The organism is Arthrobacter sp. TMN-50 (assembly GCF_054511125.1).
In genome coordinates this window covers 1-57,254 of sequence record NZ_JBTNDG010000004.1, presented here as the reverse complement: position 1 = coordinate 57,254, position 57,254 = coordinate 1, and the positions used below count along the sequence as shown (strand labels likewise).

Here is a 57,254-nt window from a genome sequence, read left to right as displayed (position 1 = left end):
CCGGTTCCCCGCCGCTGGCGGAGATGGCCCGCGAGATCCCGGTGGCCAGCGACGTACCAATCCGGGTTGCCAGGTCCTCGGCCAGGTCCGATGCTTCGATTACGTAGATCACATCGACGTCGGAAATGTAGTTCAACTCTCCCGCACCACACTTGCCCATTCCCATGACCGCGAGGCGCACCGAGGCCACGTCGGTGGCCGAGAAGCTGCTCGCCAGTTCGGCGCGGGAGACGGCCAGAGCTGCTTCCACCGCGGCCGCCGCGAGGTCGGCCAGTTCCTTGCCGACGGTCGGCAAGTAGTCGACCGGCGACGCCGAACACAGGTCTCTGATGGCAAGCTCCACCAGATGGCGACGGTAACATGCCCGCAGCAGGGCATACGCTTCGGTGCCGCCCAACCCGGCCACCGGAATCCCCGACGACGGATCGGCGTTCACCGATGTGAGGAGGGAGGATCGCAGCGACTCGGCGGAGACTCCCCCCGGCGTCCTGGAGGGGTTCACCCTGACGGTGTCGAGGTGCTCAGGACGCCTCATCAGGAACTCGGCTAGCGCCTCGGAGGCGCCCAGCAACCGGAACAGGGGCTCGCTGCCGGCGCCGCCGTCGGCGACCACCGCAGCAAGGTTCGGCTGGACCGCCAGCAACCGCACCAGGGATTGCAGTGCCAGGTCCGGGTTGGCTGAGCGGGCCAACCCATCGAACAGCGCCGCCTCCGGAATGCCCACCAACTCGGGGGCAGCAAGGAAACGGGAGCTCTTCTCGAGGTCGGTGAAACCCCGGCTGATGAGTTGGCGGTTCAGGCTCATCGCGGGCGCCAGGTTAGAGAATTCCGAGGTTGCGTCGCAGCTCGTAGGGCGTGACCTGGATGCGGTAGTCGTGCCACTCGGCGCGCTTGTTGCGCAGGAAGTTCTCGAAGACCTGTTCGCCGAGGATGCCGGCGACTAATTCTGAGTCCTCCATCACCCGGATGGCGTCGTGCAGGCTGGCCGGCAGGGGGTCGTGGCCCATGGCGCGCCGCTCGGTGGCCGTCAGGCTCCAGACGTCGTCCTCAGCACCCGGCGGAAGCTCGTAGCCTTCCTCGATCCCCTTCAAACCAGCACCCAGCAGCACCGAGTAGGCGAGGTACGGGTTGCTGGCCGAGTCGATACCGCGGTACTCGATCCGCGCCGATTGGCCCTTGTTCGGCTTGTAGAGGGGGACGCGGACCAGAGCCGAGCGGTTATTGTGGCCCCAGGACAGGTAGCTCGGGGCTTCTCCCCCACCCCAAAGACGCTTGTAGGAGTTGACGAACTGATTGGTGACAGCGGTGAACTCAGGGGCGTGCTTCAGGATCCCGGCGATGAACTGGCGTGCCGTTTTGGACAGCTGGAACTCGGCACCCGCTTCATAAAACGCGTTGGCGTCACCCTCGAACAGCGAGAAGTGGGTGTGCATCCCGGAGCCTGGGTGATCGGAGAACGGCTTGGGCATGAACGTGGCGTAGCTGTTCTGCGTCAGCGCCACCTCTTTGATGATGGTACGGAAGGTCATGATGTTGTCGGCGGTCTGCAGTGCATCCGCATACCGAAGGTCAATTTCGTTCTGACCCGGGCCTGCCTCGTGGTGGCTGAACTCCACCGAGATACCCACGGATTCCAGCATCGCCACCGCGGTCCGACGGAAGTCCTGGGCCACTCCGCCCGGCACATGATCGAAGTATCCAGCCTGGTCCACCGGAACGGGCTGTCCATCGGCCCCCAGCTCATCCGACTTGAGCAGGTAGAACTCGATTTCCGGGTGGGTGTAGCAGGTGAACCCCATGTCCGCTGCCTTGGCCAGGGTCCGCTTCAGCACCCCACGTGGGTCGGCCGTTGACGGCATTCCGTCAGGGGTGAGGATGTCACAGAACATCCTGGAGGTTGGTTCCTTCTCGCCCCGCCAGGGCAGAATCTGGAAGGTCGACGGGTCAGGCTGGGCGAGCATGTCCGATTCGAAAACCCGGGCCAGCCCTTCAATGGACGAGCCGTCAAAGCCCAAGCCCTCCTCAAACGCACCCTCCACCTCGGCCGGCGCCAAGGCGACCGACTTCAGCGAACCCACGACGTCGGTGAACCACAGCCGCACAAACCGCACATCGCGTTCCTCGATGGTACGCAGTACAAATTCCTGCTGCCGATCCATAGCTACCCTCTTTCATGCTGTCGTTGGTGTCGCGGGTGATCACGAGCGTCGGTCCACCAGATCACTCTACTTCCCGCGTGCCATCAGAGGTTCTGAAGTAGGCTCGACACTATGACTTCAGCAGAGATTCCAGCGCCCTACGGGACGGGTGCCCGCGACGCCGACGCCGGGATAACGGCGGCAGGGGAAGCCCGCCGCACCCCCGCCAGGATCCGCACCCACCACCTGCAACAGGCGAAGGTTGAGGGACGCCGTTTCGCCATGCTCACTGCTTATGACCAGTACGCCGCCGAGATTTTCGACGACGCCGGCATCGAAGTGCTCCTCGTGGGCGATTCCGCGGCCAACAACGTCCTCGGGTACACCACCACCTTGCCGATCACGGTGGACGAGATGATCATCTTCTCCCGGGCCGTCACCAACGGTGCCACCCGCGCCCTCGTGGTCTGCGATCTCCCTTTCGGCAGCTACGAGATCTCCCCCGCCCAGGCCATCGAATCGTCGGTCCGCCTGATGAAGGAGGGCGGCGTGCATGCGGTGAAGATGGAGGGCGGCCGCCACTACGCCGACACCGTCCGCGCGCTCACCACCGCCGGAATCCCCGTGATGGCCCACATCGGTTTCACCCCACAGAGCGAACATGCCCTCGGCGGGTACCGGGTTCAGGGCCGCGGTGACGCCGCCCAGGAACTGGTCGACGACGCCGTAGCCCTCGCCGAAGCCGGCGCGTTTTGCGTGCTGATGGAAATGGTGCCCGCCGACCTCGCCGCCGCCGTCGACCGCGCCATCAGCGTGCCGACCATTGGGATCGGCGCGGGCAACGCCACCACCGGGCAGGTGCTGGTGTGGCAGGATATGGCCGGGGTGCGTACCGGGCGCCAGCCCAAGTTCGTGAAGCAGTTCGCCGACGTACGCTCAGTGCTCTCAGCGGCTGCGAGGACGTATGGCGAGGAGGTCCGGAACGGGACGTTCCCCGGGCCGGAGCACAGCTTCTAGGTGCTACTGCTCGTCCTCGGCATCCCACGCCTGGTTGCGCTGCGCCACCTTTTCCAGGGCGCGCTCAGCATCGGCCCGCGTCGGGTAAGGCCCAATCAGTTTCCGCCAATCGGATTGCGCGTCCTCTTCGATCTCGTGGGTTTGCACGTTGTACCAGAACTCGGCCATGAGGGTCCTCCTTGGTGGTGACTTTCGGCGGGACGCCGTACCGCCTATAAGATCAAGACTATGCCTCAGCAATCCGTTAGCGCACCCGTTGGAACATTGGTACCGGGAACCGTCAGCCCTCAGTTGCCCGTCCCGGCAAGTATTCCCCGTCCTGAGTACGTGGGTCGCAGCGGGCCTGCCCCCTTCACCGGGTCTGAGGTCAAGACCCCCGAAACTATCGAAAAGATCCGCCACGCAAGCCGGCTGGCTGCGCAGGCCATCGTCGAGGTGGGCCGCCACATTGAACCGGGTGTCACCACCGATCAGCTGGACCGGGTGGGCCACCAGTTCCTCGTCGACAACGGTGCCTATCCGTCGACCCTGGGCTATCGCGGGTTCCCCAAATCACTCTGCTCGTCCTTGAACGAGGTGATTTGCCACGGCATCCCCGACACCACAGTGGTACGCGACGGTGACATCCTGAATATCGACATCACCGCCTACCTGGACGGCGTCCACGGCGACACCAATTACACCTTCCTGGTGGGCGACGTTGACGACGAGTCGCGACTGTTGGTGGAGCGGACCAAGGAATCATTGAATCGGGCCATCAGGGCAGTCGCACCCGGCCGGGAGATCAACGTGATCGGCAGGACCATCGAGTCCTACGCCCGCCGTTTCGGCTACGGCGTGGTGCGCGACTTCACCGGGCACGGCGTCGGCGAGGCGTTCCACACCGGGCTGATCATCCCCCACTACGACGCGGCCCCGGCCTACAACAGAGTCATCGAACCCGGCATGACGTTCACCATCGAACCCATGCTGACCCTCGGCACCATCGAGTGGGATATGTGGCCCGATGATTGGACCGTGCTCACCAAGGACCGCCAGCGCACCGCACAGTTTGAGCACACCCTCCTGGTGACCGACAGCGGCGCCGAAATCCTTACCGTCCCCTAACCATCGGGTCCCGGCGGCACCTGCCGCGCCGGCGGCCATGTCACAAACTCTGGAGAAACATGGGCAAGAACAGCGAAAAGAAGCAGGGAAAGGCCCTGCCCAACACCGTGATCGGCATCGACATCGGCGGCACCGGCATCAAGGGCGGCATCGTGGATCTGGTCGCCGGCGACATTGTCGGTGAACGGTTCCGAGTGCCCACCCCCCAGCCGTCCACTCCTGAGGCGGTCGCCGAGGTGGTGGCGAAGATTGTCGCTGAACTCTCCACCCGTCCCAGCGCGCCGGCACCCGACGTGCCGATCGGGGTCACGTTCCCGGCCATCATCCAGCACGGCATCGCCCGGTCGGCGGCCAACGTTGACCAAAGCTGGGTGAACACCGACGTCGATACCCTGTTCAGCACGGTCCTCAACCGCGACGTGCACGTCATCAACGACGCCGACGCCGCTGGCCTCGCGGAAGTGCGCTACGGAGCTGGCAAGGGTGTCGATGGCACGGTGCTGGTTATCACCCTGGGAACCGGCATCGGGTCAGCGTTCATTTTCGACGGGAAGCTGGTGCCCAACGCTGAGCTTGGCCACCTGGAGATTGACGGGTATGACGCCGAAACCAGGGCCTCTGCGGTGGCCCGCGAACGGGACGGAATCGGCTGGGACGAATACTCGGTCCGCCTCCAGCGATACTTCTCGCACGTCGAATTCCTGTTCTCACCCGAACTGTTCATCGTCGGCGGCGGCATTTCCAAGCGCAGCCAGGAGTACCTGCCTGGGCTAAACCTGCGTACCCGCATCATTCCGGCCCAGCTGAAGAATCAGGCCGGCATCGTCGGCGCTGCGTTGCAGGCCGCTCTGCACTTCAAGCGACTGGCAAAACTGGCTGTCGCCATCCCGGATGCCTAACCCTTCGGGCGTCGCAGTGATCACCGGCGCAAGCCGGGGAATCGGTGCTGCTATCGCCCGGCGCTGCGCCAGGGACGGCTACGCCGTGGCAGTGAAATACGCCTCGGATGGCAACGGGGGCGCTGCAGACCGTGGCCGACATCGTTGCCGCAGGAGGGTCCGCTTTGGCCATTCGGGCCGACGTGAGCGTCGCAGCCGACGTCGTCGCGCTCTTTGACCAGGCACGCGCACTCGGCGAACCCACCGCCGTGGTCAATAACGCCGGAATCACCGGGAACCTAATCGGCCCACTGGCCGACGTCCCCGCCGATGTGCTGCACCGGGTGACCGACGTCAATGTAGTGGGACCGTTACTGGTCTGCCGTGAAGCCGTCCTGCGAATGTCAACGCTGAGAGGCGGCCATGGCGGGCAGATCATCAACGTCTCCTCCACCGCAACCACGGCCGGCTCCCCCGGCACCTGGGTGCATTATGCGGCCACCAAGGGCGCTGTCGATGTGTTGACCGTTGGCCTTGCCTCAGAGGTGGGCGGTGAAGGTATTCGGGTGAACTGTGTGTCCCCCGGCAGCACCAACACCGGACTCCATGCGGCGGCTGGCATGCCGAACCGTACGGAGAAGCTCAGCCCGAGTATCCCGCTGGGGCGTCCCGCGGAACCGGACGAGATTGCGGCGGCCGTCGCCTGGCTATTGTCGGCGGAGGCTGCCTACATTACCGGGGCAGTTCTGCCCGTCAGTGGCGGACGCTAGATCCGTCTGTCCCCGACCGGTCACTTGCCGGAGGTTCGAAAGTGGTGCCGGTGGTGGCGTCGGCTTCCCCTCCGCAGCCACCACCGGAGCTTATGGTTACTGCGCAGTCAGCGGCCTCTGGGTACCGGTCGGCACCTCGCCTGCTTCACGGCGCAGTTTGGCGATAGCAGTCTCGAAGTCCTCAAGGGAGTCGAACCCCTGATACACGCTGGCGAATCGCAGGTATGCCACCTGGTCCAGCTTTTGCAGCGGTCCAAGAATGGCGAGCCCTACTTCGTGAGCGTCGATTTCCGCCACGCCGCTGGCCCGGACCGACTCTTCGACTTCCTGGGCGAGGAGCGCGAGGTCGTCTTCAGTGACCGGCCGCCCCTGGCAGGCTTTCCGCGCACCGTTGATGACTTTACTGCGGCTGAACGGCTCGCCGACCCCGGAACGCTTGATGACGCTCAGACTTGTGGTCTCCACGGTGGTGAACCTGCGTCCGCATTCGGGACATTGACGACGACGCCGGATGGCTGACCCATCATCGGCCAACCGGCTGTCGACCACCCGTGAATCGGCATTACGGCAGAAGGGACAAAACACGCCGCGCCTCTCGATCGCTGATGGCCGGTGGACACGCCACCGTGTAGAACACCACTATTGTAGAACTAGATGTGGGGAAACTACAACAGTGTTATTACTATATGTAGTGTTTTAGTCGAATCGGACCAAGACCGCGTCGCGGTGGGCTGGCAGGTCCTCGGCATCGGCAAGATGGGTGATGTGCCGGCTCACTTCATGCAGGGCGGCCTTGTTGTAGTTGATCACCTGCACCGCCTTCAGGAAGGTGGTCACGTTCAACCCCGAGGCGAAGGTAGCGGTTCCGCCGGTGGGCAGGACGTGGTTGGACCCGGCGCAGTAGTCGCCCAGGCTGACCGGACTGTAGTCGCCGACAAAGACAGCGCCGGCATTACGGATCCGATCGGCAACAACTGCGGCGTCGGCGGTCTGGATTTCCAGGTGTTCGGCGGCATAGGCGTCGCAGACGGCGATGCCGTGGTCGACGTCGTCCACCAGGATGGTACCGGATTGCGGCCCGGCCAGCGCCTCACGCACTCTCCCGGCGTGCTTGGTTGCGGAGACCTGCACTGACAGCTGACTTCGTACCCGCGCCGCAAGATCCTCGGAGTCCGTGATGAGGACCGAGGCCGCATTGGGGTCGTGTTCGGCCTGGCTGATCAGGTCAGCGGCGATCAGCCGCGGATCGGCATGGGCGTCGGCCAGCACGGCGATCTCGGTGGTGCCCGCCTCGGCGTCGATGCCGACCGTACCCTTGAGCAGCCGTTTGGCGGTGGCTACAAAGATATTGCCGGGGCCGGTGACCACGTCAACCCGCTCAAGCGTGTCGTCAATGGTGTCGCCCTCCACCCCGTAGGCGAACGCCGCGACGGCCTGCGCTCCCCCGATGGCGTACACCTCGTGGATCCCGAGCATCTCGGCTGCGGCGAGGATCACCGGGTGCGGCAGTCCACCGAATTCTTTCTGTGGTGGGGAGGCAATGGCAATCGACTGGACTCCGGCTGCCTGCGCCGGGACCACGTTCATCACCACCGACGACGGATACACGGCCAGACCGCCCGGCACATAGAGTCCCACCCGGCGAACAGCTATCCATTTGTGGGTCACCACGGCGCCCGGGCTGATCTCCACCTCGACGTCGGCGGGAACCTGGGCCGTGGCAAACCGGCGGGCTCGGTCGATTGATTCGGCGAGGGCCAGCCGGACCTCGGGTGCGAGGTCATTAAGGGCGCTGGTCAGTGCCTCGCGGGGAACGCGTGGTGAGGCCTGGTCCACGCCGTCGAACTTCAGGGCGAGTTCTCTCAGCGCGGTCAGCCCGCGCTCCCGAACGTCGGCGAGGATCGCGGCGACCGGGGCTTCGACGCCGGAGCCGCTCATTTCTGGTCGCGGCATGACTGCGGCGAGGGCGGCGCCGGTGAGGGCGCTGCCCCGCAGGTCGATGGTCCGGAACTCGGTAAAGGAGTCGGGTGGGGACTGTTGGGCGAGCGAAATATTCACCCCGCAAGTCTACCGAACGGCGGTCCCGGGGAGACAGGTGGGGGTTGCGCCGCCCCGAACCGTCAGATTGTCGTTCTTGGGGCGGCGTCCTCGGTACCGGACTCTCGTAATGCTTTGCGCTTCCGGGCCCGGTCAAGGGCGTTGATCATCGGTGCGGCGGTGACACCGTGAAGGAGAATGGACATAACGATGACGAGGCCGACAATGCGCCATAGGGCCTCGTCCTGGCTGGCGAACTCGCCCTTGGACAGGGCGTAGCTCAGGTAATAAATGGAACCGATGCCGCGGACGCCGAAAAAGGAGATGACGGCGCGCTCCCACGGTCCGGTGCCGCCCCGGGCGAGGCTAATCCAGGCCGAGATGGGTCGCACCAGGAGAAGAAAGGCGAGTGCCACGAGAATTTCGCTCAGGGTTACCCCTGACAGCAGCCCCCTTGCCACGGCCCCGCCGAGGAGAACGAGCACCACCACGGTGAGTAGCCGCTCGAGCTGCTCAATATAGCTGTGCAGCACGCCATGGAACCCGTGGGTCTGCTCGCCGGAACGGATAGTCACGGCGCAGACGAACACAGCAATAAACCCATACCCTTCAACCATCTCGGTGACCCCGTAGGTCAGGAAGGTAGCTGCGAGGGCAACGAAGCCCTCGGAGTGGCTCGCCATCCGTGCACTTTCAACCCTTGACTGGAAGAAGATCCGGCTGAGCAGCTTGCCCACCCCGAAGCCGAACAGGCATCCAATGCCGATTCGCCAGACTACGTCCAGGGCCAGGAACTCGGGAAACCACGCTGAGGGCGCAGCACCCACCAGGCTAATCGCGATTGCAAGATAAACAAAGGGAAAGGCAAGCCCGTCGTTGAGACCCGCCTCGGAGGTTAGGCCGAACCGCACCTCATCCTCGGACTCGAGATCCTCTTCCGTTTCGGACGGCGCACCGACCTGCACTTCCGATGCCAGCACCGGATCCGTGGGCGCAAGTGCCGCCGCGACAAGGATTGCCCCAGCCAACCCGAGGCCAAGCACCCACATTCCGAGCAGCGTGAAGGCGATGAGGCACAATGGCATCGCGATTCCGAGCAACCGCCAGGTGGTCGCCCAGCGCTTCCGGCCCACCTTTCGGTCCAAGGCCAACCCGGCGCCCATGAGGGACACGATCACGCAGATCTCGCTGAGGTGGATAGCGATGTCACTGTACGCAATTGGGTCTGGGTCCGGCAGTCCGTCGGCCAGGGAAAACACCACGAACCCCGCCGCAAGGAACATCATGGGCATCGATACCGGCGCCCGCATCAACAACCGTGGCAGCAGTGCTGCTGCGAAGACTGCGATCCCCGCGCCAGCGAATATCAGACTCGGCGCCTCAAACACCGGTACCTCTTTCCTCGTGCGGATCAGTACACCCAGTGTGAACTACGCAAGAAAAGGCTACGCCGAATATTTGGCTCGGTGGAACAGGACCCCGGTGTCAGTGACGGAGTCGCCCTAGTTCAACTGCGCGAGGACGCCTTTCATCTCGGGGTAGGTACCTGCCAGATGTGCTTCCTCCCCCATTCTGCGGTATTCCAGTTGAGTTTCGGCAATGCTCCGAGCGTGATAGAAATGTGCTCTCACGGTCGCGTGGGTGGAAGCCTCAGGCGCTCGGCCGTAGCCCCGCCGGAATGCTTGCTGTACCTCGATGGGGCGAGTGCGTAGGAGGAATAGCGTCCAATCCGATTCGGGATCTCCCCAGGTAATCCGATCACAATCGAAGATTCCCACTATGCGCGGCTTGGGCCCGTCAGCTTCAAGCATCACGTTGCCAATCCACAGGTCACCGTGCAGCAACCGCGGTACAACCCACTTATCGATCGCAGGTCTGTGCACTTCGATCAGCTGAATTACCTTCTGAATGTCCGATGCATCGAGGTCAGCATCCGCCAAATCAGCCGCGATAGCATGAAACGTCGCTGTGAGGCTGTCACTCCACCTATCGTACTGATCGCCTTTCACCGGTCCGAAACGGTTCCCGGCTTGCGAATGAATTTCTGCCAGGACCTGGCCGAGCTGAAACCAGAAATCGAGCTGCTGGTCAGCGGTGTACAACTTCAGGGATTGGGACGCCGGAACACCTGGTAGATGTGACTGAATCAGGTAGTCACGCGTGATCGTTAGCTGAGTGAAATCTGCGCGGACAACCACCGGCATAAGATGCCCCACGGACGCCAATAATGGGATGCTGGCATACTCGTTCCGCAGCAACTGGTGCTCGAGACGTGACTGACGGCGCTGCTCCGGTGCTACTCGCAGGATCAGCGAAGCCGCGCCCTGGCGGTCCAATCGGTACGTTGTGTTGTAGCGACCCCCAGACAGCTCATGCACAGCACTAGGCGCTGGCCCGCGGGGAAAGGCCTGATGAAGGACCGCCTGCAACTCCTCATCGGATAAGGGCTGCTGAAAGTCTGCTGGCTTCCGAGGGAATGAATGTACCTGCATATCCTGAATCCTAGGCGACCGCCAAGACCCCTCTCACGAATCGTCCGCCTTTGATGTTTATGCGCTAGGACGCCGAATCAACGTTACGCTTCCCCGGCCGGTAGCCGGCGATCGCGGCGCGCACGTCTCCCTCTTCATGTTCACCCTTCGCCTTGCCGAACGGCAGTGCCTTGAGCAGCGGGTGCAGGATTGCCATGACGAACAGACCCCAAACGAGTCCGAGAACGGCCGAGCACAGGGTGTTCACAAGCCAGGCCAGGAAGCCGCCCACGACCGGGATCCCGACGAAAGGTGACTCAAGGGCGTGGACCAGGTCATACGGCAGGTGCCACCCGAGGTCGTAGACCCCTTGGAGCATGATGTGACCACCAACCCACAGCATGGCAACTGTCCCTATCAGAGTGATTGCGGCGAGGACGCCGGGCATCCCCTTGACGAGCAACTCGCCGAAGCGCTGGGAACCCGCCGAGTCCTTTGTCGTCAGATGCAGGCCGATGTCGTCCATTTTGACGATAAGTGCAACGGCGCCATAGACGATCACCGTGATCGCGAGCGCTACGACGACCAGGATAATCGCCCGGGCCCACAAGGACTCGTCGGCCACCTCGTTCATCGATATGACCATAATTTCGCAGGACAGGATGAAGTCGGTGGTGATGGCACCCTTGGTCACCTTGGCTTCCGCCTCGGGGCCGCGTTCGACCGCTGGCGTCTTCTCAGCGGAATGGCCTCGCAGCTTGTGCCAGACCTTCTCGGCGCCTTCGAAGCAGAGGTAGGTGCCGCCGAGCATCAGGATAAATGGAATGACGCCCGGCACGAAGGCGCTGATCAGCAGCAGTGCCGGCAGGATGATCAACAGTTTGTTGCGGAGCGAGCCCCAGAAGATCCGTTTGATCATTGGCAGTTCGCGGGACGGGTCCGCGCCCGACACATACTGCGGGGTGACGGCGGCGTCGTCGATTACGACGCCGGCGGCCTTCGCTCCCGCCTTGGCCGCCCCGGCAGCGACGTCGTCCACCGAAGCGGCAGCTATGCGTGCCAGGGCAGCGACGTCGTCCAACAGTGCGACGAGACCGCCGCTCACAGGTTGCCCCCGCACGACGAGAAAACGGACGGCTGGGCGTGGATACCTCGGTCGAGGCGGCTGATCGGCATGCTCGAAGTATATTCGAGCGGACGGCCCACCGGCGGGAGTGGCGGGCACTAACTGAGAGTGGACCGATTTCCTTGGCCAAGGGCCTTACCGATGATCTGGGCTGCTTCGGGGTACGCCGCTGGGTTTGGGCCGGAGTAATTGAGCCGGATATGTGGTCCGGTGGGTTCGGTGGGGAACCATTCGTTACCTGGTGCGATGAAGACGTTGTTGGTTTCGCATTCTCTGATCAATTTGGTGAGGTCTGTTTCGTCGGAGAGTCTGATCCAGAGGTTGAGTCCCCCCAGTGGGATTGTCGTGACCTGCGCGAGAGGCGCGTACCTGTTGAGGCTGTCGACGAGAAGGTCCCGGCGTGACTGGAGTTGCTGGCGGAGACCCCGGAGGTGGGTCTGCCACCCGGGTTGGGTGACGACGTCGAGCGCGGCGGATTGCAGGACACCGCTGACGTACATCGAGGCGGCGGCAAGGTCATTGGTGATTCGTTCGCGGGCTGGTCCGCGGGCGATAACGGCGGCGACTCTCAGCGCTGGGGAAATGCTTTTGGTGAGGGAACGGACGTACACCACATGACCGGCGTCGTCGTGGGCTGCTACCGGTGTGGGGTGGGTGGAGATGCCGAAGTCGTGCGCCCAGTCATCTTCGATCAGGAACGCCCCGTGAGACTTCACCACATCCAGGATCTGGGTTGCGGTGGTCCGGGACCATTGGGCGCCGGTGGGGTTGGCGTAGTTGGGCTGTGTGTAGAAGGCACGGGCACCGGTCTCTTCGAAAGCGCGGGCGACGTCCTCCGGGTCCGGGCCGTTGCGGCCGGAAGGAACAGGAATCAACCGAACCCCGGCCTGCTCGGCGGCGAGAATCGCACCCCAATAGGTTGGGGATTCGATCAGTAGCGGCTGCCCCGTGGAAACCAGCGCACGGAAGATGGAGCTGAGTCCACTCTGGCTACCAGGAAGCACGACGACGTCGTTGGCCAGGACGGGGGTCACCCCGACAGGAGTGGCCGCGGCCAGTTCCGAAGCAAACCAGGACTGCAGCTCAGGATGACCGGATACCGCGGATCTGCTCAGGGCGGAGTCGCTGCGGGCGGCTCGGAGGAGCGCTGCCCGCACCAGGCGTTCCGGGAGCAGCTCCCGATCCGGGTACCCACCATGGAGCGCTATCCCACCCACTAGGGAGGGCCGCATCGTTGCCGAGGCCGAGATTGAACGGCTGTGTGCGGACCCGAGGGCTGCGGTTTGCCACCCAAAATTCGATGGGCGCACGGCCCGGACAGCCCGGACGAAGGTCCCTACCCCTGGACGACTCTCGATCAGGCCCTGGGCAGTCAACGTACGAAGCGCCTTCTGAACCGTGACGGGACTAGCCGCATAGCGTTCCACTAACGAACGGGTCGACGGCAGCCTGGCACCTGCGGGGGCTCCCGCGATCCAGTCCCGGAGCTCCACGACAATCCGCATACTGCTATCGTTGATCATGAACCCCAATAGTAGCGCTACTCATCAAATGTCACCCCTGCTATCCTCGTCACGAGTTGGAATTGCCTGGGGTTTACTCGGTGTCGCGGCGTTCTCCTTCACCGTCCCTTTCACCCGCGTCGCTGTCGGCGGCCTCTCCCCGCTGTTCATTGGCTCGGGCCGCTCCGTCATTGCCGCCGCCATCGCTATTGCGGCCCTTGCTCTCACCCAACAACGAATCCCCAACGCCAGCCAATGGATGCGCCTCTGCGTTGTCGCCGGTGGGATCGTCATCGGCTTCCCACTACTCACCTCCTTCGCCCTCACCACGACGCCAGCAAGCCACGGAGCCGTGGTCATCGCCCTCCTCCCCGCCGCTACAGCAGTCATGGCCGTGATCAGAGGAAAGGAACGACAGCCCCGATCGTTCTGGGCCATGGCGATCATCGGATCGATCGCAGCGGTCGGCTTCGCCACCATTCAAGGCGATGGCCTTACTCACCTCACAGTGTCAGATCTGTTGCTGTTTGGGGCTGTCGTTGCAGCAGCCATCGGGTACGCCGAGGGCGGGTTACTCGCGCGCGAGCTTGGCGCCTGGCAAACGGTGTCCTGGGCATTGGTGATCGCTGCGCCGCTGATGGTCGTGCTCACGATCGTCGCGGCGGTTCAGCAACCCCCTGCTGGAACTGCCCTTGAGTGGGCTGCTTTCGGTTACCTCGCTGTGGTCAGCATGTTCCTGGGGTTCTTCGCCTGGTACCGCGGCCTCGCTATCGGACCCATGTCCCAGGTCAGCCAGGTCCAACTCATCCAGCCAGTGCTCAGCATCCTCTGGGCGGTCCTGCTGCTTGGGGAGGAAATAACCACGGCGACCATCCTCGGCGGTATCGCTGTGATCCTCTGCGCAGGCATCGCGGTTCGCACCCGCCTCAGCGGTTAGACGGCACGAGATGGTTCGGGGCACCCTCCAACGCACCATCGGAGCCACGGGTGCTCCCGTGACCCCGATGGTGTAGGAGGTTGTCAGCTCGTCGGCGGCGCGGCGACGCATCCGTTAGCAATGAACTCTTCCGCTCCAGGACCCCAGTTCAGTCCGGGGAAGGACCCGCTTGCATTGGGCAAAGCCCAATCGAAGGGTGGTATGACATCCTCGAGGTCCTGGTGGTTTTGGTGTCCCCTGACCACGGCGATTTCATCGGTAGTGATGACCACGAAGGGGTTGGTCTCGCTGCCTGTCGCGTGACAATAGGTGACCTTGTGATCCGGCGGTGGAGAGGCAATAGCCGAAGGTGCCCCTCCCAGCAGGACGAGCCCAGCTGCAGCGAGGGAAGCTAATAGTTTGTCCATGTTCGTGACTCCTCAGTTCAGATTTCAGCCAGCTACGGTAAATCAGGGCCCGGCAACGCACACGCTTGCATGCTGGTTGAAGGATAGGATGAGCGCCCTTCGGAACACCCGAGTAAGCCCTACTTGTCTTCTTGGTCCTCAGCAATTACTGCTACGCGGGTACTAGGGCTTTCGGCCACCGAAGAGCGGATTCGAAACCTTTCCCAACGATGAACCGGCGCTGAAACACCTCTAAGCCAGCGGATCGCGCACCTGACCGTACCGTGGCTGCCCGCCGTCCGGGCCCTCGCCGTGAGTTCGATCCACCCCTTTGTCCCCCCGCACGCGGTGACTCAGATCCTCCGGGCTGGAGCCCAAGTGGGGCGGTTTGACGGATGAGAAGTCCGCCCCGTCAACGGCACCATGCGAGGGAAGACAAATGGTGAAAAGAAAGGCAATCGCGAACGCCACCAATCCGGCACGCCACCCCACATCGCTGCGGAGGACGTTGTCGGTTCCTCCAGAAGTCACAACGGCGGCAACGACGCCCACAAAGAGGCCAGCCATGACGCCCAGCACCAGCCCGGGTCCCAGACGTCGCAGGAGACGGCGAACGAGATCCTGATGCATGAAAGCCATTTCCCACTCCTCGGAACAGTCTCAGTCAGCTGCGCAAACGCACACTGTGTCGTTACCTTATATCGGCTACGCGGATCAGGACCTTGCCGGTGACGCCACTCTCGACGGCGTCGTGGGCGGCCGCTGTTTCCTCGAGCGGGAACCAGGTCAGCGGGAGTCCCGCCGACTCCCCCACCGGCAGTGCGCCGGCCCGCAGCGCGGCGGTAATGTCCTCGGCGGCGGCCTGCAGGGCAACGGGTCCCACCGTGTACAGGAGCAGACCCTGCCAACGGACGTTCTTCGCAAAGCTCGCGATGATCGGGGCGGTGAAGTCGTCCCCATTGTTGTTCGCGTAATAGGCGATGCTCCCGTGGTTGGCGAGCACCTCGACGTCGAGCCCTGCGTTCTGCGCCGGCGCCACCTCCACCACCTGATCGACGCCCTCGGATGCAATCTCGCGGATCCGGTCGGCGAGTGACTCATCCGGGTACTGCACAACATGATGGGCGCCAGCGGCTCGTGCCAACTCCGCCTTTGAGCCACTGCTCACCGTCGCGATGACGGTCGCCCCCGCCCAGACAGCCAACTGGATCGCTGCATGACCCACCGCTCCTGCGCCGCCCTGAACAAGGACCACGCGGCCCGTGAGCGCTTCCGGCGCGAGCCGGGATGGACCGCGCTCGTGCACGGTCAGTGCCCGGTGCGCCGTCATCGCCGGCACCCCGAGGCTGGCGGCGACGTCGAAGTCAATGCCCTCCGGTAACCTCACAACCCGGTCAGCCGGAAGTACGGCAAACTCCTGGGCGGTCCCGGTCGGACGCCCATGCGCCGCAAGGTACAGCCAGACCCGATCGCCCAGCTCAACATCGGTCACTCCCTCACCCACCGCATCGACAACCCCCGCGCCATCCTGGTTCGGGACCACCTCCGCGAAGGCCAGGTCGCCGGCAGAGCGTGCCTTCCAATCGGTGGGATTTACACCTGAGGCGACGATGCGAACCCGCACTTCTCCCGGGCCGGGAGCTGCGATGTCGCGGTCGGCGATTGAGAGAACGGTCGACGGGCCAGTGTGGGAGTAAACGATTGCTTTCATGGCTGATGGAACCAGCTGGCCCCACGCGCTATTCCCATGACGGCGAGGACCTCGTGCACGGGCTAGGTACGGCGTTTGCCCCAGGCCAGCTCAATCAGCGTCGAAATGAATACCACAAGGGCCGCGGCTGCGGGCCAGATGGCCGCCGCGCCGAGGGAGTGCAACACAAACTCGGGGTCGGCCCCGAACATCCTGCCCAGCCATTGTCCGGCGACGACGGCGAGCACGGAACCGATTAATGAACCGCCTGCTGTTGCGCCGATCCGCTGCCATGCCCCGGGGAGGTCCATCCGCTGGACCAGGAGCCATCCCACCACAACGCCGACCAGCAGCTGCAGACCGCCGAGGGTAAGATCGCTCAGCAAACCAGCGTCCTCGGGTGCCGGGTTTCCGTAGAGTCCGCCGCCGGGCGCGGCGAACCACCATGCCACGCCCATCAGAAGCCCCAGCCCCGCCATCGCGCTGGCCCACCACAGCAGTGAGGTGGGCGGAACCGCTGTGGCATCGGTGGTGACCGTGTACACGGGCGGCGGATAACTGCCGGGCTGCTCGGCGTCAGGATTGGAGGGGTGCATGACTTATACATTAACAAAGTAATGCGTGGACGGGACCTCGCCTAGGGTGGGGTGCGTGGATGCCCTAGACCCAGCCGACCAGCCCGTCACCGACCCGACAGAAGCCTTCCGAGACGCCTTCCGACGCCATCCGGCCGGGGTGACGATCATCACCGCGGTGTATCAGGGCAAACCCTTTGGCTTCACTGCGACGTCGGTGTCGTCCCTCTCGGCGGCTCCGCCGCGGTTCACCTTCAACATGGCCCGCACCTCTTCGTCCTGGCCCGCCATCGCGAACACCAACTACATTGGCGTGCACATGCTCGGCCTCGCCAACCGGGAACTTGCTGACCGGTTTGCGCGGACCCAAGACCGATTCGACGGGGACCATTGGAAGCCCGGCCCGCACGGTGTGCCCCTTTTGGACGACGTCGCAGCACACCTGATCGGTCGGATCAGCATGCGGTTATCCTTCGAGAACAACGCTGTGGTGGTTGCTGAAGTGCAAGCCGGCGAGGTGGGACCGCCCGGGGTGCCGCTGCTCTATCACGGCGGGGCGTACGGGCAACCCACCGCGCTGGACTACGAAATCTGACCGAGATCTGACCGGCCGGTTGGGCATCCAGCTTCCGGTGGCACGTCTGGTTCCGGTTACACGTCCAGGCAGGCGGGGCCGAGAAGCACCTTGAGGTCGCCGAAGAGGGACGACGTCGGGTTGACACGCAGCTCGACCCCCAACCGCATGACCTCTACTTTCCGGTTACTGTTCAACCGGATCTGGACTTCGCTGGTTCCGGGATGGGTTCTCAGGACGTCCCGCAGAGCGACGACCGCCGTCTCGGTGGCCTTGTGGTGGGCCATGGAGATGACCACCGGCCCCGAATGTCCTTCGCTGAGGTCGGGGACGCTGAGTTCCTGGGCGTTGAGGGTTACCGCGCCGTCGTCGCGCCGCTGCAAACGTCCGCGGACGACGACGATCAGGTCCTCCGCCAGGACCCCCGCGATCGGGCCGTAGACCTGGCCGAAGAACATCACTTCCATCGACCCGGCGAGATCCTCAATCTCGGCCCGGGCATAGGCGTTGCCGCTGTTCTTCGCGATCCGCCGCTGCAGCGAAGTGATCATCCCCGCGATGGTGACCATGGCGCCGTCGGCAGGGCCTTCGTCGCTGATGATTGACGTGATCGACGAATCCGCGTGCTGGCTCAGGATCCCGTCTAGGCCCTGCAGCGGATGATCGGAGACGTAGAGGCCCAGCATGTCCCGTTCGAAGGAGAGCTTGTCCTTCTTCTCCCACTCCGGCAGATCGGGCACCTCCACCGAGAGTCCGCCCACCGAGCCGGGTTCGTCGAAGGCGCTGAAAAGGTCAAACTGGTTGGCCGCCTCGTTGCGCTTGAGGACGATCACCGAGTCGACCGCTTCCTCATGGATTATCGCGAGGGCGCGGCGCGGGTGCTTCAGCGAGTCGAAGGACCCGGCCTTGATCAACGATTCGATGGTCCGCTTGTTGCAGACCACCGCTGGCACCTTCTGGAGGAAGTCGCTGAACGAGGTGAACGCACCCTTCTCGGTGCGGGCACCCACCATCGCGCCCACCACGTTGGCGCCCACGTTACGGATGGCCCCCATCCCGAACCGGATATCGGTTCCGACCGGGGTGAAGTTGACGCTCGACTCGTTGACGTCCGGCGGCAGCACGGTAATGCCCATCCGACGGCATTCGTTGAGGTAGATCGCGAGCTTGTCCTTGTCATCGCCGACGCTGGTGAGCAGTGCGGCCATGTACTCGGCGGGGTGGTGCGCCTTGAGGTACGCCGTCCAGTAGGACACCAGGCCATAGGCGGCCGAGTGGGCCTTGTTGAAGGCGTAGTCGGAGAACGGCAGCAGGATATCCCAGAGGGTTTTGATCGCCGCTTCCGAGTACCCGTTGTCCTTCATACCGTTGGCGAAGCCCTCGTACTGCTTGTCCAGTTCGGACTTCTTCTTCTTGCCCATCGCCCGGCGGAGAATATCCGCGCGTCCCAGCGAGTAGCCGGCGACCTTCTGGGCGATAGCCATCACCTGTTCCTGGTACACGATCAGGCCGTAGGTGGTCCCCAGAATCTCAGCGAGTGGTGCCTCCAGCTCGGGGTGAATGGGGGTCACCTCCTGCACGCCGGTCTTGCGCAGCGCGTAGTTGGTGTGGGAGTTGGCACCCATGGGCCCCGGCCGGTACAACGCAATGACGGCCGAGATGTCTTCAAAGTTGTCGGGGCGCATCAACTTCAGGAGGGCGCGCATCGGCCCTCCATCGAGCTGGAACACGCCCAGGGTGTCGCCGCGGGCCAACAGCTCGTAGGATCCCTTGTCCTCGAGGTCCAGGTCCTCGAGCACCAGTTCGATGTCCTTGTTGAGTTTGATGTTCTCCACCGCGTCGGTGATGATCGTCAGGTTCCTCAGGCCAAGGAAGTCCATCTTGATCAGGCCGAGGTTCTCACACGTGGGGTAGTCGAACTGCGTGATGATCTGGCCGTCCTGATCACGGCGCATCAGCGGGATGATGTCGATCAGAGGGTCCGAGGACATGATGACCCCGGCCGCGTGCACACCCCATTGCCGCTTCAGTCCTTCCAGGCCGAGCGCGGTCTCGAAGACCTTCGCGGCGTCGGCGTCGGACTTCAGGAGTTCACGGAGTTCCTCGGCTTCCGAGTACCGTTTGGCGTCCTTGTTGTGCACATCGGTGAGGGCGAGCCCCTTGCCCATCACGTCAGGTGGCATGGCTTTGGTGAGCCGCTCCCCCATCGAGAACGGGTATCCCATCACCCGGGAGGAGTCCTTCATGGCCTGCTTGGCCTTGATGGTGCCGTAGGTGACGATCATGGCCACCCGCTCATCACCGTACTTCTCGGTGACGTAGCGGATCACTTCCGAACGGCGCCGATCATCGAAGTCGACGTCGAAGTCGGGCATCGACACACGCTCGGGGTTGAGGAACCGTTCGAAAATCAGCCCATGCTGCAGCGGATCGAGGTCGGTGATGCGCATGGCGTAGGCAACCATCGACCCGGCACCGGAGCCACGGCCGGGACCCACCCTGATGCCGTTGTCCTTGGCCCAGTTGATGAAGTCGGCAACCACCAGGAAGTAGCTGGGGAAGCCCATCTGGGTGATGACGCCGGTCTCGTATTCGGCCTGCTTGCGGACGGCGTCGGGGATCCCTGCCGGGTAGCGGAACTGCAGCCCGGTCTCGACCTCCTTCACGAACCACGATTGCTCGCTTTCCCCCTCCGGGACGGGGAAGCCCGGCATGTAGTTCGCCTTGGTGTTGAACTCGACGTCGCACCGCTCGGCAATGAGGAGGGTGTTGTCGCAGGCGTCGGGGAAATCGCTGAAGATGGAGCGCATCTCGGCGGGGGATTTGAGGTAGAACTCGTTGGCGTCGAACTTGAACCGCTTGGGATCCGCCATTGTGGAACCGGACTGCACACACAACAGGGCGGCGTGGGCTTTGGAGTCCTCCGCGTGCGTGTAGTGCAGGTCATTGGTGGCCACCAGCGGCAACCCCAGCTCACGGGCCAACTTGATCAGGTCGGCCTTAACGTTGCGTTCAATGTCCAGGCCGTGGTCCATCAGTTCGCAGAAAAAGTTGTCGGCACCGAAAATGTCCCGGAAGTCGGAGGCCGCCTGGACTGCCTCACGGTACAGGCCGAGGCGCAGCTTGGTCTGCACCTCGCCCGAGGGGCACCCGGTGGTCCCGATCAGGCCCTTGCCGTAAGTCTGCAGCAGGTCCCGGTCCATCCTCGGCTTGTACAGGTACCCCTCCAGCGAGGCCAGGGAGGACATCCTGAACAGGTTGTGCATGCCCTCGGTGGTCTCGGACCAGAGGGTCATGTGGGTGTACGCGCCGGCTCCGGAGACGTCGTCGCGTCCACCACCGCCCCACTTCACGCGGGTCTTGTCCGCACGAGCCGTCCCAGGGGTGAGATACGCCTCCACCCCGATGATGGGCTTGATCCCGGCCGCGCGGGCCTTGTCCCAAAAATCGAAGGCCCCGAAGACAAACCCATGGTCGGTGGTGGCCAGGGCGTTCATGCCCAGTTCCTCGGTGTGGCTGAACAGATCAGTCAGCCGTGCGGCGCCGTCGAGCATTGAATACTCGGTGTGATTGTGCAGGTGAACGAAGGAATCTTCGCGGGTTGGCTTGGCCGGGGAAGCTTGGGGGGATGCTGTTGAAACCACCCTCCCATTCTAGGTCAGCCGGCCCCCTCCTCCGGCTGACCTGCCGAGCCGGAGGCGCGCCGCCCCGGCTCAGATGGTGCCGGAAGCCAGGGCTTCGAGGGCGTATTGGAGATCGTTCGGGTAGGGGCTGGTCGCGCTGACCGTTTCCCCGGACACCGGATGCTCGAACGTGAGTTTCTGGGCGTGGAGCCATTGGCGGGTGAGTCCCAGATTGGCGGCCAGGCGCGGATCGGCGCCGTAGGTCAGGTCACCCACGCACGGGTGGCGGAGGGCCGAGAAGTGGACCCGGATCTGGTGGGTCCGGCCCGTCTCAAGGTTGACTTCAAGCAGGCTGGCCTTCCCGAACGCCTCCAGCACCGTGTAATGGGTTCGGGAGGGCCGCCCGTCCTCCAGCACGGCGAAGCGCCAGTCGTGGGCGGGGTGCCTGCCGATCGGCGCGTCTATGGTTCCTTCGAGCGGATCCGGGAGCCCTTGCACCAGCGCGTGGTACACCTTCTCTACCGTGCGTTCCTTGAACGCCCGCTTCAGCACCGTGTAGGAATGTTCAGTTTTGGCGACCACCATGGCCCCGGAGGTACCCACGTCGAGGCGGTGCACAATTCCGGCTCGTTCGGAAGCTCCCGACGTCGAGATGCGGTAGCCCGCGCCGGCGAGGGCGCCGACGACGGTGGGCCCCACCCAGCCCGGCGAGGGATGCGCTGCGACGCCGACTGGCTTGTCGATGACCACAAGGTCGTCGTCGTCATACAAGATTCCCATGCCGTCAACGGTCTCCACAACGACGGCCAGCGGGTCGACTCTGGCCGGCACCCGGATCCGGAGCACCGCGCCAGCGGCAGGACGATCGGACTTCCCGACCGGGTTGCCGTCGCTGGTCACGAAGCCGGCCACGCACCAGGCGGCAGCTGCGGAGCGTGAAACCCCGGCAACAGCAGCGAGTACAGCATCCGCCCGGGAGCCACCTAGCTCGGCGGGCACCCGCTCGTCCCGTTCAATGGCGTTCACTTGGCGTCCACCGGGCCGCCGGGCGAAGGATCAGCCGGCGGCTCATCATTGCTGCGCTGGCCGTCCATACCGATGCCGCGCAGGGTGAGCAGGCAGATCAGGCAGACCCCCGTGACAACGGCAGAATCGGCGATGTTGAAGATAGCGAAGTTGGGGAATGCAATGAAGTCAACAACATGGCCCTGGCCAAATGAGGGTTCCCTGACCAGCCTGTCGGTCAGGTTGCCCAAGGCACCGCCGAGGACCAGTCCCAGCGCCGTAGCCCACCACCAGGAGGCAATCTTGCGGACCTGCGTCAGGATGGCGATCGACACGACAGCCATGATGATGGTGAACACCCAGGTGTAGTCAGTGCCGATAGAAAACGCTGCGCCAGGGTTGCGGATGAAGTGCCAGCTCAACAGCGGCGGGAGCACCGGGATGATCTGCCCTTCAGTCATCGTGGAAACAACCCAGATCTTGGTCAGCTGGTCGGCGACATAGATCACTGCGCAGTAAGCAGCGAAGAGCAGCGCGTAGCGTGCACCGGTGCGCTGCCGATGGCTGGCAGCCGTGGAGGGTGCACGGTCCGTGGAGGGTTCGTCAGAGCTTGTTGGAAGGCCGTGCTCGGGTGTCTGGTCTGTCATAACGCTTTCGGGTCTGGCGCTGCCGTTGGCTGCGCCGGTAGGGGAAAGGTGCAGCGTCAACACTGCTTACCAGCCTACGGCAGAGGCCGACCTCCGGGGGTCCCGGGGCCGGCCTCCTGGCATGCCTGTAATTGGTTGCGCCGATCAGGTGGCGCAGGGGTGATCCCTAGGAACCGGTGGCTTCTGAGGCGACCGATCCGCGGGAGTCCAGGTCACGCAACTGGCCCTCGATGTAGGCCTTCAGACGTGAACGGTAATCGCGTTCGAAGCTTCGCAGCTGCTCAACCTTACCCTCAAGCACAGTCTTCTGCTGCTCGAGTGCACCAAGGGTCTTGCGGGTCTTCTCTTCGGCGTCGTTGACCATGCCGCTGGCTTCGATCTGAGCCTCGGCGATGATCTTGTCGCGCTGTTCAACACCCGCGTTGACGTACTCGTCGTGGAGCTTCTGAGCCATGGCAAGCACACCGGCTGCTGATTCAGCCGAGCCGGACGTCGACGCAGCGGGGGCCGGCGCTGCCGGGCGCTCTTCAACCTTGGGCTCTTCAACCTTGGGCTCTTCGACCTTCGGCTGATCCTTCGCCTTGGGTTCTTCCTTGACCTCTTCAGTGTGTGAGACCGCCGGCACTGGGGCGGGCACCGAAGCGTTCTGGGACGTCGAGGAGGACGCGTCGGCGAGCTTGCGCCGCAGTTCGTCGTTCTCCTGGTTTAGACGTCGGAGTTCGACGACGATCTCGTCGAGGAAATCGTCTACCTCGTCCTGGTCGTAGCCTTCACGGAACTTAGTGGGCTGAAACCTTTTGTTGACAACATCTTCTGGCGTCAGGGCCATCTGGTCACCTCATAGTGGTTATAAGACATGCCTGCCTATGAAGCAGACCTGACTACGGTACCGAATTGCGGACATAAAACTCTAGAATTCACACCATTTATGTGATTCAGCGTATATCTTTTGAGACTCGAAAACTAACCGGCTAGATGGATGTAGCCAGGCTGGCGGCAACAAACATGAGGATCGTTACCCCCAGGAAGACCACCAGGAATGCCAGATCCAACGACACTCCGCCGAGTTGCAGCGGCGGGATGAGTCGCCGCAGTGCCTTGATTGGCGGATCCGTAACAGTGTAGACACCAGAAGCGAGCACCAGCGCTAGCCGCTTCGGGCGCCAGCCGCGCGCAAACATTTGCACGGCATCGTAAACGATCCGGATTATCAGGGCTATCTGTACCACCATCAGTACCAGATAGATCAGAACAAAAACCAAACTCACGCGGCAGTCACAGTCCTAAAAACGAAACTTCGGGAGGAACTCGTGAACCAGTTAACCACGCTAGCTTTGATTGAAGAAACTAGCCTGCGCCTCGCTGGCTTTCTGGTCTTCTCCCAGCACCTCAATGTAGGAGGGAGACAGGAGGAAGACCTTGTTGGTGACCCGTTCGATACTGCCGTGCAGCCCGAAGACCAGGCCGGCCGAGAAGTCGACGAGACGCTTGGCGTCAGATTCGCCCATATCGGTGACGTTCATGATGACGGGGATGCCGTCCCTGAAGCTTTCGCCGATGAGCTTCGCATCGTTGTAGGACCGTGGGTGAACAGTAGTGATCTGGCGAAGGGCCGCCGAGTCCTCACGTGAGGACTGCGCCCGCTTGATCGGCGTCACCGGGGCCCGGTATTCGTCCACGGGTGCGAGTTTGGTCGCCGGGCGGGCGGCAACCTGCCGATCATCTCCGTCGTAATCCACTGAGTGATCCTCGTTCCTGCCAGCTGAATTCTTTTGCTCGGACTCGTAGTGCTCATCACCGTCGGCGAGCCCAAGATAGATCATTGTCTTGCGCAGTGCGCCAGCCATGGTAGCTCCTGTCGTGTCATTGGGTATAGCCCAGACGCTACCGCAAGGGCGGGCGATCACCGAGGACCTGTGACCCTATTCTGAGGTGTGTCGCGCCAGCCGATACGGCTGCTTCGAGGTCCCCGCTCATCCCAGCCGAGATCCCTGACGCGGCAGGGAAGTCGGTGCGCAGGGACGCCGAGATTTCAGCCAGCTGTCCGAACGCTTCCGCTGGGTCCCTTCCGAGGGGGGCAACGGCCATCACTCCTGCCAGGTCCAGACCGTCAGTGCCGTCGATCAGATGTCCGAGAGCGACGACGTCGGCGGGGGCTGCCCCGCCTCGCTGATGTCCGCTGATGCTCGCCGCACTGCGGTCGGGTCTCGACAGGTCAACCTGAATGAAGCAGGACAGGGCGGCGTGCGATCCCGGCTCGCTGCCGGTCCGCTCGGTGGCCACTGCTTTGCCCAGCGCGCGGACCAGCTGTACCCGATCCACCGAATGCACTACCTCCGCGTAGCGCGCCACCGAGCGCGCCTTGTTGGTCTGCAGCTGGCCGATGAAATGCCAGTGCAGGCCCAGGTCTGCAAGCTCCAGGGCCTTGGCCGCGGCCTCCTGGTCGCGGCTCTCTCCCATAGCGGTGACGCCAAGCCCCGCCAGGATCCGTAGATCGTCGGCGGGGAAGTATTTGGTGACAACGATGAGCTCGGGTTCGTCGGCGCGTCCGGCACCGGACACGGCACGATCGATCCGGCGGCGCACGGCCGCGAGCCGCCCAGCGAGCTGCTCGGCGCGCGGCGATTGCGTCAGGTGGTCCATACGAGGCCCGCGAACCTGCCGGCTGCTGCACTGCGGCGATGGGAGTACAGGGATTCGTTTTCGAGCGTACACAGGGCCGAGGCATCGTCAGCGACGGTGCGGGTCCCCACTCCAAGCGTGGCCAGCTGGCTCCGCACGGCCCCGGGCAAATCGAGGCCGGGTGTTCCCCACCGGGTGGTTGCCCATGCCGCCGGGACCACTGCTGCCACCTCGTGTCGCAGCTCCTCTGGCACCTCATAGCACTGCCCACAGATGGCTGGGCCGATCCACGCCACCAGGTCCTGGGCGCCGCCTAGGCGCATCAGCTCGACGGTGTTCGCCACCACGCCGGTAAGGACCCCCTGACGCCCGGCGTGGACCACGGCACTCGCCCCGCCCGGGCCCTGACCAGCGGACAGCACCACAGGGACGCAATCCGCGACCATGACCGCCAGGGGAACCGACCCGTCGGAGCTCACCAGTGCATCGGCGCTCGCCACCTCGCTGACCGGTCCGGGGTGAGCCATCACCGCGTCGGCTGAATGGGTTTGGTGCATGAAGCGAAGGGAGCCGGCAGCGACACCCATCGCGGCCTCCAGGTCACGGCGACGCTGACCCACCGAGAGGGGCTCATCTCCCACATGGAGTGCGAGATTGCCCGCCCCGGCGGTCGTGAAAGCTACCCAGCGGCCAGGGGTAATTTCCTGCCGCCAGAAGAACACGGCGTCGATGGTTACTTCAGGAAGTCCGGAACGTCGAGTTCGTCCGAGCGGCTTGAGGAGAAGTCCGGCTCCACCACGGCTGGCAGATCGACGTCGAACCCTGAATCCGCCGGCACGTTGTTGCCCGACTGGTGTGACCGCTGCGACCAGGCACCAAGCCCCGCCGAGGCGGGGACGGCGGCGGCTGCCACCGGGACGCTAGCACCGACTGACGGCGCCGAGACGGGCTTGGCAAGCTGCGCGTTGGGCTGCGACGTGGCATCAACCTGATCGAACCCGGCGGCGATGACAGTTACGCGTGCCTCGTCGCCCAAGGCGTCGTCGATGACGGCACCGAAGATGATGTTCGCTTCGGGGTGGGCCACTTCCTGCACCAGGCGGGCGGCCTCGTTGATTTCGAACAAACCCAAATCGGATCCACCCTGGATGGAAAGCAGCACGCCGTGCGCACCATCGATCGATGCTTCGAGGAGGGGCGAGGCGATGGCCAGTTCGGCGGCCTTGACCGCGCGATCCTCGCCGCGGGCGGAGCCGATACCCATCAGGGCCGACCCGGCACCCTGCATGACCGACTTCACATCGGCGAAGTCGAGGTTGATCAGGCCCGGAGTGGTGATCAGATCGGTAATGCCCTGCACGCCGGAGAGCAGTACCTGGTCGGCTGACCGGAAGGCATCAAGCATCGACACATTCCGGTCGCTGATGGAAAGCAACCGGTCATTCGGGATCACAATCAGGGTGTCAACTTCGTCGCGGAGGGTATCGATACCGGTTTCGGCCTGGTTGGACCGGCGACGACCCTCGAAGGTGAACGGCCGGGTGACCACGCCGATGGTCAGGGCACCGAGGGACCGCGCGATGCGGGCGACGACGGGCGCGCCACCGGTTCCGGTGCCACCACCTTCACCGGCCGTGACGAAGACCATGTCTGCCCCGCGCAACACCTCTTCAATTTCCTCGGCGTGGTCTTCGGCTGCACGTCGTCCAACCTCCGGGTCTGCGCCGGCTCCCAGGCCGCGGGTCAATTCCCGGCCGACGTCGAGCTTCACGTCGGCGTCGCTCATCAGGAGGGCCTGTGCGTCGGTGTTGATGGCGATGAATTCAACGCCACGCAAGCCAACCTCGATCATGCGGTTGACGGCGTTCACGCCACCGCCGCCGATGCCTACTACCTTGATGACGGCCAAGTAATTCTGCGGTGCTGCCACGGTCCTGTGTCCCTTGTTCGAATGCGCTGTGTGGGGCTTGATCCGGCTGGATCTGTACCCAGCCTTCACGTTGATCAACGTTAACTCTCAACTTGAAAGTCAATGTTATGTCAAGTAACTTCTATTCAAGACGCTATGGGCAGGCGCTCTCATCTGCAATCACCGAGCCCGCGTGTCGGATAATTCTTTAGCGGGTGACCGGACTCGACGGTGTACTGACGTCAAATTCCTTGACCGGCGGATCGGCAGGCGGGGCAGCAAGCAACGCTTCAAGAACCAGTGCCTTGGCCTGATTCCCCTCGGCGCCCCCCCAGAAAATCCTCTGGTCGTTGGTCAGCGACAGCTCCACTGAATCCACTGAATCGGCCGATGCATGAGCCAGCCGGTTCAGGATGCTTTCCGGCAGGGCAGCGAGCACAGCGGCAATAGAGGAAAACACTTCGCTGTTCACCGCCTCGGTCCCCCCGTCGATCAGGGGAAGCTGCACGGCGTCGCGATCCTTGACGGAGGCCAGTTGGCGGCCCTCAGCATCGATGAGGACGAACTGCTTGTTGTTCTGCACAATCGCCACCGGGACGCGTTCGCGGATGGTGACCGCCAGGCCGGACGGTGGAACTGCGGCGACGGTCACGCTCTCAATCGGAGCGAAACCCTCGAGGAGTTGCTCCACTTCCTCATCGACGATCTGCGGCAGCGGTTCACCGAGCAGCGGTTCCAGCGCAGCGGTGGCCTCCTCGGTGGTCACCAGGGTGTTTCCGCTCACTTCGACGCTGCGCAACGCGAGTGCCGGGGAAAAGATCAGGTATGCCAGCAGTCCTGCCATCAGCAGTACCAGGAAGACGAGCCCCAGGATGAGGTTCCGACGTCGCCGTTTCGTGGGCGACTGGGGGAACTCGACCACCGAGCTGCCTGATTCCTCCTGGGTCCGCGGCAGCCACGGATCCTCCGGGAGGTCGAGCATTGAGACCTTGCTGCTGATAATCCGAGGCACGCTGACGGGGCCGGCAGGGGTGCCCGGCTGGGATGTGGTACCGGGTCTGCTGGGTTTACGACGGCTCATGAACCTGGTGCCCCGGTTGCTGGCAGTGACAATAACCTGACCAGTTCGGCGCCGTACTGGGTGACGTCGCCGGCGCCCACAGTGAGAATAATGTCTCCAGCGGTGGCACGGTCCGCCACTGCCCTAACCGCTTCGTTCGGCTCAGCGCTGTAACCGCCTGGCACCGTGAGCCGGTCAGTGATGAGCCGGCTGGTCACCGACGGCGTCGGGTCTTCCCGCGCCGCGTAAATGTCCAGCACCGTGGCAGAGTCGGCCAGGCTCAGGGCTGTGGCAAACTCTGCGGCGAATTCCCTGGTCCGGGAGAACAGATGCGGTTGGAAGAGAACGTGGACCTCATGCCCGGCGGCCACGGCGCGTGCCGCCCGAAGCGCCGCTGTCACCTCAGTGGGGTGGTGGGCATAGTCGTCGAAGACCCGCACTCCCCTGCCCTCGCCGCGCGCCTCGAACCGGCGTGCGGCACCCGAGAACGAGGCTAGCCCGGCTGCTGCCGCTGCGGGGTCGACTCCCAGCTCAAGCGCCACGGCGAATGCGGCAGCAGCGTTCCTGACATTGTGTTCGCCGGGCACGCCAAGCCGGAGCTCTTGCTCGCTGTCAAGCCCGTCCACCGAGAAGAAGAGCATGCTTGTTGAAGTGCTGCCGTCGAAGACCGTCGCATCGATCCGCACATCCGCGAATGGGGAGTACCCGTAGGTCCTGACCCGGCGGCTGTCGGCGACGCGTCCGGCGAGGGCTGCGGCGCCGTCGTCGTCACGGCAGGTCACCAACACGCCGTCGTCAGGTGGCAGCAGGGCGGCGAACCGGTCGAATACTTCATGAACCGCCGCGGCAGTGCCGTAGTGGTCGAGGTGGTCCGCCTCAACGTTGGTGACCACTGCGATCCGGGGTGAGTAGTTGAGGAAAGACCCATCGGATTCGTCGGCTTCGGCGACGAACACGCCACCCTCCGCCCAGGCGGCGTTGACGCCCAGTGCTGCCACGTCGCCGCCGATGGCGAACGACGGATCCAGTCCGGTGGCCTGCAGCATGACGGTGATCATGGCGGTGGTGGTGGTCTTGCCATGGGTGCCGGCGACGGCCACGACTTCCCGCCCGGTCATGGCGACGGCCAGCGCTTGGGACCGGTGCAAAATCCGCAGCCCCTTTTCCCGGGCAGCGGCGAGTTCGGGGTTAGTTGTCTTGATGGCGGTCGAGATGACAACGGTGTCGGCGCCGTCGACATTCCCGGCGCGGTGGCCGACATCGGTGCGCGCACCAAGGCTGGCGAGGGACCGCAGGGTCCGCGAATCGGCGGCGTCGGACCCGGAGACCGGTACGCCCTGACCGAGGAGCACCCGGGCGACGGCGGACATGCCGGCTCCACCGAGGCCGATGAAGTGGACGTGGCCGAGGCTGGCAGGTGTCAGGTTGGCGGTCTGGCTCATCACTGGCCCTTCCGTCCCGCGGCGACGACGAGCCGGGCGGTCTGGACGTCGGCGTCCCGGACACCCAGGGCGGCGCTTGCGGCGGCCATGGCGTTCAGGGCTGCGGGGTTTTTCAGGAGTGGGAACACGTGCTCGGTCAACCAGCCCGCAGTGAGTGAGGCGTCCTCCACCAGGAGGGCACCGCCGGCGGTGATCAGGTCGGCTGCGTTGCGGCGTTGTTCACCATTGCCGTGAGGCAGCGGCACGAAGACGGCGGGAAGGCCGACGGCGCTGACCTCACAGACGGTTGCGGCGCCGGCACGTGCGAGGAGAAGGTCGGCTGCTGCGTAGACGGTCTCCATGTCGTCGACATACTCGACCTGGCGGTAGCCCTCGGCGCGCAGCGGCTTGCCGTCGGCGCCCGTGACTGCCTTCCCTCCGCCGGTGATGTGCAGCACCTGGATGCCTTCGGCGGCGAGCAACGGTGCCACCGCTGTCACGGCGCGGTTGATGCTGACGGCACCGGATGATCCGCCGGTCACGATGAGCGCTGGAAGAGTGCTGGTCAAACCCAGCACGGCTCGTGCGGCGGCTCTTTCCTCAGCGCGGTTGAGTGAGGAGATGCTGCGTCTCATGGGCATGCCGACCACCTGCGCACCGGGCAGCCCGGTCCCCCTGAATGCCACCGCCACCGAGGCGGCAATGCGGGAGCCCAGACGGTTGGCCAAGCCCGGGCGGGCGTTGGCTTCGTGGATCACGACGGGAGTTTTCCGCCGCCACGCGGCAAGATACAGCGGTGTTGAGACGTAGCCCCCAACGCCGACGACGACGTCAGCGTCCGCACGGTCCAGGACCGCCGACGCCTGACGGACCGCGCGGATTAGCCGAACCGGCAATTTCACCAGGTCCACCGACGGCCGGCGTGGCATCGGAACCCGATCGATCGTTTCCAGTGGGTAGCCGGCGGCCGGAACCAGCCGGGTCTCCATTCCGGCGGCGGTGCCCACCACCACCTGGCGGATACCGGGCTCAATCTCTGCCAAGGCGTTGGCTATCGCCAGCAGCGGGCTGATATGGCCGGCGGTTCCGCCGCCGGCCAGGACCACCGAAAGGGGGGGTGCGCTCATCGGGTTGCTGGTTCGCTTTCTGTGGAATGGAAATCTGAGGTGGCTGCTGCGTCGGACCCCGGGGCGGGAGGCATCTTACGGGCGAAGGCGAGCAATACACCGACGGCGGCAAGGGTGAAGGTCAACGCCGATCCGCCGTAGGAGATGAAGGGCAGCGGGACACCGATGACGGGCAGGACACCGGTCACCATGCCGATGTTGACGAAAGCCTGACCGATCAACCACACCAGGATTGACCCCAGCAGGATCCGCACAAACGGGTCGGTGTAGCGACGGGCTACCCGGATGGTGGCGACGGCCAGGATGCCAAAGAGGGCGACGACGACGAGGGTCCCGATCAGCCCGAACTCCTCGCCGATGATGGCGAAAATGAAGTCGTTGTGGGCCTCGGGGATCCAGTTCCACTTTTGCCGGCTCTGCCCGATCCCGACGCCCCACCAGCCGCCGGAGGCAAGCGCGAACAGCCCGTTGTCGGATTGCAGACACAGGTCCCGGCCGTCGTCGCAATTGATCCGCAACCAGGCACTGATCCTGTCGCTGCGGTTTCCGCTGACCAGGACCATGACCACGGCGCCGGCGATACCGGCAATACCGGCAATGGTAAACATTTTCATTGGCGCGCCCGCGAAGAAGAGGGCCGCCGCGAGAATCATCATCAGGATGATCACCGTACCGAGGTCCCCACCGAGCAGGACCAGCCCAATGGGCAGTCCACCCAGCGGAAGGGCTGGAATCATGGCGTGTTTCCAGTTCCGGACCAGCCGACCCTTCCGGGCCAGCACACTGGCCAGCCAAATGGCTAGCGCGAGTTTCGCAGGCTCGGACGGCTGCATGGTGAAGCCGCCTATCTGGATCCAGTTCTGGTTACCGTTGATGCTCACACCGATGGCGAGGACGAGCACCAGGAGGACAATTGCTACCCCTAACGCGGGCCACGCCAGGAGCCGGTAGGTGCGGGCACCGAAGCGGGAGAGCAGTAACATCATGACCAGCCCTCCGACAGCCCACAGGGCCTGCCGGAGGAACAGGTCGAATTCACTAGTTCCTTCGGCGATCGCCTCAACGGACGAGGCTGAGAGCACCATCATCAGCCCGATCGCTGTCAGGGCGAGGGCCGACCCGAGGATCATGTAGTAGCTGGCGCCGCTGGCTTGCTTCTCGCTGCCCTCAAGGTAGGTCCAGAAGCGGCCGAACCGGGCGCGAAGGCCCGTCGCCGCCGGTCCTGTCGCCGAGTCGGGTGATGACCTGTTGGGCGTGCGCGGTGCTGCGGCGAGCTGGGTGCCGGTCTGGGAATGCTGACGCATCACCGGCTTCCGGCGGACTGGCCGGGTGGGCGTGGTGACCATTAGAACTCCTTTGCGGTCTTCGCCTGCCCTTCCACGATCACGCGGACTGCCTCGATAAAGGCCTCGCCTCGGTGAGCATAGGAGGAAAACTGATCCATGGATGCTGCCGCCGGAGCCATCAACACGGTGTCGCCGTCGCCGGCCAACCGCGCTGATTCCCTTACCGCCGATTCCATCACCCGTTCGCCCTGGGGCGTGGGCGCGGTCTCGTCGGACAACGTCACCTCTTTAGTCTCTCCCGTGCCTGCTTCGATCAGCGGAACATCCGGAGCGTGTCGGCGCAATGAAGCCATCAGGTCCGAACTGTCGGCGCCGATCAGCACCACCGCTTTAAGCCGCTTCGCGTGCGCCTGGACCAGCTGGTCGTAGTTGACCCCCTTGGAGAGTCCTCCAGCGATCCAGATTATCGAGTGGAATGCTGACAGGGAGGCCGCCGCGGCATGGGGGTTGGTCGCCTTGGAGTCGTTGATCCAGAGGATGCCGTCCCGGGAGGAGACCAGCTGGATGCGGTGGTCGGTGGGTTGATAGTTCCGGATCCCGGTGCGGATGGCCGCTGGTTCGACGCCTGCGGCCCGCACCAGCGCGGCGGCGGCCAGGGCGTTTGCCACCAGGTGCCGGGGAACCAGTTCTCCCAGCTCCGTGATAGCAGCCAGTTCGATCGCCGAGTCCTTGCGCTGTTCGATGAACGCACGGTCCACGAGCAGGTCGTCGACGACGCCGACCATACTGACGGCCGGCGTCGACGTCGTAAAACCGACGGCACGGCATCCCTCGACCACGTCGGCTTCCTCGACCATGCGCTCGGTTGCGGGCTGTTCGGCGTTGTAGATGCAGGCCACTTTGGTGTTCGCGTAGATCTTCGCCTTGTCGGCGGCGTACTGATCGAATCCGCCATGCCAGTCCACGTGGTCTTCGGCGACGTTGAGGCACACACTCGCTAGGGGGGAAATGGACCCAATCCAGTGCAGCTGGAAACTGGACAGTTCGACCGCGATGAAATCGTAGCCCTGGGGGTCCCTGATGGCATCGAGGATCGGCGTGCCGATATTGCCTGCCGCGACGGCTCGCAGACCCGCGGCGAGAAGCATCGATTCAACCAGGGAGACGGTGGTGGTCTTCCCGTTTGTTCCGGTGATGGTCAGCCACTCGGCGGTGGGGCGGCCCTCGCGGATCCTGACCCGCCATGCCAGTTCCACATCCCCCCAGACGGCGATGCCGGCGTCAGCCGCTGCCCGCAGCAGCGGCTGCTGTGGAGCCCAGCCCGGCGAGGTCACCACCAGGTCCGGAAGCGCGCCGTCGATTTGAGGGAGGGAGGTTGCGTGGTCTGGGCCGAGGAGGACGTCCACCGCACCGACGATGGACAGGGTGTCTGCCTTGGCCCGGTTCTCGGCTGAATCGGAACCATCGATGACTACCACGCGGGCGCCAAGCTCAATGAGTGTGTCGGCGACCGAAAACCCGGAGAGTCCGATGCCGGTCACGGCCACCCGCAGTCCGTGCCAGTTGGAATCCCAGGTGGTCAGCGAATCGAGGTCAGGGGCGCCCCCTGGCAGAGTTCCAGTCATATCAGAACCACCCATTCAGCGTAGAAGATGCCGAGGGCAGTTGCCACGAACAGCCCCGCCAGGATCCAGAACCGGACCACAACGGTGACTTCCTGCCAGCCCTTGAGCTCGAAGTGGTGTTGCAATGGAGCCATTTTAAAGACGCGTTTACCGCCGGAGAGTTTGAAGTAACCGACCTGGATGATGACCGACAGGGTAATCATGACAAACAGCCCCGCGAGGATGACGAGCAGCAGCTGGGTGCGGGACAGGATAGCGAACCCGGCGATCGCCCCACCGATGGCGAGCGAACCGGTGTCACCCATGAAGATTTTCGCGGGTGAGGTGTTCCACCAAAGGAATCCCACCAGGGCACCGCACATGGTTCCCGCGATGAGGGCCAGATCGAGGGGATCACGGACGGTGTAGCAGACGCTGCGGGCGACCTCGTCAAGGGCGCAACTTTGGTTGGACTGCCAGATACCCATCAACATGTAGGCACCAAACACCAGAACCGAAGCACCAGCCGCCAGGCCGTCGAGGCCGTCGGCGAGGTTCACACCGTTGCTGGCTGCGGTGATGATGAGGTTCGACCAGATGACGAACAGCACAGCGCCGACAACGGTGCCGGCAAAGGCAAGATCGACCGACGAGTCACGGATGAAGGAGATCGCCGTGGAGGCCGGCGTCCGGCCGTCCTCGTTGGGGAAACCCAGCGCCAGCACGGCAAAAATGATGCCGACCAGGGTCTGTCCGGTGATCTTCGCCGGCGCGCTCAGGCCGAGGCTGCGCTGCTTGGAGATCTTGATATAATCGTCGAAGAATCCCACGATTCCCATGCCCACCATGAGCAGCAACAGCAGCAGGCCCGACGCCGAGGGGCCGGTCGACACCCCTGCCCAGACCATCAGGAGATGGGTAACGAAGTAGGAAATCAGGACGGAGCCGACGATGACGGCACCGCCCATCGTCGGGGTGCCGCGCTTGGTGTGGTGGGCGGTTGGTCCGTCGTCGCGGATGAACTGGCCGTAGCCGCGGTTCACGAGCAGCTTGATGAAGAGGGGGGTGCCCACGAGTGCCAGCACCAGGCCCATGGCTGAGCCGATCAGTAGCGCAATCACAGCTGCGGCCCCCCTTGGAGGTCAGTTGAGCCGGGCACTGATGTTCCAGGCGTGGCGGTGGACGGTGCTTGGGTCGATGACAATGCTATCCGATCACCCAGGAATCGAAGCCCGGCCCCGTTCGAGGATTTGAACAGCACGAGGTCGCCGGGTTGCAGCGCCGTGGCGAGCATTTGCTCGGCGGCTGCCACGTCATCGGCGAAGAGGACCTCGTCGCCCCAGGACCCTTCAAGGACGGCGCCGTTGTAGAGGGCGCGGGCACCCATCCCCACTACCAGGAGTTTGGAGATATTGAGCCGGACCACTATCCGCCCGACTGCGTCGTGCTCGGCGATTGAGTCTTCTCCTAATTCGAGCATCTCACCGAGTACAGCCCAGGTGCGCCTGCCCCTCCCAAGTTCGGCGATGGTGCGAAGCGCCGCCCGCATCGATTCGGGGTTGGCGTTGTATGCGTCATTAATGACTGTCACCCCATCAGCGCGTTCGGTCCGCTCCATCCGCCACCGGCTTTGCGCTTCCAGCCGCGAGAGAGCAGCGGCGATGTCTGCCCCGGCGATGCCGAGGGCCGCGGCAACGGATGCTGATGCGAGGAGATTGGTGATCTGGTGGATGCCGATCAGGCGTGAGGTGACCGGGTAGGCGGCGTCATCGCCGGGGACGGTCAGTGTGAAGGCTGGGTGACCTGCGGCGGTGGTGGTGACCGCCGTCGCCCGGATCACCGGGCCCCCAGCGGGGACATGGGTGTTGTCGGAGGTGAAGTACAGCTTCTGCGCGACGGTGCGTTTCTCCATTGCGAGCACGCGGGCGTCGTCGGCGTTCATGATGGCAGTTCCGGCGGCGGGCAGTGCGCGCAGCAGTTCGGACTTCGCCTGCGCAATGTTTTCCACGCCACCGAATTCTCCGGCGTGCGCGCTGCCCACACCCAGGACTACTCCGATGTCGGGGGCAACCATGTCGGCCAGATAGGTGATGTGCCCGATCTTCGTGGCACCCATCTCAATGATGAGGTACCTCGTGTCGTAGCCAGCGCCGAAAACGGTCAGGGGGACACCGACCTCGCCGTTGTAGGAGCCGATCGGTGCGACCGTGGGTGCCTGCTCCGAGAGGATACCGGCCAGCAGATCCTTGGTGGTCGTCTTTCCGGCCGACCCGGTGATGCCGATAACCGTTAGCGGCGCGTGGGCGCGCAGGCGCCGCACCACCTCAGCCGCGAGCCGGCCCATGGCCAGCACCACGTCGTCGACGATTACGGCTGGGTACTCGGCGTTCCCGTCGACGTCGGTTACCGGGTGCTCTACCAGCGCGAGGACCGCCCCACGATGGAAGGCCTGTGGCACGAACTGGTGTCCGTCAGCGGTTTCGCCGGGCTTCGCTACGAACAGACCGCCGACCTGTACATCACGGGAATCCACCGCGACGGAACTGACGGTCTGGGTCTGCCGCGCTGCGGCTGTGGGGGTCAAATGGCCCCTGGTTATTGCCGCGATTTCGGCTGCGCTTAGTTCAATCATGACGGTCTAGGATTCTATCCTGTGGCTGGGATGGACAGAGAATCCGTAGCGTGTCAACGCGCGGGCCAACTCCACCCGGTCGTCGAGGGGCAGGTTGACCCCCTTGACCTCTTGCCAGACCTCATGTCCGCGACCCGCGATCAGGACCGTGTCCGACGGCGCCGCCATAGCGACGGCGCGGTCGATGGCCTCGGCACGGGGGTAGATCTCCAGTACCTCACATGCCAGGGCCTCGGCGTCGCGGGCCCGCCGCGCCCCGACCAGCACCCCTTGCCGGATCACCGCCTCGTCCTCGTCGTGGGGATCGTCATCAGTGACAATCACCACGTCCGCGAGCCGGGCAGCGGTGGCACCCATGACGGGCCGCTTGGTTTGATCCCGCTGTCCGGTGGCGCCGAAGACGACGATCAGCCGGGCACCTTGCGCAGTTGGCTTCACCGATTCGAGGGTGCGAGCCAGCGCGTCCGGGTTGTGGGCAAAATCGACGATTGCGGCGGGGTGTTCGCCGATGAGCTGCATACGGCCCGGCACAGCCGACGAAAACGGGTCCGATTGGTCGGCAGCAGCCTGCACCTCCGCTGCGGGCACCCCTGACGCAAGCACCATGACCGTGGCGAGTGCGGCGTTGGAAATGTTGAACGTGCCCGGCAGACCGGAGTGCAACCTCAGGACCTCCCCCGCGGGGCCGTGGAGGGAGAACCGGTGGCCGAGCCCGTGCCCGGCTACGTCGCGGACCCGCCAGTCGGCTGTGGTGGCTGGTCGCTCGCCACCGGTCGTCCCGCCGTCGTCGTGCTGGACGACATTCGTGCTGAGGGTGACAACCTCGGCGCCTGCAGCCTCGGCCATCTTCAGTCCCCACGGGTCGTCGATGATAATGACCGCCCGCCGGGATCGATCCGGCTGGAAGAGCGCGGCCTTGACCGCGAAGTATTCCTCCATGGTGCCGTGGAGATCCAGATGGTCCTGGGTCAGATTGGTGAATCCCGCCACGTCGAACCGGACGCCGTCGACCCGCCGGTATTCGATGGCATGGGACGACACCTCCATGGCAGCTGTTTGAATGCCGCGTTCACGCATCAGCCCCAGGATGCCGTGCACCTGGGTGGATTCGGGGGTGGTGAGAGCGCTGGCTATGGGCTCGCCGCCGGCGTGGATTTCGATGGTGCCCATCAGCCCTGTGGTCCTGCCCAGTCCGTCGAGCAGCGCGTTGATGAAGTAGGTCGTGGTGGTTTTGCCGTTGGTGCCGGTCACACCAAACAGGGTAGGGCGGTCGGGCCCGGGGGGCTGGCTGTTGAAGATCACCGCTGCGAGTGGGCCCACCAGTTCCCTCAGGCGGGCAGCACAGAACAGTGGCGTGGTGCGTGCGGCGTCGGCAGCTGCGAGCAGGCCCGCCTCGTCGGTGAGCACCGCGACGGCGCCCGCCTTCAAAGCCTGACCGGCGAAAGAGGCGCCGTGTTTGCCTGCGCCGGGGAGGGCAATGTAAAGATCGCCGGCACGGACCAGGCGCGAGTCAATGGCCACTCCAGTCACCTGGGTTCGGGCGCCGTCGTCATGCCCGGGAACCAGTTCGACCGCCGGCAGCCCGGCTGGGAGAGCGCTAAATACCCGGTGCAGCGGGACGGGGGTCACCACAGCGGGCCGCATCCCTGCGTCGGGGTGCGCTGCGGCATCTTCAATTGTTGACACGTGTGCTGCTCCGGGTTAGTACTCGATGGGGTAGGTCTCGGGCTTACCCGTGGAGGGTGCAACATTCCTGGCGTTGAGCACCTGCTCCATGACCTTCTGGAAAGACTCCCCTGGTATCAGATAGTACAGATCCCCCTGCGGACGCTGGAGGGTCACCACCACCACATACTCGGGGTCTTCCATGGGCGCCATGCCGGCGTAGGAAAGGGTGTACCCGTCGTAGCCGCCGGTGGCGCCGGGCGCCTCGGCGGTGCCGGTTTTGGACCCCACCCGGTACTCGTCGAGGGCACCGGAGGCACCCGACCCTTCGACGGTGACGGTCTCGAGCATTTTCTGCAGTTGCGATGAGGTTTCCGGTGACACCACTTCGATGCCCTCATCCTGGGGCACCTTGTGTTCGGTACCGTCGGGGTCAATGTACGCGTCGATCAATCGGGGCTTCAGCCGGACGCCGTCGTTGGCGATCGCCTGGTAGACCATTGCTGTGTGCAGCGCTGTCTGCGCAAGGCCCTGCCCAAAGAGCACCGTGTACTGCTGCCGGTCGTCCCACTCTTCAGGTTGGGCGAGGATGCCGCTGGTTTCACCATTCAGGCCGACGTCGAGTGGCTGGCCGATTCCGAACTTGGTCAGCCAGTCATAACGCTGTTGTTTGCTGAGCTGCTCTCCGACCATGACCGTGCCAGTGTTCATCGACTTGGCGAAAATTCCAGCAACGGTACGACGCTCCTCGCCATGCTCGAACGCGTCCTTGAAGGTCTGGTTGCCGACGGTGTAGGTGTTGGGCAGCAGGAACTCGCTGGCCGGTTCAATGATCCCTTCCTCCAACCCCGCGGCCATGGTGATCAGCTTGGTGGTGGAGCCAGGTTCGAAGGACGAAGTGACCGACAGGGGCTTCCTGAATTCCGGTTCGGTGGCACCTGGGTCGTTGGGGTCCATGGTGGTCGACTCGGCCATCGCAACGATGCCACCGGTGTCCGCTTCGACGACCACGATGTTGCCCCACTGGGCGTTGTACTCCTCCACCTGGGAGGCAATGGTCTGCTGCGCAAACCATTGGAGGTCCTGGTCAATGGTCAGTTTCACCGACTGGCCGTCCTTGGCAGGGACATCCTCGTTGGTGGCGTAGGGAATGCGGATGCCGTCACCGCCGATCTCGAAGGTGCGGCTGCCTGCCTCACCGGTCAGCCGCTCATTCTGGGTAAGTTCAAGTCCTTCGTTTTCCGACCCGACGAAACCGACTATCGATCCGGCGACCGGCCCGGAGGGGTAGGTGCGGAGGCTGACCGGATCCGCATAGACGCCCGGCATCCGCACGGCAAGCGCCGCGTTCTTGATCTCCGGGGTCACCTCACGGGCCACGTAGCCGAATTTCTTGTCGCCGATGATCGCCGCCTCGAGGGTGGCGGCATCCTGGCCGAGGATGCCTGAAAGCTCGGCGATTCCCTCGTCCATGGTGAGCTCTTCGCGGTCGCCGTCGGCGTTGATACGGGCGAATGTATCCCCCTCAGCGAGAGTCTGGTCAACGACGACGTCGAAGCGCTCCACGCTCCGGGCGAGGTAATTTCCCTTGCTGTCGAGAATGTCGCCGCGCATGGGCTGGACCGGGAAGGATTCGAGCCGCTTGTTAAGTCCGGCCTGCGCCATACCGCCGAGGTCGAGCGCCTGCACCTGGAACAGTCGAACGCCAAGGACCAGCAGAAGGATCAGGACGAAAGCGAGCCCCACCCGGAGCCGTTTAGCGCCGAGAGCTACCCGGAATTTGTCGTGCTCAACTGCTGTAGCCACTTCAATATCCTTTGGTGTCTCATCGGTAACCGTTGATCGTGTGCGTTACCCGCCGGTGCCTTGCTGTGGTGCTGGGATCGATCCGCCGTTAAGTTCGATTGCCTGGGGCTGCTCTGCCGGGGTAACCGGCTCCTCGGCTTCTACCGGCGCTTCCCCTGCTCCGGTGTCCTCGGCGGGCGTCTCAGCTGTCGGAGCTTCAGCTGGTAGGGCCGTCGCGCTGGCGGTCGAAACCTCGGGTGCAGCGATGAGCGCCAGTGGGTCGCCGCCCTTCTTTGCGGCCTCGGGAGTTCCAGCAATTTTCATTGAATCTACATCAATAGATCCGAATCCCGGGGAGGCCACCATGCCGAGTTCCCTGGCTTCAGCGGCAAGATTTTGTGGCGCCTGCAGATCCTCCATCTGTTGGGTCAACGCCTGGTTTTCCTGGCTCAAAGCGATCTGCTGGTTACGCAAGTCAACGAGCTCATACTGGCTGCTTGACACCGAGATGTTGAGCATCAAGACCGTGACCAACGCTCCGACGAGCGCGGTCATGCTGAAGACGGCGAAGGGGATGCGGCGCCGGGCTGGTCCGGCTGGAACGAGTGAGAGCGGGGTTCTGATCTGCTGGGAGGACACACCGCCCGTCCGGGGGGTAGCCAGCGGCGCGTAGGTCTCAGCGAGTTGCTGGCTCATGATGCATTCCTGTCTCTGGTGTTTCTGGACACCTTTTTGATTCGTTCCACGGCCCGCAGCCTGGCCGAGGCCGCCCGCGGATTTTCTTCGATTTCCAGCTCAGTAGGGGCTTCCGTGCCCCGGGTGAGTGATTTGAGGTACGGTTTGTGCTCCTCAAGCTCCACCGGGAAGCCGACGGGAGCCGAGGACCGTGTTCCAGCGGTGAAGGCAGTCTTGACGATCTTGTCTTCCAGCGAGTGGTAGGACATGGCCACGGCCCGGCCGCCGACGTTCAGGCAGTCGACCGCGGCTGGGATGGCCCGTTCCAGAACGGTGAGTTCTTCGTTCACTTCGATCCGCAACGCCTGGAACGTCCGCTTGGCTGGGTGGCCACCCGTCCGTGCCGCCGCCGCGGGAACCACGGCGCGAATGACATCGACCAACTGGCCGGTTGAGGTGAAGGGTGTGTCCCGACGGGCAGTGACGATGGCCGAGGAGATCCTGCCGGCGAACTTTTCTTCCCCCCAGGAGCGGATGACTTTGAGGAGTTCAGCTTCGGGGTACCCATTAACGACGTCGGCGGCTGTCTGCCCAGTACTGGTATCCATCCGCATATCGAGGGGAGCGTCATAGGAGTAGGCGAATCCGCGGTCGCGTTCATCCAACTGAAGTGATGAGACTCCGAGATCGAAGAGGACTCCGTCGATAAAATCGATTCCCAAGTCATTGAGCACCTCGGGAATTTCGTCGTAGACGGCGTGAACCAGATCGGTGCGGTCCGAGAAGGCGGCGAGGCGTTCCCCTGCCAGACCGAGGGCTTGCAGGTCCCGGTCAATTCCGACCAGATGAGCCTGCGGAAAACGTTCCAGGAGAAATTCGGAGTGCCCGCCCATACCCAGCGTCGCGTCGACAACTACCGGGGTGCGGCCCGCGGCCGCTGCGGCGAGGAGTGCCGGTTCGAGGAGCGAGATGCAGCGTTCACGCAGTACCGGGACGTGCCGTTCACCGGTAGGGCGATCGTCGCTCATCCATTCGCTCCTTTCTCGGTGCTGGCGGTGATATGTCAGCGCGACTGGGTTTCTTAAGCCAGATCCCCATCCGACCAGGCGCTGTGCCCGCCTGGCTCCGGGGAAGGTGAGCCAGGTGGAACGTGCGCCGGGCGGCTGGAGATCTCGTCCAAGAAGCCGTCGAGCTGGTAATGCCTGATTTCTGGTGGTGCGTGGTGGAGCTAAAAGAACCCGGGAAGCGTTTCCTCGTCCGTTTCGGAGAACACGTTCTCCTTTTCGGCGAGGTAGGTGTTCCAGGCCGAGGCATCCCAGATCTCGGCGCGGCTGCCCGCACCAATCACTGCAAGTTCCCGGTCCAGTCCCGCATAGGTCCGCAGCGCCTGGGGAATGGTGATCCGCCCCTGCTTGTCAGGCACCTCATCGGAGGCCCCTGACAAAAACACCCTGCTGTAGTCACGGGATTGCCGTGATGACAGCGGTGCGGCCCGCATCTGTTCGTGTAGCTGTTCAAACTCGCGCTGACTAAAGACGTAGATGCACCGTTCCTGGCCCCTGGTTAGCACCAACCCCTGGGAAAGTTCCTCCCGGAACTTCGCGGGGAGGATCAACCTGCCCTTTTCATCGAGACGTGGCAGATGAGTTCCGAGGAACATCTGCCACCGCCAATCCGATCCGGAAAGCACCTTGCGGCACCACTACGCTCTTATAACCACCACTTTACTCCACATCCCTCCCCCGTCAATCCATTTTGAGCTTCTGAGCGGATCAATTTCCTGGCAGTTTCCTGTACTGGTGCGGGTGGGGAGCGGTGGTGCGAAGTGGAGGGGTCTGACTGCGATGGACTTCCCACACCGTCCGATTCGTGCCGGCGGGCGGTCAAATAACCGGTTAAATGCCGATAGGCCCGCTTCTGCGGGCCTATCGGCTGAGCTTTAGATGAAGTTTTGGGCGATGTGGATGGAAGTGGAGGGGCCGAGCAGAACTGCTACCCGGTAGGGCTAGGGCTGATCCCGTTTGCGTTCATCCCACTTTTCCTCGAGCGTGCTGAGGAATCCTCCGCTTCGATTGACCGGAGCGGCCTTGGCCGTTCCTCGCGGTATGGACGTTGACTCGCTCTCCTTTGGCCGGGTGGTGGCGTAGTACACTCCCGCACCCATCACCAGGAAACCTGCCACCCCCACCAGGATTATCTGGTTGGCGACGCCGAGCAGGAGCACCAGAATGCCGGCGACGGCCATCAGCGCACCGATGACAATCCGGCGCGTTGATAGAGATCGCTGGGTACTCGATGCCATCGAGCTGGCGAACTTTGGATCGTCGGCGTGCAGCTGCTGTTCCAGCTGATCAAGCAGCCTCTGCTCGTGTTCCGAGAGTGCCATCACTGCCTCCATGCTGATAATAATTCCTGGTCCCTCACCCCAACCAACGAGCACCTGACGCATCCGGTTCCCCGACACGGTTTGCGCTGTGTGCGGGCCTGCAGCGACCTGCATTCCTGATTGAAATTAGCCTTTGCACTAAGGATAGATCGCAATGCCCGCAAGGGAAAGCCACCAGCCTTTGGGCCGAATGCACTGCTGCTAACGGAGGCGGGCAGTGATTCAGGGCGCAGTATCCGAGGGACGGCGGAAGAGTTGGGCTGGCTGGATGGCGGACTTGCCGAACTTTCGATTGACTTGGTCGAGCGCCGACTCGGCGAGGCGCCAGTTCTCATCCCGGCGGTCAATTGTGAGTTGATGTCCGAGGCCTGATGACGGTTCCAATTGATCGGCTCGCACCCCCACCAGCCGTACGCTCATCGGCCGTTCCCCGATGGAAGCCAACAGAGCGGTCGCTGCAGCGTAGATGGCGTTGGCGCTATCGGTGGGTTCGCCCAGCCGCTTGGTTCTCGTGAGAGTCGAAAAATCTGCGTAGCGTAGCTTGATTGCCACTCCACCACAGTGCAGCTGGACCGATCGTAACCGTGCCGCGGTTCGGTGGGACAGCCGCAGTATTTCGGTGTGCAGGGTTGAATCGTCGCTGACGTCTTCGGCGAAGGTCTCCTCCGCCCCGATGGTTTTCTCCTGACGTGCGACGGTTACGGGCCGCGGATCCCTTCCCCAGGCAAGATCGTAGACATGTTGCCCGGTCACACCCAGCAGCTTGCGCAGTGAGGACACGGGAGTCTGTGCGAGATCTTCAACAGAGCGGATTCCCAGCCGCGCCAGCACCTCCTGAGTTTTGGCGCCGACGCCCCAGAGGGCCGACACGGGCAGGGTATGCAGATAGGCGACGGTTTCTTCGCCGGGAATCACCAGCAGTCCGTTGGGTTTGGATCGGGTTGATGCGATTTTGGCTACGAACTTGGTGGTCGCCGCCCCGACGCTCGCGGTGATCCCCAGCTCCCGGCGGATGCTGGTTCGGATCAACTCACCGATGTCACGCGGCCCGCCCAATCTGCGCATTGACCCAGCAACATCGAGGAACGCTTCGTCGACGCTGAGCTGTTCGACGAATGGGGTGATCGTCCCAAAGATCGACATCACATCGCGTGAGACCACCGAGTACTTCTCGTGGTGGGGTTCGAGTACCGCGCCCTGGGGGCATAACCTCAGCGCCGCGGACATCGGCATCGCCGACCGCACACCAAACCGTCGCGCCTCATAGGAAGCTGAGAGGACAACTGAACGCCCGCTGGGAGATCCGACGATGACCGGCATGCCGATCAGGTCGGGTCGATCCAACAGTTCGACAGCCACATAGAAGGCGTCCATGTCCACGTGGAGGATGGTGCACTCCGCGTGCGGGAGATTTGCTTTGGGCCCAACAATCACAATCCAATCGTAGCCAGTTAGTAGGATGGAAAGACCCAGAGATCACCGTGGCCGGCGCAATGCCCGGCGCACCCACGTGGACTGCCGTCCGCGCTTCGAGGAGAGCACATGACCGACCAAAACCTGTTCGTCGAGGATGACTCCGTTGTCCGTTTGGTAGCAAGCGAGCAGGCAGCGTACCGGGATGATGTGACGGACGGACTCGACCGGTTCCTCGCCCGCCAGCGGACCATTTTGGGTGGAATTGCCGACGATGCGCTCGAGCCCGCTGCCGCCATCACCCGGTTGACGGCAGGGGGCAAAAGGCTACGCGCCTTGCTATGTTATTGGGGCTTTAGGGGGGCGGGTGGCCACGCCGGAGCCAGCGAGCCGATTCAGGCCGGGGTTGCGCTTGAACTATTTCAGGCGGCGGCGCTGATTCACGACGACGTCATTGACCGCTCCGACACCCGGCGGGGCTCCCCCAGTGTGCATCGCCAGTTCGGTGCGTTGCACGAGCTGAACCGGTGGCACCTCAGCCCCGACCGGTTCGGCGTCTCCGCTGCCGTGCTAACCGGCGATATGTGCCTCTCCTTTAGCGAGGAACAATTCTCGGACATCGGGGCGAGCGCCGCTTCAGGAACCCCTGCCCGGGCGATCTTCAACAGGATGCGCACCGAGGTGATGGCGGGCCAGTATCTTGATCTTCTGGAGGAGGCAGTGGGGCCGGACCGGACGCCAGCTGACGCCGCCGAACGCGCTCGTCAAATTGTCCGGTTCAAATCGGCCAAGTATTCGATCGAGCATCCGCTGGGACTGGGTGGCGCTCTGGCTGGCGCCGACACCCGGTTGCTGGACGGCTACGCGGCGTTTTCACTACCGCTGGGAGAAGCCTTCCAGCTCCGTGATGACGTGCTCGGGGTTTTTGGCGACCCCGCGGTCACCGGCAAACCTGCCGGGGACGACCTGCGTGAAGGTAAACGCACCCTTCTGATTGCGCAGGCGCTGCAGGACGGCAGCGCCGAGGACCGGACGCTGATCAACTGCACGCTGGGACAGGCAGATCTCGACGACGAGGGAATCGCCCGCCTCCGGGAGGTGATCTCCTCGTCGGGAGCGCTGCAGGCAGTGGAAGACCTGATCGCCCGACATTCTGAAGCAGCCGCGCAGTCCCTGGAGCGCCTGGACATCGATGACGTGTGCCGATCGGCCATCGCAGGATTGGCGACAGCGGCGGTCAGGCGGTCAACCTGAAGCCGGCACGATTACCAGGCGGCAGCCTGCGCGCGGCGACGAATTTCGGTTTTACGGCCTTCACGGAGGGCATCGATGGGACGGCCTGGGAGGGAATCGTCAGGGGTGAATAGCCACCTGACAATGTCCTCATCGCTGTAACCTGAGTCGGCGAGGACAATGATGGTGCCCTTCAGGCTATCCACCACGGCACCTTCTGAAATGAACTCCGCCGGGACGCTCCTGACATTGCGTTCAGTGCTGCGAAGCGCAATCAGCGACTTCTCATCGAGCAGGCCGTGCACCTTGGTGATGGGCACATCCAGTTCCAGCGCCACCTCCGGAAGGTTCAGCCAGGCGGGCACAAGTTCTTCAAGTTCATTCACCCCCTAAGGGTGCCAGAAGTAGGCCCGTCACTCCACTCCATGAATCGACACGCCGACGCGCCATTAGCCGGCCCGGAGGTGACTATTGTGCTAAGCGACTTTTAGTGTAGATTCACATGAGTCACACCAGTAACAGTAACAACATCAGACTCTCGCGCACCATCAGATGTTTTTGAAAGAGGTCCCCGACGGTATTACCCGTCGGGTCTCCATTCGGCCATCGGCGCGGCCCGTTCCGTTGACCATAGATGAGGATTTAGACCATGACTGCCCAGCGTTCGTCATCGCCGCTGCTCGGATCCCAGACACGTGCCCACGGCACGCGCCTGCCCAGCCGTTTCACTATTGCGGTATCCACCGCCGCTATTCCCGCGGTGCTGCTCTCCGCCGTCGCACTCGCGCAGCCAGCCGCTGCCGCACCGGCGGCGGTGAAATCGCTTTACACCCCCCGGCTCGCCCCGGCGGTGACCGTCCCAGCGGGACTGACCATCCCGACCAGCACTGTCGCGGCCCGGATCCCGAGCTTCCTCGCACCCGCCCAAAGCTCGCCGAAGACCTACACAGTTCAGGTGGGCGACACCATCAGCGGCATCGCGATGAAGCACGGACTGGAAACGGGTGCAGTACTCAAGGCCAATGCCCTGGGCGCTAGCTCGATCATTTACCCCGGCCAGAAGATCAAGCTTGCCGGTGCTTCCGCCAGCGAAACCGCCGTCGAGCCCGCAACCGACACGCCGTCGTCCTCCGGTTCCTCGTACACGGTCAAAGCCGGCGACACACTCAGCGCCATCGCCGCCAACAACGGCGTGAGCCTCGGAACCGTACTCAAAGCCAATTCCCTGTCGATGACCTCGATCATTCACCCGGGACAGAAGATCAAGCTGGGCGGGTCCGCGGACGTCTCGGTAGCGTCAACAGAGATCACCCCGGCAGCGCCCAAGCCCGCAGCACCTGCATCCGACGGCGGTTCCTACACCATCAAGGGAGGCGACACCCTCGGCGCCATCGCCGCTCAACACAAGGTGAGTCTGAGCGCCCTCCTGAAGGCCAATAACCTCACCGCGACGACAATGATCCACCCGGGCGGCAAGCTGACCTTTCCCGGTAAGGCGACCCCGGTGGCCGACGCCGCACCAGCAGTTGACGACGAGGCGCCAGCGGATCTGGTGCCCTCCACCTTCCTGCACTACACCTACCCGCAGCATGTGGTGTCGGAAGCGAACCGCAACAAGCACCTTCTGAACTCGCTGCCGGTCCCCGGCAACGACGCCATGAAGTCGATCGTCGCTGACACCGCCCGATCCATGGGCGTTGACCCAAGCCTTGCCCTTGCGGTCTCCTACCAGGAGTCAGGCTTCAACCAGCGGGCCGTGTCTCCCGCCAACGCCATCGGCGCCATGCAGGTAATTCCCATGTCAGGCGAATGGGCTTCAGACCTGGTGGGCCGACCGTTGAATCTGCTGGATCCCTATGACAACGCCACCGCCGGCGTCGCAATCCTGCAGTCGCTGATCCGTACCAGCGACACCCTTGACGAGGCCATCGCTTCCTACTACCAGGGCCAGTATTCGGTGACCACCCACGGGATGTTCAGCGATACCAAGGACTACGTCGCCGCGATCACCGCGCATCAGGCAACGTTCCGGTAGTAACACTGGGAAGGACCCGTGAATAGGGGTGGAATCGGGTGTCGGTTCCACCCCTATTCATGACTGCACTTAGGATCAAAGGGTGCAGGAACGGCAGAATGACCCACTGGTTGGCTCGCTAGTAGACGGGCGCTATCGTGTTCTGTCGCGCCTGGCCCGGGGTGGTATGTCAACGGTCTATCGGGCGACCGACCAGCGACTCGATCGGGATGTCGCCCTGAAAATCCTCTACCCCCATCTGGCCGAGGACTCCAGCTTCCTTGACCGCTTCGAACGGGAAGCCAAGTCGGCGGCGCGCCTATCCCACCCCCACGTGGTGGGCGTCCTGGACCAGGGCGTGGAGGAATCCTCCGACCGCTCTCTGGCGTACCTGGTCATGGAATACGTGCCAGGGAGGACCCTCCGGGATCTACTGCGGGAAAAAGGCCGGCTGACCCCCCGCCTCGCGCTGGCCATGATGGATCCAGTGGTCGAAGGCCTTGGTGCCGCCCACGACGTCGGACTGGTGCACCGGGACGTCAAACCCGAGAATGTGCTTCTGGCCAGCAACGGCCGCATCAAAATCGCCGACTTTGGCCTGGCGCGGGCAGCGTCCACCACGACCACCACGGGAACCCTGATCGGCACCGTCGCCTATCTCTCCCCCGAACTGGTGACCGGCGGCGGTGCAGACGCCCGCAGCGACATCTACTCGGCCGGCATTGTCCTGTTTGAGCTCCTGACCGGCAAGCAGCCTTTCACCGGCGATATCCCGATCCGGGTTGCGCTCCAGCACGCCAATTCGACTGTCCCCGCGCCCTCGACCCTGGTCCCCGGGCTCGCAGCAGACATTGATGAGCTGGTCCAGTGGTGCACCTCGGTGGACCCGGAGGATCGTCCGGTCGACGGCAATGCCCTGCTTGGGGAACTCAGGCATATCCGCACCACCCTGACTGATGAGGAACTGGACTTTGAACTGCCCGGTGGACACGGCGGGGCCGGGAGCGCTGACGATCAGACGGGCGTTATCCCTCCGGTCATGGACGGCACCAAGGTGCTTGGAACGATGCGCGGCGGGTCCCCGACCGAGGTGATCACTTCCTCGTCTGGGCCCCGGTCCACCGAGGCGATCCGGGCCGACCAGTCAATGACCTCCGTCATTGCCGACGACGTCCAGCACACCCGAGCCATGCGAAACCTTCCGCTGACGCAGGTTGAGCCGGTGCCCGAATCTGACCCGCGGACCCGTGACAAACAGGCACGCAAGGAGTTCAAGGTTTACCAGAAGCGGCAGGCGAGGGCCGCCCAGCGGCCCGAGAAATCACTACATCCCGGTCACCGGGGGCGTCGCAACGCGATCCTGGTGGTGGTGCTGTTACTCCTTGCCGGTTTGGCGGCGGGCGTTGGCTGGTTCTTCGGCGTTGGGCCGGGCGCCCTGGCGACGGTGCCCGACGTCGTCAACCGCTCAGTGGATCAGGCGGAGCTGCTGCTGGCACAGAACGGCTTCGATGCGCCGCGCACCGAAGAGGAGTTTCATGATCAGGTGGCATCGGGGCTGGTGATCCGCAGCGAGCCCGCCGCACAGACCGAACTTCGCCGCTACGAATCGGTGGAACTGTTTGTCTCTAAGGGACCTGAGCTGTTCGCGGTCCCCAGCATTGTTGGTCGTGGTGAAGCCGCCGCCGCTGAGCAGCTGGTAAGCGGTGAACTGGCGGTCGGGGATATTACCCGCGAGTACAGCGCCGACGTCGAGGACGGACTGGTCATCAGCCAGGCGCCCGCGGCCGGAGCGCAGACACCGCGGGGTACAGCGGTAAACCTGGTGATCTCGCAGGGCGCTGAGCCCCTCGACGTTCCTGTGGTGACGGGTCAGACCCGTGACGACGCCGTCGCCACCATCGAGGACGCCGGCCTTGTCGCCGCCGTCGCACCGGAGGGAGAGAACAATCCCGACATTCCGGCGGGCGCCGTCGTCGGACAGAGTCCTTCGGGCGGGCAGCTGACCCGGGGTGACACTGTGACGCTGACGCTGTCTCTGGGCCCACGTCTGGTGGAGGTGCCCAACGTCTTCTCCGAACGGGAAGAAGTGGCCGTGGCCGAGCTGGAGGCTGCTGGATTCACGGTGGTGGTGGATTACACCTTCGGCGATTCGGTTCTTGGTCTGGTTGCAGGTCAGGACCTTACCGGTGAGCAGCCGGAAGGCTCGACGGTCACGATCACCGTCACCTAGCCAGTTCTCACTTCAAACACAACTGAGGCGAAGCGGATATTTCCGCTTCGCCTCAGTTGTGTTTAACCTATCGCTTGGAGAGCGCTCCAGCGACCAGGAATGCCATCTCAAGGGACTGCATGTGGTTCAGGCGCGGGTCACAGACCGATTCGTAGCGTTCCAGGAAGGCTTCCTGGTCCACGGGATCGGCTCCGCCCAGGCACTCGGCGACGTCGTCGCCGGTCATCTCCACGTGCAGACCGCCCGGGAAGGTACCTAGCGAATTGTGGACCTCGAAGAAGCCGCGGACCTCGTCCATGACGTCGTCGAAGTTGCGGGTCTTATAGCCGTTGGGCGAGGTGACCGTGTTGCCGTGCATCGGGTCAGATACCCACAACACCTGGGCACCGGAGTCGGTGACCTTCTGGACCAGTCGGGGCAGTTTCTCGCGGATGTTCCCGGCGCCCATCCGCGTAATGAACGTCAAGCGCCCCGGCTCGCGGTTCGGATCCAGCTTGTCAATGAGGGCGAGGGCGTCGTCGGGCGAGGTACCGGGGCCCAGCTTCACACCGATTGGGTTCCGCACGCGGGAGAGGAAGTCGATGTGGGCGCTGTCAATGTCCCGGGTGCGCTCCCCGATCCAGAGGAAGTGGGCCGATGTGTCATACGGCAGCCCGGTACGCGAGTCCGTGCGCGTGAGCGCCCGCTCGTAGTCGAGCAGGAGCGCTTCGTGGCTGGCGAAGAACTCAACCCGTTTGAGCGCCTCGAAGTCTGTGCCGCAGGCATCCATGAACCGGACGGCGCGGTCAATTTCGCCGGCCAGCGACTCGTAGCGTGAGTGGGCGGGGTTGGCGGTGAAGCCCTTGTTCCAGTGGTGGACGAGGCGTAAGTCAGCGAAGCCGCCCTGGGTGAACGCACGGATCAGGTTCAGCGTCGATGCCGACGTGTGGTAGGCCTTGACCATCCGGGAGGCGTCATGGCCCCGCGATTCGGGGGTGAACTCGTAGCCATTGACCATGTCACCGCGGTAGGCCGGCAGGGTTACGCCGTCACGTGTCTCGTCGTTCGAGGAGCGGGGCTTGGCGAACTGCCCGGCCATCCGGCCCATTTTGATGACAGGCAGCGATGCACCGTAGGTCAGGACCACTGCCATCTGCAAGATGGTCCGCACGCGCGCGCTGATCCGGTCGGCGGTGGCGCCTTCGAAGGTTTCGGCGCAGTCGCCACCCTGCAGCAGGAACGCCTTGCCCTGCGCGGCCGCGGCCAGGCGGTCGCGTAGTACGTCGACCTCTCCGGCGAAAACGAGAGGGGGAAGGGTGGAAAGCTCCTTCACGGAAGCCGAATACACGCTGTTGTCCTGCCAGGTGGGCTGCTGCGAAATGGGCAACTGACGCCAGTTGTCCAGCATCGAGTTTGCCTGCAGGCTGGCTTGCTGAGCTGGGGGGACAGTGGATTCGGTGGGTGCAAAGATGTCAGTCACCCGTTAAGCCTAATGGGTCGGCATCGAAGGCGCCGACGAGGCCGTCACGCAGCCGAGCCATACGTCACATTGTGCCGCCCGCCACCATCGGTGCTGGTTCGCGAAACGTTCGGTGGGTAAACCGTCGGGAAGCCTTCGGTGGGTGATCCTTGCCGGGCTGACCTAGCGTTTCCTGGTCAGCCACCCCGGCAGTTTGATGCTCGAGAGCCGGCCGAGTAGCGACTTGTTCTCGGTGCCGCTTGACGTTGGCAGTGCGTTTGGTGTCGCCGCAGCGTTTGGCTTCGCCGCGTTGACGGTTTTGCCGTGAGTTTTTTTGTCGGATGACTTGGCTGCGGCGAGTTTCTCCTTGACGCTGCTGGCGTACACGTCGACGTATTCCTGGCCGGAGAGTCTCATCAGTTCGTACATGATCTCGTCGGTGACCGACCGCTGCACAAACCGGTCCTCGGCCAACCCCTTGTAGCGGGTGAAATCGAGGGGTTCGCCAACGATGATGCCAATCCGACGAATGTTAGGGATGCGCCGGCCAATGGGCTGCACCTTGTCAGTCCCGATCATGGCCACTGGAATCACCGGGACCCCGGTGGCAAGCACCAGCTTGGCGACCCCGGTTTTCCCCCGGTACAGCCGCCCATCGGGGCTGCGTGTTCCCTCGGGATAGATCCCCAGAATGCCGCCCGCGTTGAGCACTGCCTCGCCGGCGCTGAGCGAACTGGACGACGCTGCCCCGCCCGAGCGGTCCATCGGCAGCTGGTTGGAGAGTCTGAAGAACGATGCGGTGAGCTTGCCCTTGATCCCCTGGCCGGTGAAGTATTCGGACTTGGCCAGGAAGATCACCGGCCGGGGTACCGCGATGGGTAGGAAAATCGAGTCGGAGAAAGAAAGGTGGTTGCTGACCAAAACCGCCGGCCCATCGACCGGGACGTTGTCCATCCCTTTTACCCACGGCCGGAACAGGAGACCCAGAATTGGACCCACGATGATCCGCTTCATGAACCAATAAAACACGCTGACAGCCTTCCTAGACCCGAACGGATCACGGCGGACTACCCCACTGTGGATCGCGCTTTTCCTTGAGAGACTACTCTAAGGCGCGGACCTGCTGGTAAGGCGTCGGTGGCAGGTGGCACGATGGGGCTATGACATCCAGTGCTGGTCCCGCCGCCTTCTCGTCCGATGGTTTCGGGGAGACTGCGCGCATCGGCGTCGTGATGAGCCATGGGTTCACCGGGTCCCCCGTGAGTCTGTTGGAGTGGGCACAATATCTCGCCGATCAAGGGTACGCTGTGCGTCTTCCGCTCCTTGACGGGCACGGCACCACCTGGCAGGAGCTCGCCCGTACTCCTTGGCAGCGCTGGTATGCCAGCTATGAGGCGAGCTACCAGGGCCTGGCGCAGTCAACCGAGGTGATCGTTGCGGCGGGATTGTCGATGGGTGGAACCCTTGCGCTGCGGTTGGCGGCGTTGCACCCGGTGGCGGGCGTCGTCGTCGTCAATCCGGGGCTGACGATCGCAGACCCGCGCGCACGCTACGCAGGTCTGTTGAAATACTTCATGAAATCGGTCCCGGCAATCGCCAACAATATTAAGAAGGAAGGGCTGGACGAGGGCGCCTATGCACGTACCCCCGTCGCAGCAGTGGGCCAACTCTACCGATTGTTCAGGGAAACGGTTGAGCGGCTACCGTCGGTGACTGCTCCAACCCTGGTCTTTCGCTCCTCAGTGGACCCGGTGGTGCCGGAGAGCAGTCTTGAGGTCCTGCAGCAGCGGATTGGCTCAGCGGTCCTGGAGATTGTCCGTTTGGAGAACAGCTATCATGTTGCGACGATGGACCATGACGCGCAGTTGATTTTTGAACGCTCAGCGCAATTCATCCAGCACGTGACGGCAGGTACCAGCGCATGACATCCCGAGGACAGGAACCCAACGAGTCCACCGACGATGCCGTATGGCAGGATCTGGTGGCACGGCTGGAACAAACCCCTAACGCACCCGAATCCGGAAGTGCGGCGGCGCCTGAGCAGACCGCCGAGGTGGAGATGTCCGATCAGGACCGTGTCCGGGCCTTATTCGAGAATCAGCCCCGCCGCTCCCCCGGTGGACCGCGAGACTACACGCCTGAAGAGACCGGCGATGAGGACGAGGGCTATTACCCGCCCGAGCCTCCGGCGCTGGGAACGGGCGAACCGCTGCTGGTTCTGGCCTGGTTCGGCGCCGTCGGCGGGCCCATTACCTTGCTGCTCCTGGCCATGTTCTGGCGAGCCGCACCCCTCACAGTGATGCTGGGGGTACTGGCGATTTTCCTCGTGTCAGTGATTTTCCTGATCCTCCGGCTGCCCAAGACCCGCGATCACGGCGATAACGGCGCTGAGGTTTAGCGGTTCGGTTGTTGCCTGCCGGTCGGATACCGTCCCGTTGGGATGCCGCACCGGCCAGCACCACCAGGACAATCCCGATGATCTGCAGTACGCCTAACTGCTGCTTGAGGATGAGCAGTCCCAGCAGCACGCCGATTGCCGGCTCGAGCGCCATCAGCGTCCCAAACGCGGTGTGGGTCATCCGCCGCAAGGCGAGCATCTCTAGAGCGAAGGGCAGCACGGGCAGCAGCACCGCCAGGCCCAGCGATGTTGCCAGGACCCCCGGGGTGATCTGACCTAGCGCCTGCGGGATCCCTACGATCGCCGCCGTCACCGCCGCGATCGGTATGGTGAGAGAGAGTGCGCCGATTCCGGTAAACCGGTCGCCGATGCGCTGGGTGAGAAGAATGTACACCGCCCAACCGACGGCCGCCATCGCCGCAAAACCCACCCCGGCAAGATTGACCGTCCCTTCCCAGGGTTCGGTCAGCAGCACTACACCCAGGAGCGCGACAGCGGGCCAGACCAGGGCCCGTTTCCGGTGGCTTCGGGCGGCTGCGACGGTCAACGGTCCGAGGAATTCGATGGCGACCGCGGTGCCCAGGTGAATGTGTTCGATCGCGGTGAGGAACCCGATGGTCATGACGCCGGTCGCGACGCCGAGACCGAGGATCGTCGGCACGTCCTGACGGCGGATCGAGCGTAGCGGCGGCCGGACCAGCACGAGCAGGATGAGCGCACCCATGCTCAGCCGGAGCCAGGCCGTTCCGCCAGGTCCGACGACGTCAATGAGATCCATTGAGAGGGCGGAGCCTAGTTGCACTGAAAACATCGCGGTGATCGCCAGTCCCCACGGAGGGACATCTGTTTTTCGGGTCATGGCCTATTACGAATCGGCCCGCAGGAGGCGACTGGCAATCTTGATGTCCGGTCCCAGCTGTTTAAGGTGGAGGGCGAGGGCATTCGCCCCACGCTGCAGGGCATCGTCGGTCATCGGCTCCAGTGCGTCCAGGATGAACAACGCCGTCGTCGTGTTGTCGCCGAGCTGTGTTCGCCGGCCCTGACGCCAGTTCCAGCGTCGGCAGGTCACTCCGGCGTCGTCGCACCAGACCACTTCTCCTGGCTCCGGGTGTTCGACCATTTCGGTTCCACCGGCCGCGGTATCGAACGGCTCATCCCCGATCGCGCGGATCAGTCGTGGTGCTCCGATGTAACCGGCCAGGTCTTCACCGCCTAGCGGAACCTGGTGCAGGACTGAGATCGCGTTGTACAGGTCCGTCAGCCGGTTGACGCGCGGCAGCCCTGCGACGGCACGACGCAGCAGACCCTCCAAGCTGTTGCGTGTGCGCTGCGGTTTGGCGCCAAAACCCCGATAGGCGTCGCGCCAGGCTGCAACATGAGGGAGCTGTTCCACCGGGATTTCGTCGAGGAGTTGGCGAGCCTCTGCCTCGGCGGCTTGCAGCAACGTTTCACTTCGGTGATCGCTGGGGCCGGGAATCAGTCCGTCGACGGCGATTAACATGGCACGATAATCCGGGCGGAGCTGGAACACTTGAGCATCAATGCTGCTGGAGTCCACGAGGTGCTGAATCTTGTTCACGGCCTGCCCCCATGCCTGAGTCCAACGCCGGGTTCAAAGACCGCCAAGGTAAACCTCGCTGATTCGCCAGCTGTCGCCGCGTAGGAGTGGGCCGTGTCCCCGGGGAACGACAGCGAGTCCCCGGGCCCAAGCACTATCGACTGGTCCCCTGTGTCCACAGTGATTGACCCTTGCTGCACCTGAAGGAGTTCCTTGGTTCCGACGGAATGGGCTTCGCTCTTGTGGCGGTCCCCCGGGGCCATTGTCCAATCCCAGAGTTCGACAACGTCCGGCGACTCAGTGCCTGCCACCAAAACTCCACGGCCACCGGCCTCGGAACTCCAGAGGGTTGCTCCCTCGCCGTTGCGGGTGACAGTGACCGGCTTTGGTGTGGGCGATTCCACCAGGGCTGGGAGCCCGACGCCGAGGGCATCGCTAATCCGCAGCAGCGTTCCAACGCTAGGGTTGGTGGCGCCCTGCTCCACATTGATCAACAACCGACGACTCACTCCGGCCGTGTTCGCCAGCTGATCGAGGGTCAGTGAGCGAGACTGCCTCTCCAGTTTGACCCGTCGACCAATTGCTGCCGCCAGAGCAGTTGTACTGTCATCCATGAGTGCAGCATACTGCACCTCGAGTGCATTCTGGAAGGGTTTCAGGTTTGCTTCAGGCCTAACCGCTTTCGGGCCGGACTTTTGAGCAGCTCTGGTGAGTGCCTCGGAGCAATCCCCAAACATTTGCACAGCACTGGCGGGTCGACGCCGGGCGCACCCACCACACGTGCGCAAAGATTCGACGGCTGCTCGGCCCACTGTCGCCTCATCCACCGCAGCTGCACAATTGTTAACCTGAACCCTCGAGGGGGGGCCCACCCCTGGACAGGGCCTCGCAGGAGTTGGGTTAGCAGCCGATTCCGGCGGGATTCTCCAGACACGTCTCCGCGACACTGTGACGTTCGCTGCGCCAAATACTCATCACATGCGGCTCGGACGGGACCCTCGCCAGCCCAGCAACCGGTAACCACGATCCCCCATCCACCGAATAATCCCCAGCGAACAAGGTATCCAACCCCACCAAATAATCCCCCGTCTCCGTGAACACATGACTGGTCGGCGTCTCAACATTGAACCCATCACCCGGTAGAGCTGACCCCGCGTCAGTAGTCACCAGAACCGACCCATCACCATACGACCACTCATACGACACCGGCCACGCCCTCAACCGGATCCGCGCATCCTCGAACACGAACGTGAACTCCTGTTCCCCCGCCACCGCATACAAATTACTGTGAGCATTCCGCACCCCAAAATGATCCGGCTGCGAAAACACCCCAGCAGCAACAATCGGCTGACTCTCAAACTCAACCAACGACACCACAATCGGCGCCTCCTCCAACGCCCCACCCGTCGGAGCCACCGGCGGCAAACCCGGATACAAACACCCACTCCGACCCGTCGCCGTCCGAACCGGCGGACTCACATTCCGATCCACCTCAATCCACTGCACCAACACCCCACCCTCACGCGCAGCACACTGAGCATTCAACTCCACGCAATACGCCGGATCCATATAATCCTGCACCCCAGCAGTACACACCCGCTCATACGCATAATCGACCCCATCATCCGACGGAAGATTGGCAAGTTGTCCAGGTGGGGGCGAATCGCTGTTCGCGGCCTCTCGACCGTCTGCACCCGATTTTGTTACTCCAGTAGCCTCAAACGAATTTTTGTCGACCTGAACGCCATATGCAGCTTCGTCTTCCGCGCTATATGCGGGGAACGCCGATGTTCCCACAGCCGCGATCAATGCCACGAGGCTGGCACTGGATACCCGGACATACGAGCGGCCCATTTAGGTTCCCTCAGGCTTTCCGTAATCAAGCATCAGCCAACGATCGTTCTCGTGAAGAGCAATCACCACATCGAACACGGGCTCTGTCATTGGATCAGTACCCAATTCGCTACCGTCGGAATCGAAATAGGTGACCTCACTCTGTCGCTTCTGGACAAACGAACTAATTGACCCCGACGTGTTCAGTTCGAACTTGCTCGAGAAGCTCATCACCTCAATCTCGGCACCTTTGAGCCAGCTACCATCGCCGTACACTCGCTGCACTTCTTCCTTGATTGCTACGCAAGTATCACACCCGGGATCCGTCACTGCTTCGAGCGGCCCCCAATCATTGGTGATATATGCGTAGTTGAGGAGTTCGAACCAGTATTCGGTGAACGCTTCCAAACCTTCGACCGTGTTTTCATCCGCTAAAGCTGGTTTTTCCGGTAGGGGGATGTTCGCGGCCGGGCCGTTCGAGG

At 63.6% G+C, this 57,254-nt stretch carries 56 protein-coding genes (1 of these 56 running past the window's edge); 12 read left to right on the top strand and 44 right to left on the bottom strand.

Annotated features, from left to right (window positions below; translation table 11 throughout):
* Both ACX80A_RS07690 and glnA read right to left on the bottom strand, forming a co-directional pair.
* Positions 1–805, bottom strand: the beginning of a protein-coding gene (locus tag ACX80A_RS07690) for a bifunctional [glutamine synthetase] adenylyltransferase/[glutamine synthetase]-adenylyl-L-tyrosine phosphorylase (RefSeq protein WP_459259105.1). Its footprint begins 2,207 nt before the window's first position; only the first 805 of its 3,012 coding nucleotides appear in the window; the start codon lies at positions 803–805; its stop codon lies beyond the left edge, outside the window.
* 13 nt (positions 806–818) lie between these two features.
* Positions 819–2,159: a type I glutamate--ammonia ligase gene (glnA, locus tag ACX80A_RS07685; protein ID WP_459259104.1), complete on the bottom strand. Its 1,341-nt coding sequence runs from the start codon at positions 2,157–2,159 to the stop codon at positions 819–821.
* A 111-nt stretch (positions 2,160–2,270) separates the two neighbouring features.
* Here glnA and panB point away from each other — a divergent pair, with 111 nt between their 5' ends.
* Positions 2,271–3,155 (top strand): 3-methyl-2-oxobutanoate hydroxymethyltransferase, encoded by an 885-nt coding sequence (panB, locus tag ACX80A_RS07680; protein WP_459259103.1) that lies wholly within the window; start codon positions 2,271–2,273, stop codon positions 3,153–3,155.
* Between the two features lie 3 nt (positions 3,156–3,158).
* On the opposite strand, the gene ACX80A_RS07675 is transcribed toward panB, so the two are convergent.
* Positions 3,159–3,323: an SPOR domain-containing protein gene (locus ACX80A_RS07675; RefSeq protein WP_459259102.1), complete on the bottom strand. Its 165-nt coding sequence runs from the start codon at positions 3,321–3,323 to the stop codon at positions 3,159–3,161.
* 60 nt (positions 3,324–3,383) lie between these two features.
* On the opposite strand from ACX80A_RS07675, the gene map reads away from it, so the two are divergent.
* From map to ACX80A_RS07655, 4 genes are read left to right on the top strand one after another with little or no spacing between them, the layout of a single operon-like run.
* Complete coding sequence (map, locus tag ACX80A_RS07670) at positions 3,384–4,262, top strand: type I methionyl aminopeptidase (RefSeq protein ID WP_459259101.1); 879 nt, start codon at positions 3,384–3,386, stop codon at positions 4,260–4,262.
* Between the two features lie 59 nt (positions 4,263–4,321).
* A complete protein-coding gene (gene ppgK / locus ACX80A_RS07665) occupies positions 4,322–5,161 on the top strand; it encodes a polyphosphate--glucose phosphotransferase (RefSeq protein WP_459259099.1) in 840 nt (279 codons plus the stop codon).
* Positions 5,154–5,378 (top strand): SDR family NAD(P)-dependent oxidoreductase, encoded by a 225-nt coding sequence (locus ACX80A_RS07660; RefSeq protein WP_459259098.1) that lies wholly within the window; start codon positions 5,154–5,156, stop codon positions 5,376–5,378. Before ppgK ends, ACX80A_RS07660 begins: the two co-directional genes overlap by 8 nt.
* Positions 5,269–5,910, top strand: coding sequence for an SDR family oxidoreductase (locus ACX80A_RS07655; RefSeq protein ID WP_459259097.1), 642 nt, complete (start codon positions 5,269–5,271; stop codon positions 5,908–5,910). Before ACX80A_RS07660 ends, ACX80A_RS07655 begins: the two co-directional genes overlap by 110 nt.
* Positions 5,911–6,006: 96 nt before the next feature.
* Here ACX80A_RS07655 and nrdR read toward each other — a convergent pair whose 3' ends face one another.
* The 6 genes from nrdR to ACX80A_RS07625 form a co-directional block, all read right to left on the bottom strand.
* Positions 6,007–6,495 (bottom strand): transcriptional regulator NrdR, encoded by a 489-nt coding sequence (gene nrdR, locus ACX80A_RS07650; RefSeq protein ID WP_459259096.1) that lies wholly within the window; start codon positions 6,493–6,495, stop codon positions 6,007–6,009.
* 111 nt (positions 6,496–6,606) lie between these two features.
* Complete coding sequence (hisD, locus tag ACX80A_RS07645; protein ID WP_459259095.1) at positions 6,607–7,968, bottom strand: histidinol dehydrogenase; 1,362 nt, start codon at positions 7,966–7,968, stop codon at positions 6,607–6,609.
* Positions 7,969–8,030: 62 nt separating this feature from the next.
* Positions 8,031–9,335 (bottom strand): cation:proton antiporter, encoded by a 1,305-nt coding sequence (locus ACX80A_RS07640; RefSeq protein ID WP_459259094.1) that lies wholly within the window; start codon positions 9,333–9,335, stop codon positions 8,031–8,033.
* 114 nt (positions 9,336–9,449) lie between these two features.
* The gene (locus ACX80A_RS07635) at positions 9,450–10,439 is read right to left on the bottom strand and encodes a phosphotransferase family protein (protein WP_459259093.1); all 990 of its coding nucleotides are present in this window, start codon (positions 10,437–10,439) and stop codon (positions 9,450–9,452) included.
* 64 nt (positions 10,440–10,503) lie between these two features.
* Positions 10,504–11,523 carry a DUF808 domain-containing protein gene (locus ACX80A_RS07630; protein ID WP_459259092.1) on the bottom strand — a complete coding sequence of 340 codons (1,020 nt, stop codon included), beginning with the start codon at positions 11,521–11,523 and terminating at the stop codon, positions 10,504–10,506.
* 119 nt (positions 11,524–11,642) lie between these two features.
* Positions 11,643–13,067, bottom strand: coding sequence for an aminotransferase-like domain-containing protein (locus tag ACX80A_RS07625; RefSeq protein ID WP_459259091.1), 1,425 nt, complete (start codon positions 13,065–13,067; stop codon positions 11,643–11,645).
* Between ACX80A_RS07625 and ACX80A_RS07620 the strand changes: the two genes are divergently transcribed.
* Positions 13,066–13,983, top strand: coding sequence for a DMT family transporter (locus ACX80A_RS07620; RefSeq protein WP_459259090.1), 918 nt, complete (start codon positions 13,066–13,068; stop codon positions 13,981–13,983). The two genes, ACX80A_RS07625 and ACX80A_RS07620, sit on opposite strands and share 2 nt — an antisense overlap.
* 83 nt (positions 13,984–14,066) lie before the next feature.
* Here the strand turns inward: ACX80A_RS07620 and ACX80A_RS07615 are convergent, their stop codons facing one another.
* The 4 genes from ACX80A_RS07615 to ACX80A_RS07600 form a co-directional block, all read right to left on the bottom strand.
* Positions 14,067–14,390: a hypothetical protein gene (locus ACX80A_RS07615; protein ID WP_459259089.1), complete on the bottom strand. Its 324-nt coding sequence runs from the start codon at positions 14,388–14,390 to the stop codon at positions 14,067–14,069.
* Positions 14,391–14,621: 231 nt separating this feature from the next.
* On the bottom strand, positions 14,622–15,008 hold the full coding sequence (locus ACX80A_RS07610) for a hypothetical protein (protein WP_459259087.1): 387 nt from the start codon (positions 15,006–15,008) through the stop codon (positions 14,622–14,624).
* A gap of 52 nt (positions 15,009–15,060) precedes the next feature.
* On the bottom strand, positions 15,061–16,080 hold the full coding sequence (locus ACX80A_RS07605; protein ID WP_459259085.1) for an NADPH:quinone reductase: 1,020 nt from the start codon (positions 16,078–16,080) through the stop codon (positions 15,061–15,063).
* A 62-nt stretch (positions 16,081–16,142) separates the two neighbouring features.
* On the bottom strand, positions 16,143–16,655 hold the full coding sequence (locus ACX80A_RS07600; RefSeq protein ID WP_459259084.1) for a hypothetical protein: 513 nt from the start codon (positions 16,653–16,655) through the stop codon (positions 16,143–16,145).
* Positions 16,656–16,710: 55 nt separating this feature from the next.
* Between ACX80A_RS07600 and ACX80A_RS07595 the strand changes: the two genes are divergently transcribed.
* Complete coding sequence (locus ACX80A_RS07595) at positions 16,711–17,229, top strand: flavin reductase family protein (protein ID WP_459259083.1); 519 nt, start codon at positions 16,711–16,713, stop codon at positions 17,227–17,229.
* A 56-nt stretch (positions 17,230–17,285) separates the two neighbouring features.
* On the opposite strand, the gene dnaE is transcribed toward ACX80A_RS07595, so the two are convergent.
* From dnaE to dinB, 23 genes are all read right to left on the bottom strand, one after another.
* Entirely contained in the window at positions 17,286–20,852 is a 3,567-nt protein-coding gene (dnaE, locus tag ACX80A_RS07590; RefSeq protein WP_459259082.1) for a DNA polymerase III subunit alpha, read from the bottom strand.
* Between the two features lie 69 nt (positions 20,853–20,921).
* Positions 20,922–21,857 (bottom strand): RluA family pseudouridine synthase, encoded by a 936-nt coding sequence (locus ACX80A_RS07585; RefSeq protein ID WP_459259081.1) that lies wholly within the window; start codon positions 21,855–21,857, stop codon positions 20,922–20,924.
* Entirely contained in the window at positions 21,854–22,483 is a 630-nt protein-coding gene (gene lspA / locus ACX80A_RS07580; protein WP_459259222.1) for a signal peptidase II, read from the bottom strand. The genes ACX80A_RS07585 and lspA overlap by 4 nt, the downstream gene beginning before the upstream one ends.
* Positions 22,484–22,649: 166 nt before the next feature.
* Positions 22,650–23,312, bottom strand: coding sequence for a DivIVA domain-containing protein (locus ACX80A_RS07575; RefSeq protein WP_459259079.1), 663 nt, complete (start codon positions 23,310–23,312; stop codon positions 22,650–22,652).
* 142 nt (positions 23,313–23,454) lie between these two features.
* Positions 23,455–23,751 carry a YggT family protein gene (locus ACX80A_RS07570; protein WP_459259078.1) on the bottom strand — a complete coding sequence of 99 codons (297 nt, stop codon included), beginning with the start codon at positions 23,749–23,751 and terminating at the stop codon, positions 23,455–23,457.
* A gap of 60 nt (positions 23,752–23,811) precedes the next feature.
* Positions 23,812–24,330 (bottom strand): cell division protein SepF, encoded by a 519-nt coding sequence (locus ACX80A_RS07565; protein WP_459259077.1) that lies wholly within the window; start codon positions 24,328–24,330, stop codon positions 23,812–23,814.
* A gap of 37 nt (positions 24,331–24,367) precedes the next feature.
* Complete coding sequence (locus ACX80A_RS07560) at positions 24,368–25,126, bottom strand: YggS family pyridoxal phosphate-dependent enzyme (protein WP_459259076.1); 759 nt, start codon at positions 25,124–25,126, stop codon at positions 24,368–24,370.
* Positions 25,114–25,827 (bottom strand): polyphenol oxidase family protein, encoded by a 714-nt coding sequence (locus ACX80A_RS07555; RefSeq protein ID WP_459259075.1) that lies wholly within the window; start codon positions 25,825–25,827, stop codon positions 25,114–25,116. The genes ACX80A_RS07560 and ACX80A_RS07555 overlap by 13 nt, the downstream gene beginning before the upstream one ends.
* Positions 25,828–25,838: 11 nt before the next feature.
* The gene (ftsZ, locus tag ACX80A_RS07550) at positions 25,839–27,035 is read right to left on the bottom strand and encodes a cell division protein FtsZ (protein ID WP_459259074.1); all 1,197 of its coding nucleotides are present in this window, start codon (positions 27,033–27,035) and stop codon (positions 25,839–25,841) included.
* 187 nt (positions 27,036–27,222) lie between these two features.
* Positions 27,223–28,095 (bottom strand): cell division protein FtsQ/DivIB, encoded by an 873-nt coding sequence (locus ACX80A_RS07545; RefSeq protein WP_459259073.1) that lies wholly within the window; start codon positions 28,093–28,095, stop codon positions 27,223–27,225.
* Complete coding sequence (gene murC, locus ACX80A_RS07540) at positions 28,092–29,516, bottom strand: UDP-N-acetylmuramate--L-alanine ligase (protein ID WP_459259072.1); 1,425 nt, start codon at positions 29,514–29,516, stop codon at positions 28,092–28,094. The genes ACX80A_RS07545 and murC overlap by 4 nt, the downstream gene beginning before the upstream one ends.
* Positions 29,516–30,622 (bottom strand): undecaprenyldiphospho-muramoylpentapeptide beta-N-acetylglucosaminyltransferase, encoded by a 1,107-nt coding sequence (gene murG / locus ACX80A_RS07535; protein WP_459259071.1) that lies wholly within the window; start codon positions 30,620–30,622, stop codon positions 29,516–29,518. The genes murC and murG overlap by 1 nt, the downstream gene beginning before the upstream one ends.
* Positions 30,619–31,968, bottom strand: coding sequence for a putative lipid II flippase FtsW (gene ftsW / locus ACX80A_RS07530; protein WP_459259070.1), 1,350 nt, complete (start codon positions 31,966–31,968; stop codon positions 30,619–30,621). The genes murG and ftsW overlap by 4 nt, the downstream gene beginning before the upstream one ends.
* The gene (gene murD / locus ACX80A_RS07525) at positions 31,968–33,533 is read right to left on the bottom strand and encodes a UDP-N-acetylmuramoyl-L-alanine--D-glutamate ligase (protein WP_459259069.1); all 1,566 of its coding nucleotides are present in this window, start codon (positions 33,531–33,533) and stop codon (positions 31,968–31,970) included. Before murD ends, ftsW begins: the two co-directional genes overlap by 1 nt.
* Entirely contained in the window at positions 33,530–34,633 is a 1,104-nt protein-coding gene (mraY, locus tag ACX80A_RS07520; RefSeq protein ID WP_459259068.1) for a phospho-N-acetylmuramoyl-pentapeptide-transferase, read from the bottom strand. Before mraY ends, murD begins: the two co-directional genes overlap by 4 nt.
* A complete protein-coding gene (locus tag ACX80A_RS07515; RefSeq protein WP_459259067.1) occupies positions 34,630–36,144 on the bottom strand; it encodes a UDP-N-acetylmuramoyl-tripeptide--D-alanyl-D-alanine ligase in 1,515 nt (504 codons plus the stop codon). Before ACX80A_RS07515 ends, mraY begins: the two co-directional genes overlap by 4 nt.
* Positions 36,145–36,150: 6 nt before the next feature.
* A complete protein-coding gene (locus tag ACX80A_RS07510; RefSeq protein ID WP_459259221.1) occupies positions 36,151–37,788 on the bottom strand; it encodes a UDP-N-acetylmuramoyl-L-alanyl-D-glutamate--2,6-diaminopimelate ligase in 1,638 nt (545 codons plus the stop codon).
* Positions 37,789–37,845: 57 nt separating this feature from the next.
* Entirely contained in the window at positions 37,846–39,615 is a 1,770-nt protein-coding gene (locus ACX80A_RS07505; protein ID WP_459259066.1) for a peptidoglycan D,D-transpeptidase FtsI family protein, read from the bottom strand.
* 45 nt (positions 39,616–39,660) lie between these two features.
* Positions 39,661–40,290: a hypothetical protein gene (locus ACX80A_RS07500; protein WP_459259065.1), complete on the bottom strand. Its 630-nt coding sequence runs from the start codon at positions 40,288–40,290 to the stop codon at positions 39,661–39,663.
* Positions 40,287–41,297, bottom strand: a complete 1,011-nt coding sequence (gene rsmH / locus ACX80A_RS07495; RefSeq protein WP_459259064.1) for a 16S rRNA (cytosine(1402)-N(4))-methyltransferase RsmH — start codon at positions 41,295–41,297, stop codon at positions 40,287–40,289. Before rsmH ends, ACX80A_RS07500 begins: the two co-directional genes overlap by 4 nt.
* A gap of 200 nt (positions 41,298–41,497) precedes the next feature.
* Positions 41,498–41,929, bottom strand: a complete 432-nt coding sequence (gene mraZ, locus ACX80A_RS07490) for a division/cell wall cluster transcriptional repressor MraZ (protein ID WP_459259220.1) — start codon at positions 41,927–41,929, stop codon at positions 41,498–41,500.
* 345 nt (positions 41,930–42,274) lie between these two features.
* On the bottom strand, positions 42,275–42,655 hold the full coding sequence (locus ACX80A_RS07485; RefSeq protein ID WP_459259219.1) for a DUF3040 domain-containing protein: 381 nt from the start codon (positions 42,653–42,655) through the stop codon (positions 42,275–42,277).
* Between the two features lie 222 nt (positions 42,656–42,877).
* Positions 42,878–44,089 carry a DNA polymerase IV gene (dinB, locus tag ACX80A_RS07480; protein ID WP_459259063.1) on the bottom strand — a complete coding sequence of 404 codons (1,212 nt, stop codon included), beginning with the start codon at positions 44,087–44,089 and terminating at the stop codon, positions 42,878–42,880.
* A 108-nt stretch (positions 44,090–44,197) separates the two neighbouring features.
* On the opposite strand from dinB, the gene ACX80A_RS07475 reads away from it, so the two are divergent.
* Positions 44,198–45,322, top strand: coding sequence for a polyprenyl synthetase family protein (locus ACX80A_RS07475; RefSeq protein WP_459259062.1), 1,125 nt, complete (start codon positions 44,198–44,200; stop codon positions 45,320–45,322).
* Between the two features lie 11 nt (positions 45,323–45,333).
* On the opposite strand, the gene ACX80A_RS07470 is transcribed toward ACX80A_RS07475, so the two are convergent.
* The gene (locus ACX80A_RS07470) at positions 45,334–45,687 is read right to left on the bottom strand and encodes an Rv2175c family DNA-binding protein (RefSeq protein ID WP_459259061.1); all 354 of its coding nucleotides are present in this window, start codon (positions 45,685–45,687) and stop codon (positions 45,334–45,336) included.
* Between the two features lie 263 nt (positions 45,688–45,950).
* Here ACX80A_RS07470 and ACX80A_RS07465 point away from each other — a divergent pair, with 263 nt between their 5' ends.
* Entirely contained in the window at positions 45,951–47,336 is a 1,386-nt protein-coding gene (locus tag ACX80A_RS07465; protein WP_459259060.1) for a lytic transglycosylase, read from the top strand.
* An 82-nt stretch (positions 47,337–47,418) separates the two neighbouring features.
* Positions 47,419–49,545, top strand: a complete 2,127-nt coding sequence (locus tag ACX80A_RS07460) for a Stk1 family PASTA domain-containing Ser/Thr kinase (protein WP_459259059.1) — start codon at positions 47,419–47,421, stop codon at positions 49,543–49,545.
* Positions 49,546–49,612: 67 nt separating this feature from the next.
* Here ACX80A_RS07460 and ACX80A_RS07455 read toward each other — a convergent pair whose 3' ends face one another.
* Together ACX80A_RS07455 and ACX80A_RS07450 are read right to left on the bottom strand one after the other, a co-directional pair.
* Positions 49,613–50,947, bottom strand: coding sequence for a class II 3-deoxy-7-phosphoheptulonate synthase (locus ACX80A_RS07455; RefSeq protein ID WP_459259218.1), 1,335 nt, complete (start codon positions 50,945–50,947; stop codon positions 49,613–49,615).
* Positions 50,948–51,166: 219 nt separating this feature from the next.
* Positions 51,167–52,012, bottom strand: coding sequence for a lysophospholipid acyltransferase family protein (locus ACX80A_RS07450; RefSeq protein ID WP_459259058.1), 846 nt, complete (start codon positions 52,010–52,012; stop codon positions 51,167–51,169).
* A gap of 131 nt (positions 52,013–52,143) precedes the next feature.
* On the opposite strand from ACX80A_RS07450, the gene ACX80A_RS07445 reads away from it, so the two are divergent.
* Positions 52,144–52,908: an alpha/beta hydrolase gene (locus ACX80A_RS07445; protein WP_459259057.1), complete on the top strand. Its 765-nt coding sequence runs from the start codon at positions 52,144–52,146 to the stop codon at positions 52,906–52,908.
* Positions 52,905–53,381 carry a hypothetical protein gene (locus tag ACX80A_RS07440; RefSeq protein WP_459259056.1) on the top strand — a complete coding sequence of 159 codons (477 nt, stop codon included), beginning with the start codon at positions 52,905–52,907 and terminating at the stop codon, positions 53,379–53,381. The genes ACX80A_RS07445 and ACX80A_RS07440 overlap by 4 nt, the downstream gene beginning before the upstream one ends.
* Here the strand turns inward: ACX80A_RS07440 and ACX80A_RS07435 are convergent.
* From ACX80A_RS07435 to ACX80A_RS07415, 5 genes are all read right to left on the bottom strand, one after another.
* Positions 53,275–54,240 carry an EamA family transporter gene (locus ACX80A_RS07435; protein ID WP_459259055.1) on the bottom strand — a complete coding sequence of 322 codons (966 nt, stop codon included), beginning with the start codon at positions 54,238–54,240 and terminating at the stop codon, positions 53,275–53,277. The genes ACX80A_RS07440 and ACX80A_RS07435 overlap by 107 nt on opposite strands.
* Positions 54,241–54,246: 6 nt before the next feature.
* A complete protein-coding gene (locus ACX80A_RS07430) occupies positions 54,247–54,882 on the bottom strand; it encodes a B3/B4 domain-containing protein (RefSeq protein WP_459259217.1) in 636 nt (211 codons plus the stop codon).
* Positions 54,883–54,956: 74 nt separating this feature from the next.
* Positions 54,957–55,553 carry a helix-turn-helix domain-containing protein gene (locus tag ACX80A_RS07425; protein ID WP_459259054.1) on the bottom strand — a complete coding sequence of 199 codons (597 nt, stop codon included), beginning with the start codon at positions 55,551–55,553 and terminating at the stop codon, positions 54,957–54,959.
* Between the two features lie 286 nt (positions 55,554–55,839).
* The gene (locus tag ACX80A_RS07420; protein WP_459259053.1) at positions 55,840–56,355 is read right to left on the bottom strand and encodes a hypothetical protein; all 516 of its coding nucleotides are present in this window, start codon (positions 56,353–56,355) and stop codon (positions 55,840–55,842) included.
* A gap of 438 nt (positions 56,356–56,793) precedes the next feature.
* Positions 56,794–57,254, bottom strand: a 461-nt coding sequence (locus ACX80A_RS07415; protein WP_459259052.1) for a DUF6318 family protein, incomplete at its 5' end; no start/stop codon positions are given.

Excerpts from the sequence above, each read along its gene's own strand:
- glnA (WP_459259104.1), bottom strand. The coding sequence starts at position 2,159 with ATGGATCGGCAGCAGGAATTTGTACTGCGTACCATCGAGGAACGCGAT.
- panB (WP_459259103.1), top strand. The coding sequence starts at position 2,271 with ATGACTTCAGCAGAGATTCCAGCGCCCTACGGGACGGGTGCCCGCGAC.
- ACX80A_RS07675 (WP_459259102.1), bottom strand. The coding sequence starts at position 3,323 with ATGGCCGAGTTCTGGTACAACGTGCAAACCCACGAGATCGAAGAGGAC.
- map (WP_459259101.1), top strand. The coding sequence starts at position 3,384 with ATGCCTCAGCAATCCGTTAGCGCACCCGTTGGAACATTGGTACCGGGA.
- ppgK (WP_459259099.1), top strand. The coding sequence starts at position 4,322 with ATGGGCAAGAACAGCGAAAAGAAGCAGGGAAAGGCCCTGCCCAACACC.
- ACX80A_RS07660 (WP_459259098.1), top strand. The coding sequence starts at position 5,154 with ATGCCTAACCCTTCGGGCGTCGCAGTGATCACCGGCGCAAGCCGGGGA.
- ACX80A_RS07655 (WP_459259097.1), top strand. The coding sequence starts at position 5,269 with ATGGCAACGGGGGCGCTGCAGACCGTGGCCGACATCGTTGCCGCAGGA.
- ACX80A_RS07635 (WP_459259093.1), bottom strand. The coding sequence starts at position 10,439 with ATGCAGGTACATTCATTCCCTCGGAAGCCAGCAGACTTTCAGCAGCCC.
- ACX80A_RS07620 (WP_459259090.1), top strand. The coding sequence starts at position 13,066 with ATGAACCCCAATAGTAGCGCTACTCATCAAATGTCACCCCTGCTATCC.
- ACX80A_RS07625 (WP_459259091.1), bottom strand. The coding sequence starts at position 13,067 with ATGATCAACGATAGCAGTATGCGGATTGTCGTGGAGCTCCGGGACTGG.
- ACX80A_RS07615 (WP_459259089.1), bottom strand. The coding sequence starts at position 14,390 with ATGGACAAACTATTAGCTTCCCTCGCTGCAGCTGGGCTCGTCCTGCTG.
- ACX80A_RS07610 (WP_459259087.1), bottom strand. The coding sequence starts at position 15,008 with ATGGCTTTCATGCATCAGGATCTCGTTCGCCGTCTCCTGCGACGTCTG.
- ACX80A_RS07605 (WP_459259085.1), bottom strand. The coding sequence starts at position 16,080 with ATGAAAGCAATCGTTTACTCCCACACTGGCCCGTCGACCGTTCTCTCA.
- ACX80A_RS07600 (WP_459259084.1), bottom strand. The coding sequence starts at position 16,655 with ATGCACCCCTCCAATCCTGACGCCGAGCAGCCCGGCAGTTATCCGCCG.
- lspA (WP_459259222.1), bottom strand. The coding sequence starts at position 22,483 with ATGACAGACCAGACACCCGAGCACGGCCTTCCAACAAGCTCTGACGAA.
- ACX80A_RS07575 (WP_459259079.1), bottom strand. The coding sequence starts at position 23,312 with ATGGCCCTGACGCCAGAAGATGTTGTCAACAAAAGGTTTCAGCCCACT.
- ACX80A_RS07565 (WP_459259077.1), bottom strand. The coding sequence starts at position 24,330 with ATGGCTGGCGCACTGCGCAAGACAATGATCTATCTTGGGCTCGCCGAC.
- ACX80A_RS07560 (WP_459259076.1), bottom strand. The coding sequence starts at position 25,126 with ATGGACCACCTGACGCAATCGCCGCGCGCCGAGCAGCTCGCTGGGCGG.
- ACX80A_RS07545 (WP_459259073.1), bottom strand. The coding sequence starts at position 28,095 with ATGAGCCGTCGTAAACCCAGCAGACCCGGTACCACATCCCAGCCGGGC.
- murC (WP_459259072.1), bottom strand. The coding sequence starts at position 29,516 with ATGAGCCAGACCGCCAACCTGACACCTGCCAGCCTCGGCCACGTCCAC.
- murG (WP_459259071.1), bottom strand. The coding sequence starts at position 30,622 with ATGAGCGCACCCCCCCTTTCGGTGGTCCTGGCCGGCGGCGGAACCGCC.
- ftsW (WP_459259070.1), bottom strand. The coding sequence starts at position 31,968 with ATGGTCACCACGCCCACCCGGCCAGTCCGCCGGAAGCCGGTGATGCGT.
- murD (WP_459259069.1), bottom strand. The coding sequence starts at position 33,533 with ATGACTGGAACTCTGCCAGGGGGCGCCCCTGACCTCGATTCGCTGACC.
- ACX80A_RS07515 (WP_459259067.1), bottom strand. The coding sequence starts at position 36,144 with ATGATTGAACTAAGCGCAGCCGAAATCGCGGCAATAACCAGGGGCCAT.
- ACX80A_RS07510 (WP_459259221.1), bottom strand. The coding sequence starts at position 37,788 with ATGCGGCCCGCTGTGGTGACCCCCGTCCCGCTGCACCGGGTATTTAGC.
- ACX80A_RS07500 (WP_459259065.1), bottom strand. The coding sequence starts at position 40,290 with ATGAGCCAGCAACTCGCTGAGACCTACGCGCCGCTGGCTACCCCCCGG.
- rsmH (WP_459259064.1), bottom strand. The coding sequence starts at position 41,297 with ATGAGCGACGATCGCCCTACCGGTGAACGGCACGTCCCGGTACTGCGT.
- mraZ (WP_459259220.1), bottom strand. The coding sequence starts at position 41,929 with ATGTTCCTCGGAACTCATCTGCCACGTCTCGATGAAAAGGGCAGGTTG.
- ACX80A_RS07485 (WP_459259219.1), bottom strand. The coding sequence starts at position 42,655 with ATGGCACTCTCGGAACACGAGCAGAGGCTGCTTGATCAGCTGGAACAG.
- ACX80A_RS07475 (WP_459259062.1), top strand. The coding sequence starts at position 44,198 with ATGACCGACCAAAACCTGTTCGTCGAGGATGACTCCGTTGTCCGTTTG.
- ACX80A_RS07465 (WP_459259060.1), top strand. The coding sequence starts at position 45,951 with ATGACTGCCCAGCGTTCGTCATCGCCGCTGCTCGGATCCCAGACACGT.
- ACX80A_RS07445 (WP_459259057.1), top strand. The coding sequence starts at position 52,144 with ATGACATCCAGTGCTGGTCCCGCCGCCTTCTCGTCCGATGGTTTCGGG.
- ACX80A_RS07440 (WP_459259056.1), top strand. The coding sequence starts at position 52,905 with ATGACATCCCGAGGACAGGAACCCAACGAGTCCACCGACGATGCCGTA.
- ACX80A_RS07435 (WP_459259055.1), bottom strand. The coding sequence starts at position 54,240 with ATGACCCGAAAAACAGATGTCCCTCCGTGGGGACTGGCGATCACCGCG.
- ACX80A_RS07430 (WP_459259217.1), bottom strand. The coding sequence starts at position 54,882 with ATGTTAATCGCCGTCGACGGACTGATTCCCGGCCCCAGCGATCACCGA.
- ACX80A_RS07425 (WP_459259054.1), bottom strand. The coding sequence starts at position 55,553 with ATGGATGACAGTACAACTGCTCTGGCGGCAGCAATTGGTCGACGGGTC.